At 74.6% G+C, this 57,671-nt stretch carries 50 protein-coding genes, 1 pseudogene and 1 riboswitch (1 of these 52 cut by a window edge); of the genes and pseudogenes, 35 read left to right on the forward strand and 16 right to left on the reverse strand.

Annotation, left to right across the window (positions count from 1 at the left end):
- Positions 1–165: 165 nt before the first annotated feature.
- The 3 genes from FHX31_RS12595 to FHX31_RS12605 form a co-directional block, all read right to left on the reverse strand.
- A complete protein-coding gene (locus FHX31_RS12595) occupies positions 166–1,146 on the reverse strand; it encodes a helix-hairpin-helix domain-containing protein (RefSeq protein WP_184976237.1) in 981 nt (326 codons plus the stop codon).
- Positions 1,147–1,398: 252 nt separating this feature from the next.
- The gene (locus FHX31_RS12600) at positions 1,399–1,746 is read right to left on the reverse strand and encodes a TcmI family type II polyketide cyclase (protein ID WP_013286655.1); all 348 of its coding nucleotides are present in this window, start codon (positions 1,744–1,746) and stop codon (positions 1,399–1,401) included.
- 62 nt (positions 1,747–1,808) lie between these two features.
- Entirely contained in the window at positions 1,809–2,633 is an 825-nt protein-coding gene (locus FHX31_RS12605; protein ID WP_013286654.1) for an AfsR/SARP family transcriptional regulator, read from the reverse strand.
- Positions 2,634–3,061: 428 nt separating this feature from the next.
- Here FHX31_RS12605 and FHX31_RS12610 point away from each other — a divergent pair, with 428 nt between their 5' ends.
- The 8 genes and pseudogenes from FHX31_RS12610 to FHX31_RS12645 all read left to right on the forward strand — a co-directional run bounded on the left by FHX31_RS12610 (position 3,062) and on the right by FHX31_RS12645 (position 10,782).
- Positions 3,062–3,415 (forward strand): TcmI family type II polyketide cyclase, encoded by a 354-nt coding sequence (locus tag FHX31_RS12610; RefSeq protein ID WP_013286653.1) that lies wholly within the window; start codon positions 3,062–3,064, stop codon positions 3,413–3,415.
- On the forward strand, positions 3,412–5,133 hold the full coding sequence (locus FHX31_RS12615) for an acetyl-CoA carboxylase carboxyl transferase subunit (RefSeq protein ID WP_013476559.1): 1,722 nt from the start codon (positions 3,412–3,414) through the stop codon (positions 5,131–5,133). The genes FHX31_RS12610 and FHX31_RS12615 overlap by 4 nt, the downstream gene beginning before the upstream one ends.
- Positions 5,127–5,618 (forward strand): annotated as a pseudogene (accB, locus tag FHX31_RS12620) (acetyl-CoA carboxylase biotin carboxyl carrier protein); the annotation flags it as partial. The gene FHX31_RS12615 and the pseudogene accB, both read left to right, overlap by 7 nt.
- Positions 5,618–7,162: an acetyl-CoA carboxylase biotin carboxylase subunit gene (locus FHX31_RS12625; protein ID WP_184976239.1), complete on the forward strand. Its 1,545-nt coding sequence runs from the start codon at positions 5,618–5,620 to the stop codon at positions 7,160–7,162. The pseudogene accB and the gene FHX31_RS12625, both read left to right, overlap by 1 nt.
- Positions 7,159–7,866, forward strand: coding sequence for an SRPBCC family protein (locus FHX31_RS12630; protein ID WP_030268674.1), 708 nt, complete (start codon positions 7,159–7,161; stop codon positions 7,864–7,866). Before FHX31_RS12625 ends, FHX31_RS12630 begins: the two co-directional genes overlap by 4 nt.
- The gene (locus FHX31_RS12635; RefSeq protein WP_013286648.1) at positions 7,863–8,273 is read left to right on the forward strand and encodes a cupin domain-containing protein; all 411 of its coding nucleotides are present in this window, start codon (positions 7,863–7,865) and stop codon (positions 8,271–8,273) included. The genes FHX31_RS12630 and FHX31_RS12635 overlap by 4 nt, the downstream gene beginning before the upstream one ends.
- Entirely contained in the window at positions 8,270–9,538 is a 1,269-nt protein-coding gene (locus FHX31_RS12640) for a beta-ketoacyl-[acyl-carrier-protein] synthase family protein (protein ID WP_013286647.1), read from the forward strand. Before FHX31_RS12635 ends, FHX31_RS12640 begins: the two co-directional genes overlap by 4 nt.
- Entirely contained in the window at positions 9,535–10,782 is a 1,248-nt protein-coding gene (locus FHX31_RS12645) for a beta-ketoacyl synthase N-terminal-like domain-containing protein (protein ID WP_184976241.1), read from the forward strand. Before FHX31_RS12640 ends, FHX31_RS12645 begins: the two co-directional genes overlap by 4 nt.
- Before the next feature lie 3 nt (positions 10,783–10,785).
- Here FHX31_RS12645 and FHX31_RS12650 read toward each other — a convergent pair whose 3' ends face one another.
- Positions 10,786–11,223 (reverse strand): GNAT family N-acetyltransferase, encoded by a 438-nt coding sequence (locus tag FHX31_RS12650; RefSeq protein WP_013476565.1) that lies wholly within the window; start codon positions 11,221–11,223, stop codon positions 10,786–10,788.
- A gap of 257 nt (positions 11,224–11,480) precedes the next feature.
- On the opposite strand from FHX31_RS12650, the gene FHX31_RS12655 reads away from it, so the two are divergent.
- The 13 genes from FHX31_RS12655 (at position 11,481) to FHX31_RS12715 (ending at position 24,352) form a co-directional block, all read left to right on the forward strand.
- On the forward strand, positions 11,481–12,878 hold the full coding sequence (locus FHX31_RS12655) for an AMP-binding protein (protein WP_184976243.1): 1,398 nt from the start codon (positions 11,481–11,483) through the stop codon (positions 12,876–12,878).
- A gap of 180 nt (positions 12,879–13,058) precedes the next feature.
- Positions 13,059–13,322: an acyl carrier protein gene (locus FHX31_RS12660; protein WP_013286639.1), complete on the forward strand. Its 264-nt coding sequence runs from the start codon at positions 13,059–13,061 to the stop codon at positions 13,320–13,322.
- A complete protein-coding gene (locus FHX31_RS12665; RefSeq protein WP_013286638.1) occupies positions 13,322–13,567 on the forward strand; it encodes a hypothetical protein in 246 nt (81 codons plus the stop codon). Before FHX31_RS12660 ends, FHX31_RS12665 begins: the two co-directional genes overlap by 1 nt.
- On the forward strand, positions 13,560–14,690 hold the full coding sequence (locus FHX31_RS12670; protein WP_013286637.1) for a beta-ketoacyl-[acyl-carrier-protein] synthase family protein: 1,131 nt from the start codon (positions 13,560–13,562) through the stop codon (positions 14,688–14,690). The genes FHX31_RS12665 and FHX31_RS12670 overlap by 8 nt, the downstream gene beginning before the upstream one ends.
- Positions 14,691–14,803: 113 nt before the next feature.
- Positions 14,804–15,310: a beta-ketoacyl synthase chain length factor gene (locus FHX31_RS12675; RefSeq protein WP_184976245.1), complete on the forward strand. Its 507-nt coding sequence runs from the start codon at positions 14,804–14,806 to the stop codon at positions 15,308–15,310.
- Entirely contained in the window at positions 15,307–16,926 is a 1,620-nt protein-coding gene (locus tag FHX31_RS12680) for a class I adenylate-forming enzyme family protein (protein ID WP_184976247.1), read from the forward strand. Before FHX31_RS12675 ends, FHX31_RS12680 begins: the two co-directional genes overlap by 4 nt.
- Positions 16,923–18,185: a beta-ketoacyl-[acyl-carrier-protein] synthase family protein gene (locus FHX31_RS12685; RefSeq protein ID WP_184976249.1), complete on the forward strand. Its 1,263-nt coding sequence runs from the start codon at positions 16,923–16,925 to the stop codon at positions 18,183–18,185. Before FHX31_RS12680 ends, FHX31_RS12685 begins: the two co-directional genes overlap by 4 nt.
- Positions 18,186–18,245: 60 nt before the next feature.
- Complete coding sequence (hppD, locus tag FHX31_RS12690; RefSeq protein WP_184976251.1) at positions 18,246–19,346, forward strand: 4-hydroxyphenylpyruvate dioxygenase; 1,101 nt, start codon at positions 18,246–18,248, stop codon at positions 19,344–19,346.
- Complete coding sequence (locus tag FHX31_RS12695) at positions 19,343–20,266, forward strand: phytanoyl-CoA dioxygenase family protein (RefSeq protein ID WP_013286632.1); 924 nt, start codon at positions 19,343–19,345, stop codon at positions 20,264–20,266. Before hppD ends, FHX31_RS12695 begins: the two co-directional genes overlap by 4 nt.
- Positions 20,267–20,268: 2 nt before the next feature.
- Positions 20,269–21,066 carry a DUF3050 domain-containing protein gene (locus FHX31_RS12700; protein ID WP_013286631.1) on the forward strand — a complete coding sequence of 266 codons (798 nt, stop codon included), beginning with the start codon at positions 20,269–20,271 and terminating at the stop codon, positions 21,064–21,066.
- Positions 21,063–22,034 carry a thiamine pyrophosphate-dependent dehydrogenase E1 component subunit alpha gene (locus FHX31_RS12705; protein ID WP_030268687.1) on the forward strand — a complete coding sequence of 324 codons (972 nt, stop codon included), beginning with the start codon at positions 21,063–21,065 and terminating at the stop codon, positions 22,032–22,034. The genes FHX31_RS12700 and FHX31_RS12705 overlap by 4 nt, the downstream gene beginning before the upstream one ends.
- Positions 22,034–22,999: an alpha-ketoacid dehydrogenase subunit beta gene (locus tag FHX31_RS12710; protein WP_030268688.1), complete on the forward strand. Its 966-nt coding sequence runs from the start codon at positions 22,034–22,036 to the stop codon at positions 22,997–22,999. Before FHX31_RS12705 ends, FHX31_RS12710 begins: the two co-directional genes overlap by 1 nt.
- Positions 23,000–23,002: 3 nt before the next feature.
- The gene (locus tag FHX31_RS12715) at positions 23,003–24,352 is read left to right on the forward strand and encodes an ATP-grasp domain-containing protein (protein WP_184976253.1); all 1,350 of its coding nucleotides are present in this window, start codon (positions 23,003–23,005) and stop codon (positions 24,350–24,352) included.
- Positions 24,353–24,945: 593 nt separating this feature from the next.
- On the opposite strand, the gene FHX31_RS12720 is transcribed toward FHX31_RS12715, so the two are convergent.
- From FHX31_RS12720 to FHX31_RS12740, 5 genes are read right to left on the reverse strand one after another with little or no spacing between them, the layout of a single operon-like run.
- A complete protein-coding gene (locus FHX31_RS12720; RefSeq protein WP_184976255.1) occupies positions 24,946–25,626 on the reverse strand; it encodes an SGNH/GDSL hydrolase family protein in 681 nt (226 codons plus the stop codon).
- 41 nt (positions 25,627–25,667) lie between these two features.
- Complete coding sequence (locus FHX31_RS12725; protein ID WP_091327395.1) at positions 25,668–26,300, reverse strand: HAD family hydrolase; 633 nt, start codon at positions 26,298–26,300, stop codon at positions 25,668–25,670.
- A complete protein-coding gene (locus tag FHX31_RS12730; RefSeq protein WP_184976257.1) occupies positions 26,297–26,689 on the reverse strand; it encodes an MmcQ/YjbR family DNA-binding protein in 393 nt (130 codons plus the stop codon). Before FHX31_RS12730 ends, FHX31_RS12725 begins: the two co-directional genes overlap by 4 nt.
- 50 nt (positions 26,690–26,739) lie before the next feature.
- Positions 26,740–27,960: an MFS transporter gene (locus FHX31_RS12735; RefSeq protein WP_030272595.1), complete on the reverse strand. Its 1,221-nt coding sequence runs from the start codon at positions 27,958–27,960 to the stop codon at positions 26,740–26,742.
- Positions 27,957–29,519 (reverse strand): AMP-binding protein, encoded by a 1,563-nt coding sequence (locus tag FHX31_RS12740; RefSeq protein ID WP_184976259.1) that lies wholly within the window; start codon positions 29,517–29,519, stop codon positions 27,957–27,959. The genes FHX31_RS12735 and FHX31_RS12740 overlap by 4 nt, the downstream gene beginning before the upstream one ends.
- Before the next feature lie 285 nt (positions 29,520–29,804).
- Here FHX31_RS12740 and FHX31_RS12745 point away from each other — a divergent pair, with 285 nt between their 5' ends.
- The 6 genes from FHX31_RS12745 (at position 29,805) to FHX31_RS12770 (ending at position 36,096) form a co-directional block, all read left to right on the forward strand.
- Positions 29,805–31,115 carry an SGNH/GDSL hydrolase family protein gene (locus FHX31_RS12745; protein ID WP_013286622.1) on the forward strand — a complete coding sequence of 437 codons (1,311 nt, stop codon included), beginning with the start codon at positions 29,805–29,807 and terminating at the stop codon, positions 31,113–31,115.
- A gap of 66 nt (positions 31,116–31,181) precedes the next feature.
- Positions 31,182–32,405, forward strand: coding sequence for a cytochrome P450 (locus FHX31_RS12750; protein ID WP_091327398.1), 1,224 nt, complete (start codon positions 31,182–31,184; stop codon positions 32,403–32,405).
- Positions 32,402–33,376: an alpha/beta hydrolase gene (locus FHX31_RS12755; RefSeq protein WP_013286620.1), complete on the forward strand. Its 975-nt coding sequence runs from the start codon at positions 32,402–32,404 to the stop codon at positions 33,374–33,376. The genes FHX31_RS12750 and FHX31_RS12755 overlap by 4 nt, the downstream gene beginning before the upstream one ends.
- Positions 33,369–34,472: an alpha-hydroxy acid oxidase gene (locus tag FHX31_RS12760; RefSeq protein WP_184976261.1), complete on the forward strand. Its 1,104-nt coding sequence runs from the start codon at positions 33,369–33,371 to the stop codon at positions 34,470–34,472. The genes FHX31_RS12755 and FHX31_RS12760 overlap by 8 nt, the downstream gene beginning before the upstream one ends.
- A 1-nt stretch (position 34,473) precedes the next feature.
- On the forward strand, positions 34,474–35,817 hold the full coding sequence (locus tag FHX31_RS12765; RefSeq protein WP_184976263.1) for an aminotransferase-like domain-containing protein: 1,344 nt from the start codon (positions 34,474–34,476) through the stop codon (positions 35,815–35,817).
- Between the two features lie 27 nt (positions 35,818–35,844).
- Positions 35,845–36,096, forward strand: a complete 252-nt coding sequence (locus tag FHX31_RS12770; RefSeq protein ID WP_013286617.1) for a hypothetical protein — start codon at positions 35,845–35,847, stop codon at positions 36,094–36,096.
- Positions 36,097–36,162: 66 nt separating this feature from the next.
- Here the strand turns inward: FHX31_RS12770 and FHX31_RS12775 are convergent, their stop codons facing one another.
- From FHX31_RS12775 to FHX31_RS12795, 5 genes are all read right to left on the reverse strand, one after another.
- Positions 36,163–37,599 (reverse strand): glycine hydroxymethyltransferase, encoded by a 1,437-nt coding sequence (locus FHX31_RS12775; RefSeq protein WP_013286616.1) that lies wholly within the window; start codon positions 37,597–37,599, stop codon positions 36,163–36,165.
- Positions 37,600–37,617: 18 nt separating this feature from the next.
- Positions 37,618–37,707: riboswitch (ZMP/ZTP riboswitch) on the reverse strand.
- A gap of 262 nt (positions 37,708–37,969) precedes the next feature.
- Positions 37,970–38,470 (reverse strand): hemerythrin domain-containing protein, encoded by a 501-nt coding sequence (locus FHX31_RS12780; protein WP_047892399.1) that lies wholly within the window; start codon positions 38,468–38,470, stop codon positions 37,970–37,972.
- A 106-nt stretch (positions 38,471–38,576) separates the two neighbouring features.
- Positions 38,577–40,061, reverse strand: a complete 1,485-nt coding sequence (locus FHX31_RS12785; protein WP_114920533.1) for a S8 family peptidase — start codon at positions 40,059–40,061, stop codon at positions 38,577–38,579.
- A 148-nt stretch (positions 40,062–40,209) separates the two neighbouring features.
- A complete protein-coding gene (locus FHX31_RS12790) occupies positions 40,210–41,073 on the reverse strand; it encodes an NAD(P)H-hydrate dehydratase (protein ID WP_114920532.1) in 864 nt (287 codons plus the stop codon).
- Positions 41,057–41,788, reverse strand: coding sequence for a histidine phosphatase family protein (locus FHX31_RS12795; protein WP_013476585.1), 732 nt, complete (start codon positions 41,786–41,788; stop codon positions 41,057–41,059). The genes FHX31_RS12790 and FHX31_RS12795 overlap by 17 nt, the downstream gene beginning before the upstream one ends.
- A 135-nt stretch (positions 41,789–41,923) precedes the next feature.
- Here FHX31_RS12795 and FHX31_RS12800 point away from each other — a divergent pair, with 135 nt between their 5' ends.
- Positions 41,924–42,253 carry a hypothetical protein gene (locus tag FHX31_RS12800; RefSeq protein ID WP_013286610.1) on the forward strand — a complete coding sequence of 110 codons (330 nt, stop codon included), beginning with the start codon at positions 41,924–41,926 and terminating at the stop codon, positions 42,251–42,253.
- A gap of 24 nt (positions 42,254–42,277) precedes the next feature.
- Here the strand turns inward: FHX31_RS12800 and FHX31_RS12805 are convergent, their stop codons facing one another.
- Both FHX31_RS12805 and FHX31_RS12810 read right to left on the reverse strand, forming a co-directional pair.
- Entirely contained in the window at positions 42,278–42,946 is a 669-nt protein-coding gene (locus FHX31_RS12805) for a response regulator (RefSeq protein WP_013286609.1), read from the reverse strand.
- On the reverse strand, positions 42,943–44,205 hold the full coding sequence (locus FHX31_RS12810) for a sensor histidine kinase (protein WP_013476586.1): 1,263 nt from the start codon (positions 44,203–44,205) through the stop codon (positions 42,943–42,945). The genes FHX31_RS12805 and FHX31_RS12810 overlap by 4 nt, the downstream gene beginning before the upstream one ends.
- Before the next feature lie 187 nt (positions 44,206–44,392).
- Between FHX31_RS12810 and FHX31_RS12815 the strand changes: the two genes are divergently transcribed.
- From FHX31_RS12815 to FHX31_RS12845, 7 genes are all read left to right on the forward strand, one after another.
- Positions 44,393–45,067, forward strand: a complete 675-nt coding sequence (locus tag FHX31_RS12815) for an ABC transporter ATP-binding protein (RefSeq protein WP_013476587.1) — start codon at positions 44,393–44,395, stop codon at positions 45,065–45,067.
- Positions 45,064–47,361, forward strand: coding sequence for an ABC transporter permease (locus FHX31_RS12820; RefSeq protein WP_013476588.1), 2,298 nt, complete (start codon positions 45,064–45,066; stop codon positions 47,359–47,361). The genes FHX31_RS12815 and FHX31_RS12820 overlap by 4 nt, the downstream gene beginning before the upstream one ends.
- 75 nt (positions 47,362–47,436) lie before the next feature.
- The gene (locus FHX31_RS12825; RefSeq protein WP_091327407.1) at positions 47,437–51,120 is read left to right on the forward strand and encodes a DUF4132 domain-containing protein; all 3,684 of its coding nucleotides are present in this window, start codon (positions 47,437–47,439) and stop codon (positions 51,118–51,120) included.
- Positions 51,117–52,220 (forward strand): ATP-binding protein, encoded by a 1,104-nt coding sequence (locus tag FHX31_RS12830; protein ID WP_013476590.1) that lies wholly within the window; start codon positions 51,117–51,119, stop codon positions 52,218–52,220. Before FHX31_RS12825 ends, FHX31_RS12830 begins: the two co-directional genes overlap by 4 nt.
- Positions 52,217–54,571 carry a DUF5682 family protein gene (locus tag FHX31_RS12835; RefSeq protein WP_013476591.1) on the forward strand — a complete coding sequence of 785 codons (2,355 nt, stop codon included), beginning with the start codon at positions 52,217–52,219 and terminating at the stop codon, positions 54,569–54,571. The genes FHX31_RS12830 and FHX31_RS12835 overlap by 4 nt, the downstream gene beginning before the upstream one ends.
- Positions 54,568–55,680: a VWA domain-containing protein gene (locus FHX31_RS12840; protein ID WP_013286602.1), complete on the forward strand. Its 1,113-nt coding sequence runs from the start codon at positions 54,568–54,570 to the stop codon at positions 55,678–55,680. The genes FHX31_RS12835 and FHX31_RS12840 overlap by 4 nt, the downstream gene beginning before the upstream one ends.
- Before the next feature lie 9 nt (positions 55,681–55,689).
- On the forward strand, positions 55,690–57,671 hold the 5' portion of the coding sequence (locus tag FHX31_RS12845) for a hypothetical protein (RefSeq protein WP_184976265.1). The gene runs 148 nt beyond the window's last position; the window shows 1,982 of its 2,130 coding nt (coding positions 1–1,982); its start codon is at positions 55,690–55,692; its stop codon lies beyond the right edge, outside the window.

Raw genomic sequence — 57,671 nt, forward strand, 5'->3', positions numbered from 1 at the left:
GAGCGGCCGCCAGTTCGGGGTTGTGGCGGGGTCGGCGGGGTGCTGATGCGACCACCTCGGCGTACTGGCGGGGCGGGCCGCGAGGTCGGGGAGGTGACGGGGTGGGGAAAGGCACCGGGCCGGTGGCGACCATCGTCACCACCGGCCCGGAATGTGGAGGACTGTCTACTCGGCGCTCGCCGGCAGCACCCGGTCGGCGTCGGCGGGAGCACCCGCCAGCACCTTGGCCTGCTGCGGCCAGGTGGCCAGCCCGGGTGCGGCGCGCAGCCCGGCGGCCTTCACGGTCTGCCGAAGCGCGGCCTCGTCCAGCTCGGCGAGCTGCCGGTAGGTGCGGATGCCGGCGTCCTGGAGGGCGGTGGCCAGCTTCGGCCCGATGCCCTGGATCCGCCGGAAGTCGTCCGCCGCGTCCCCGGCCGCGTCCGCCGGCACGTCGTTCTCGACCGAGGCCCGCGGCGCGGGCACCACGGCCGGCACGGCGGCGACGGGCTCGGCGGTCTCCACCGGCTCGGCGGTCTCGGCCGTCGCGGCGGCGTCGACCGGCGAGGGCACCGCCTCGGCAGCGGCCGAATCGGCCGACGACGTCGTCGCCGGCACCTCCGGCTCGTCGGCGGGCGTCGACTGCGCCGGAACGGCGACGGGGGCGCGCTCCGGCTCCGCCGCGAAGGGCTCCGACTCGGCGACGAGCGCCGGAGAAGCGGCCGGCTCGTCCACATCGGTGGAGGCCGGGGCGGCGGGCTCGTCCGCAGCGACCGACGCGGAGGACGGCACCGGCTCGTCCGCCGGACGGTCCACGGCGACCGGCTCGGACACGACCGACGAGGACACGGCCGACGAGGACACCGGCTCGGCGACGACCGACGACGCCTCCGGCTCGTCTGCGGTACGGGCGGCGGTGGCGACGGCCGGCTCGGCGGTCGCCGTCTCGGTGGGCGCGGGCTGCTCGGCCACCGTGGCGGTCGCCGGGGGCTCGTCGACCACAGCGACCGGGCGCGGCTCGTCGACGGTGGCGGTCACCTCGGGTGCGGTCTCCACCGTGGGCGTCGCCGGGGCGCCGGACCGGCGACGGCCGACGACCACCCAGCCGACGCCGAATCCGATGAGCAGGGCCAGTATCACGAACAGCCACTGCCCGAAGCTCGACGGCATGGCCAACCTCCTTCTATGTACGTGCATGACGGTGGCGAAAGACTCGGGGCAGCTTCGCACACGCGCGCGGCGCACGACAGGCAGCCCGGGGCCGGGCCACGACGATGGGACCGGCGGTGTCGGCCGGTGGCCGCAGCATGACCGAGCGTGTGCCGGAGGCCGGTATCGAGCGGCCTCGCGGAGCAGGGAGACGCCCCGGAACCTGGGTGCCGTGCGTGGTTCCGGGGCGCCCCGTCCGTCGCCCGTGGCCGGTCAGTGGATCCGGTCGGGCGCAGGCACGTCGGCGGCGTCCCAGCTGTAGAAGCAGCCGGCCACGGCGTCGCGGGGGGAGTGCCAGGTCGGCAGGTACGGGGAGGTGTGCGCGGAGAGCCTCTTGTTCACCTGCTCGTAGAGCGGGTTGTCGCGCAGTTCCGCGGTCAGCCCGGGGGCGACGTCGACGGTCTCCATCAGATGGACGCACAGGTCGTGCAGGTAGTACAGCGACCGGTGCCGGACGCCGGTGAGGTGGGGGAGTTCGGTGGCGTCGGCCTCGGCGAAGATCTGCGCCACCCGTCCCTGTGCGCCCGGCACGATCCGGCTGACCACCAACAGTCGACTCATCGTGACCCCTCTCGCCGCCGCGGTGCTGGGTTCACGGTGCCGGTCGCGCTGTCACCTCGCCGTCACCGCGTACCCCGGGGCTTTGATGGTGGTGGCGACGGCGAGGTGGGGGCGCGCGGCGCCGGTTTGGCGGTCCGGTCCGTGCGGCGCGGCGGCGGGTCCGGGCGGGTGGCCCGGCGGATCGGCGCCAGGGTGTCGTCGAGCAGCGCGGTCATCGCCGGGGACGGTTCCAGGCGCAGTTCGCGCAGGAGCAGATCGCGGTAGACGTAGAAGGAGTGGACCGCCTCGAACGCATTGCCCTCGGCCAGGTGGATGCGGACCACCAGGCGGTGCGGGGTCTCCCGCAGCGGTTCTGCGGCCATCGCCTCCAGCGCCGCCTCCAGCGCCTCGCCGTGCCGCCCGGCGGTGAGGTGGTTGCCGGCGAGTTCCTCCAGCATGTGCAGGCGCAGCTGGCGCAGCCGTTCGCGTTCCAGCAGCACCCAGTCGTCGTACCAGCCGGGGAGCAGGTCGTGGCGTCCGGCGCCGGCGGCGCCGCGCGGGACGGCGCCCTCGCGGACCAGCGCCGCGGTCTCCACCAGGTCGTCCACGTCGAGGCGGACGGTCGGTCCGAGCCGGACGGTGTCGCCGTCGGTGCGCAGCGGGCAGCACGGATCCTGCCGCAGCCGCCACAGCGCGGTCCGCAGCGACGACAGCGCCCGCTCTTCAGGCGTCTCGGGCCACAGCAGCCCGGCGAGGTGGCTGCGGGTCGCGGCCGGGCGCAGGCCGATCAGGGCGATGACGCGCTGCAACCCCCGGGGTACGACCACGGGGGTGTCGTCGTGCAGCAGCTGGAAGCCGCCCAGCAGGTGCAGTGACACCCGTGGGGCGGGTTCGCCCGCCGTCGGCATTCTCGATCCACCCGACACGGCGCACCCCCCAGCACCGGAACCCTCGTCCCGACCGTTTCGCGTTGCCCGGACCGCCGCCGCGACGCCGGTGTCGGAACGCCTCCGCCACGGCGGGAAGCTCCACCGTGGCCGGGCTGACCGAGACGCAGAATATCAACGCCTGTTACTCTCAGTCAACGGTCGGTCGGTCACCTGACTGTCCGTAGTGGGCTCGGTAATACGCCTGTGATCTGCGAAGAAGTGTCGTCAACCGGAAACCGGAAAGCGATCTTCCCATAGCTCACGCACAGCTTGCGTCAACGCAGCGTCACCATGTTTGTGGCGCGATGGGGCCCGGTTGACGCCCGGTAGACGCCGCCGGCGCGACCGTGTGGCAATCCGTGCGGCGCGACCGGTTCGCCGCGCACCGGGACGTGCAGGAGGCGCGAATGGACCGTTCGCTCATCGTCGCCAAGGTGGTGCCGACGGCCGAGGACCGGGTGGCCGAGATCTTCGCCGAGTCCGACGCGACCGAGCTGCCCGGCCTGGTCGGGGTCCGGCACCGTTCGCTGTACCGGCTGCACGACCTCTACGTCCACCTGCTGGAGACGGAGACGCCCGCGCAGGGCGCGGTCGAGGACAACCGTGGGCATCCGGAGTTCATCCGGATCAGCGAGCGGCTGCGGCCGTACATCTCGCCGTACCTGCCGACCTGGCGTTCGCCGCGCGACGCGATGGCGCACTGCTTCTACCGCTACGACGCGCCGGCCCACCGGTACGACACCGCCGGGCGGCCACAGTGACCACGACCGCCCCGCGCGACGAGCAGCTCTGGTCGAGGTGCGACGGATGCGCGTCGCTGCTCTACCGCAAGCGGCTGCGCCGCAACCTGGACGTCTGCCCGGAGTGCGGGTCACACGCCCGGCTGGACGCGCCGGACCGGGTGGCGCAGCTGGCCGACCCGGACTCGTTCGTTCCGCTGCCGGACCGGGCGGTACGCGTCGACCCGATCGAGTTCGTCGACGAGCTGCCGTACCCGCACCGGCTCGGCGCGGCCCGCGCGGCGACCGGCCTGGACGAGGCGGTGCTGTGCGGCACCGCCCGGCTCGGCGGGCACCCGGTCGCGCTGGCGGTGATGGACTTCCGCTTCCTCGGCGGCAGCCTCGGCTGCGCGGTCGGTGAGCTGATCACCCGGACCGCCGAGCGGGCGCTCGCCGACGGCATCCCGCTGGTGCTGGTGACCGCGTCCGGCGGCGCGCGGATGCAGGAGGGCGCGCTGTCGCTGATGCAGATGGCCACCGTCAGCCAGGCCCTCGCGGGGATGCGGGAGGCGGGCCTGCTCACTGTCAGCGTGGTCACCGACCCCACGTACGGCGGGGTGGCCGCCTCCTTCGCCACCAACACCGACCTGGTGCTGGCCGAGAGCGGCGCCCGGCTGGGCTTCGCCGGGCCCCGGGTGATCCGCCAGGTCACCGGCGCCACGCTGCCGGAGGGCTTCCAGACCGCCGAGTACCTCCTGCGGCACGGTCAGGTGGACATGGTGGTGCCCCGGCACGCGTTGCGGGGCCGGCTCGCAGCGCTGCTCGCCGCCGCCGAGGCGGGCCGCCGGGCGCCGGAGAACCCGCCCGCGCCGCGCCCGCCGGTCACCGCGCCGACCGCGACCCCGCGGCCCGACCGCGACCCCTGGGAGACGGTACGCACGGCGCGGCACCCGGGTCGTCCGACCACACTGGACTACCTGGAGACGGCGTTCGACGGGTTCGTGGAGCTGCACGGCGACCGGCTCGGCGCCGACTGCCCGGCTGTCGTCGGCGGCATCGCCCGCCTGGACGGCCGCCCGGTGATGGTGATCGGTCACCAGAAGGGGCACACCACCGCCGAGCTGGTGACCCGCAACTTCGGCATGGCCAGCCCGGCCGGGCACCGCAAGGCGCTGCGGCTGATGCGCCTCGCGGCGCGGCTGCGGCTGCCGGTGGTGACGCTCGTGGACACTCCCGGCGCGGACCCGGGGGTGAGCGCCGAGCAGCAGGGTCAGGCGGCGGCGATCGCGGAGAACATCCTCGCGCTCACCGTGCTGCCCACGCCGGTGGTGGCGGTGGTCACCGGGGAGGGCGGCAGCGGCGGCGCGCTCGCGCTCGCGGTCGCCGACCGGGTGCTCATGCTGGAACACGCCGTCTACTCGGTGATCAGTCCGGAGGGCTGCGCCGCGATCCTCTGGCCGGACAGCTCGGCCGCCCCGCAGGCGGCCCGCGCGCTGCGGCTCACCGGCGCCGACCTGTGCCGCCTCGGCGTGGTCGACGAGCTGGTGCCGGAGCCGCGCCCGGCCGCGCACGCCGACCCGGGCGGCGCGGCCGAGCTGCTGCGCCGGGCGGTCGCGGCGAACCTCGCCCCGCTGCTCACCGTCCCCCCGGCCACCCTGGTCCGCCGCCGCCGGCAACGGTTCCGCCGCTTCGGCGCGGCCCGATCGGCAGCCGGCCCGTCCCCGGCCTCGCCGTCGGGTGACCGGGCGGAGGTGGCGTGATGGCCGACGCCGAGTCCGAGCAGGTGCTCGACGGGCTGCGCCGGCAGGCCCGCAAGCTCGTCGCCGACCTGGCCGGGCCGGTACGCCGGGTGCGGCTGCGCAGCGGCGAGTCGGTGCTGGAGGTCGAGTGGCACGACCCGGCACCCCCGGCGCAGCGCGCCGCCGAACCGGCCGGGGCATTCCCCGCGCGGGCCGCCGAACCCGCCGCGCGAGCCGCGCCCGCGACCGACCGGCCGGCCGTGCGCTCACCCGTGGTCGGCACGTTCTACCGCGCCCCCGAACCCGGGGCGATGCCGTTCGTCGCGGTCGGCGACATGGTCCGCCCGGGCCAGGTGGTCGGCATCGTCGAGGCCATGAAGCTGATGAACGAGGTGACCGCCGGCCAGGCCGGACGGGTGGTCGAGGTGCTGGTCGACGACGGCAAGCCCGTCGAGTACGACCAGCCGCTGATCGCCCTGGAACCGGTCACCGGACAGGACTCCTGATGTTCGACAAGGTGCTGATCGCCAACCGGGGCGAGATCGCGCTGCGGGTGCTGCGCGCCTGCCGGGAACTCGGCGTGCGCACGGTGGTGGTGCACTCCAGCGCCGACGCCGACTCGCTGCCGGTGCGGCTCGCCGACGAGGCGGTACGGATCGGCCCGGCGGCCAGCCGCCGCAGCTACCTCAACGCGGCGGCGATCGTGGAGGCCGCCCGGCAGACCGGCGCGCAGGCGGTCCACCCCGGCTACGGCTTCCTGTCCGAGGACGCCGACTTCGCCGAGATCTGCGCCGAGAACGGCCTGGTCTTCGTCGGCCCGCCGCCCCAGGTGATGGCCGCGCTCGCGGACAAGTCGACGGCCCGCGCGCTGATGAGCCGGGCCGGGCTGCCGCTGCCGCCGGGCAGCGTCCGGACGCTGCCCACAGTCGGCGAGGCGCAGGAGGTGGCCGCCGAGGTGGGCTACCCGGTGATCGTGAAGGCCGCCGCGGGCGGTGGCGGGCGCGGCATGACAGTGGTGCGTTCGGCCGCCGAGCTGCCCCGCGCGTACGCCCGGACCCGCGCCGCCGCCCAGGTCGCGTTCGGCGACGACCGGGTGTACGTCGAGCGGTACCTCGCCGACGCCCGCCACGTCGAGGTGCAGGTGCTCTGCGACGGCCACGGCAACGGCGTGCACCTGGGCACCCGGGACTGCTCGGTGCAGCGCCGGCACCAGAAGCTGATCGAGGAGGCGCCCGCGCCCGCGCTGCGGCAGGCCACCCTGGACACCGTCGCCGAGGTGGCGCTGCGCGGCGCGCTGTCGGTCGGCTTCACCGGCGCCGGCACAGTGGAGTTCCTGGTCGACGAGGCCGAACGCTGCCACTTCCTGGAGATCAACTGCCGGATCCAGGTGGAACACCCGGTCACCGAGATGATCACCGGCATCGACCTGGTGCAGGAACAGCTGCACGTGGCGTTCGGCACCCCGCTGCGGCTGCGCCAGTCCGACGTACGGCTGGACGGTGTGGCGATCGAGTGCCGGGTCAACGTGGAGGACCCGGACCGCGACTTCGCGCCCGCACCCGGCCGGCTGGAGCGGTTCCGGCCGCCGGGCGGCCCGTTCACCCGGGTCGACACCCACGGGCACGTCGGTTACCTGGTCAGCCCGCACTACGACTCGCTGCTGGCGAAGGTGGCGGTGTGGGCGCCGGACCGGGACGCCGCGCTGGACCGGCTCGACCGGGCGCTGGCCGAGTTCGACGTGGCCGGTCCCGGTGTGCGTACCACGATCCCGTTCGCCCGGTGGGTGCTGCGCGACCCCGCGTTCCGGGCCGCCCGGCACACCACCGCCCTGGTGGAACGCCTGCTCGCCCCGCCCGCCGACGACGCGCCGACCGCCGACACGCCGCCCACCGACGCGCCGCCGACCGACGCCCCGCCCGCCGACGCCGCGGCCGAGGCGTCCCCGGCGCGGGCCGTCGTGCCCGACCCGCGCGGCGCGGCCGAGCCGGGCGGCCGTACCCCCGTCAGCGCCGTGCCCGCCGCCGGCCCGACCACCTGGAGGAACCGATGACCGTCGCCCCCGACCGCCCGCTCGCCCGCGAGATCACCGACATCCTGGTCACGCACTGCGGCCTGGACCCGGACGCCGCCGCCGGCGCGCCCGCCGCGAGCCTGGAGGAACTGGGCATGGACTCGCTGGCGCTGCTCGAACTGTCGGCGGTGGTGGCCGACAGGTGGCGGGTGAAGATCCCCGAACAGGCCGGGCAGCTCAGCATCGCCGGCGTCGCCGACCTGGTGGCCCGCAAGGCGGACCCGCCCGGGCACACCGAGAACGCCGTGGAGATCGCCGCGCCGCTGCCGCTGGTCTGGGAGATCACCAACGACGTGGCCGGGTGGCCGGACCTGTTCACCGAGTACGCCACCGCGGAGATCCTGCACCGCGACGGCGACACCGTGCGCTTCCGGCTCACCATGCACCCGGACGAGAACGGCGTGTCGTGGAGCTGGGTCAGCGAACGCACCGCCGACCCGGCCACCCGCGAGGTGCACGCCCGGCGCGTCGAGACCGGTCCGTTCGAGTACATGCGCATCCACTGGCGCTACGACGAGACGCCCGCCGGCACCCGGATGACCTGGACCCAGGACTTCGCGATGAAGCCGGACGCGCCGGTCGACAACGCCGCCATGACCAACCGGATCAACACCAACAGCACGATCCAGCTCGCCGTGATCAAGGAGAAGATCGAGCGGGCGCACGCGGGAGGCGCGCGATGACCGACACCACCACCGCCCGGGTCTCCGTCCACGACGTACCGGCCGACCGCCGCCGCGGCGGGGAACTGCGGGTGCTGCTCGGCCCGAAGACCGTCGGCAGCACCTCCGGATTCATGGGCGTCGCCACGCTCGCGCCGGGGGAGCGGATCGCCGAGCACTACCACCCGTACAGCGAGGAGTTCCTCTACGTCGCCCGCGGCGCGATCACCGTCGACCTGGACGACACGCCGGTGCCGGTGGCCGCCGGGGAGGCGCTCTACGTACCGAAGGACGTGCGGCACCGGCTGCGCAACACCGGCGACGAGCCGGCCGAGGTGGTGTTCCACCTCGGACCGCTCGCTCCCCGCCCGGAACTCGGCCACGTCGACACCGAGAGCGCGGCACCGCCGCCGCGGGAGCCGTCGTGACCGGCCGGCGCACAGTGGTCACCGGCATCGGCGTCGTCGCACCCGGCGGCGCCACCCGGGACCGCTTCTGGAAGACGATCACCGAGGGGCGCACCGCGACACGGCGGATCAGCTTCTTCGACCCGTCGCCGTTCCGGTCGCAGATCGCCGCCGAGTGCGACTTCGACCCGGACGCCGCCGGGATCACGCTCGCCGAACGGCAGCGTGCCGACCGGTACGTGCAGTTCGCGCTCGCCTGCTCCGCCGAGGCGCTCGCGGACAGCGGCCTCACCCTCACCGACGCGCAGCGCGAACGCGCCGGGGTGGTGCTCGGCACCGCCGTCGGCGGGACCATGGCCCTGGAGCAGGAGTACGTGCGGGTCAGCGACTCCGGCCGGCACTGGCTGGTCGACCACGCGCTCGGCGGGCCGTACCTCTACCAGGCGCTGGTGCCCAGCAGCCTGGCCGCCGACGTGGCCTGCCGGCACGGCCTGCACGGGCCGGCGCAGGTGATCTCCACCGGCTGCACCTCCGGCATCGACGCCATCGGGTACGCCCACCAGCTCGTCGCCGACGGCGAGGCCGACGTGGTGCTCGCCGGCGCCGCGGACTCGCCGATCTCCCCGGTCACCGTCGCCTCGTTCGACGCGATCGGCGCGACCAGCCCGGACAACGACGACCCGGAGCACGCCTCCCGGCCGTTCGACGCCGACCGGCACGGGTTCGTCCTCGCCGAGGGCGCGGCGGTGCTGGTGCTGGAGGAGGCCGAGCACGCCCGCCGCCGGGGCGCGCACGTCTACTGCGAGGTGGCCGGGTACGCCAGCCGCAGCAACGGCTTCCACATGACCGGGCTGCGCCCGGACGGCGCGGAGATGGCGGTGGCGATCAGCGACGCGCTGCGGCAGGCCCGGCTCGCCCCGACGGCCGTGTCGTACGTCAGCGCGCACGGCTCCGGCACCCGGCAGAACGACAGGCACGAGACTGCGGCGTTCAAACGGGCGCTGGGGGAGACGGCGTACCGGGTGCCGATCAGCTCGATCAAGTCGATGGTCGGCCACTCGCTCGGCGCCATCGGCTCGATCGAGATGGCCGCCTGCGCGCTCGCCATCGAGTACGGCGTGGTGCCGCCGACGGCGAACTGGACCACCCGCGACCCGGAGTGCGACCTGGACTACGTGCCGAACGAGGCCCGGGAGGTGCCGGTGGACGTGGCGTTGTCGGTGGGCAGCGGATTCGGCGGATTCCAGTCCGCGATGGTGTTCCGCCGGCTCGCGGTGGCACCGTGACCGCGCGGGCCGTGGTGACGGGCATCGGCGTGGTCGCGCCCAGCGGCGTCGGCGCCGAGGCGCACTGGAACACAGTGCTCGCGGGCACCCGGCGCACCGGGCCGATCACCCTGTTCGACCCGGAGCGGTACCCGACCCGGGTGGCCGGGGAGGTGGCCGGCTTCGACCCGGCCGGGTTCAGCGACACCCGGCAGCGGGTGCAGACCGACAGGTGGACCCACCTGGGCTTCGCCGCCACCGGGCTGGCGCTCGCCGACGCCGGGCTGCCCGAGGTGTCGCCCGACCCGTATCAGTGGGCGGTCACGCTCGCCAGCTCCTCCGGCGGCAACCTGTTCGGGCAGCGGGAGCTGCAACGGCTCTGGGGCGGGCCGAGCCGCACCGTCGGGGCGTACCAGTCGATCGCCTGGTTCTACGCCGCGAGCGTGGGACAGCTGTCGATCCGCCACCAGTTCAAGGGGCCGTCCGGGGTGACCGTGTCCGAGTCGGCCGGCGGGCTGGACAGCCTGGCGCACGCGGTGCGCACCATCCGCCGGGGCACCCCCGTGGTGATCGCCGGGGCGACCGAGTGCCCGCTGAGCCCGTACGCGCTGGCCTGCCAGCTCCGCTCCGGCCTGCTCAGCGACGTGTCCGACCCGGAGCGGGCGTACCGGCCGTTCGACGTCGCGGCGAGCGGGTACGTGCCGGCCGAGGGCGGCGCCGTCTTCGTGGTGGAGGAACTGGGCCACGCGCTGGCCCGGGGCGCCCGCGTCTACGGGGAGATCACCGGCTGGGCCGCCACCCACGACGCCGCGCCCACCGACCCGGCCACCGGCCCCGACCCGGCCCACTACGCCCGCGCGATGCGGCTGGCGCTGGAACGCGCCGGGGTGCGCCCGCACGACGTGGACGTGATCTGGCCGGACGCGCTCGGGGTACCCGCGCACGACCGGGCCGAGGCGGCGGCGCTGCGTACCGTGTTCGGCGACCGGACCCCGCCGGTGACCACGCAGAAGCCGCTGACCGGCCGGGCGCACCAGGGCGGGTCCGCGCTGGACGCGGCCACCGCGCTGCTGGCGTTCCGGCGCGGGATGCTGCCCGCCTCGGCCGGCCCGGACGAGCCGGCGCCCGGCTGCGAGCTGACGTTCCTGCGGCAGCCCCGCCCGCCGCGCAGCCGGATCGCGCTGGTCGGCGCGCGCGGCTTCGACGGGTTCAACAGCGCGCTGGTGCTGCGCGGCGCCGCGCCCCCACCGGCGGGGGAGCACTGACCGTCACGACGGCCGGGCCAGGTACGCGGTCTTCGCGTCGCCGGAGAACCCGCAGGCCAGGTAGAAGGCGTGGGTCGCGGGTGAGCGCGACCCGGTCATGAGCATCGCCTTGTAGCAGCCCGCGTCCCAGGCGGCCCGGAGCGTGCCGGCCATGATCTGCCTGCCCAGGCCGGTGCCGCGCCGCGACTCGTCGACCACCACGTTCTCGATGACCGCGTACGGCGACGCCGACCGGCTCAGGTTGGGGATCACGTTGAGGTAGGTGGTGGCGACGACCGCGCCGTCCACGTCGAGCACGAACAGGTGCAGCCCCTCGGTGGCCAGGATCCGCGCGAAGGCCCGTTCGTCGGAGCCGTCGCTCAGGTGCGGGTCGTCCGGGTTCAGCTGCCGGTAGAGGCGGATGAGCTGCGGGAAGTCGTCGGGCCGGGCGGCACGGAACATGCCGTGAGCGTAGCCGCCCCCGCCGTCCGCGCGGGGTGCCGCGCGCACAGCATCCGGCGGCCGGCGGACTACCTTGCCGGCGTGGCCCCGATCCTGCCTGTCCGATCGAGCCTGAGCAATCCACCCAGCCGCTGTTTTGGATCTAGCCATTTGCATCTGGCGATGCAGAAGAGGGGCGTCGTAGGGTTCCGCCATACCCCGAACGACGTACCCGCTGGGCGGATCCGCCCAGTTCCTCAGTGGAACGGTGGCTGGTCGTGACTGCACATCCCGTGGCGGAAGATCCTGCCTCGACGACGGTGGACTGGGTGGACGACATCCTGTTCACCGGCCGCGACACCGACGTCTGCCTGCGCCTGCCCGAACCGGTCGACAAGGGCACGCTGCGCCGGCTCGTCGGCGAGGCGCAGGACCGGCTCGCCGGGGCCGGGCTGCGCGCCGGAGGCGCCGCCGCGCTGCGCCTGCCGCCCTCGCTGGCGTACGTGGCGCACCTGCTCGCCACCTGGCGTACCGGTGCCCAGGCGGTGCTGCTCGACCACCGGCTCACCGACCACGAGGTCGACCAGGCGCTGCGCCGGCTCGGCCCGCAGGTGGTGGTCGCCCCGGTCCGAACCGGCGGCGGCGCGCTGCGGATCTTCGTCGACGTCACCGCGGGGGTCAGCGCGTACTCCGACCGCCCGGCGGGCAGCCCGCACGCGGTGATCCAGCTCAGCTCCGGCTCCACCGGACCGTCCAAGGTGATCGGCCGCACCGCCGCCGACCTGGTCGCCGAGGTGCACCGCTACACCCGCATCGACGGCGTCGCGCTGCCCGGCGAGCGGATCATCCTGCTCCCCAGCATGGTGCACGTGCTCGGCCTGGTCGGCGGCCTGCTCTACGGGCTGCACGCCGGCGTCGAGCTGTGCCCGCCGGAACGGCTCAGCGGCGACGCGATCCTCGCCGCCGTCGCCGCCCAGGACACCCCGGCCACTGTGCTCGGCGTCCCGTTCCACATCGGGCTGCTCGCCTCCACCACACCCGCCGGGCCGCTGCCCCAGCTCAAGCGCATGACCACAGGCGGTGAGCTGGTGCCCGCGGCCGTGGCGAACGCGTTCACCGGCCGCTACGGCGTCCCGCTGGGCAACATGTACGGGATGACCGAGGTCGGCGTCATCGGCACCGACCTGTACGGGCGGCACCGGCCCGCCATCGCGCCCGCCCCGGGCATCGAGGTACGCGAGCGCGACGGCGAGCTGTGGGTGAGCTGCCCGGCCAACCCGTACGTCGGACTGGCCGACCCGACCCGGTGGGCCGACGGCTGGCTGCACACCCGCGACGCCGGCGTGGTCGACCCGGACACGGGCCTGGTCACCATCAAGGGCCGGCTGGACTCGCAGGTGTCGGTGGGCGGCCTCAAGGTCGACCTGACCGAGGTGGAGGCCACAGTCGCCGGGCTGCCCGGCGTCGTCGCCGCGGTGGTGGTCTGGGACGACGGCATCACCGCGTACGTCCAGACCGACGGCTCACTGACCGAGGACACGCTCGACAAGCTGATCGCCGAGCGGCTGGCCGGCTTCAAGCGTCCCCGCACGCTGCGTCTGCTCGACCAGATGCCCCGCACCACCACCGGAAAGCTGGTCCGGTCCGTCCCGGCGCTGCGGGGCGCGGCGTCGTGACCGGCCCGCTGTACGAGCCGCACACCCGCCGGACGCCCGCCGGACGTCCGGTCCACCCCGAATCCCGCCCCGGACCGGCCGGGCAACGCGCCACCCGCGCGCCCGACCCCGCCGGTTCACACGCACACGGTGTCCCGACCGGGCACCGTCAGCCGGTACACGGAGAAGAGGTCTGAACCCATGCGAGACGAGGTCCGCACCTTCGTCGTCGAACAGCTCGCCGACATGAACTACGACGTGGAGGAGCTCGACGACGACACCACGCTCGGCCCCTCCGGCGTCGACCTGGAGTCGCTGGCCCTGGCCGACCTGGCGGTCCGCGTCGAGGACCGCTACGCCGTGAAGTTCGCCGACGACGAGTCGGAGAAGCTGGCGCTGATGACGGTCGGCGAGTTCACCACGATGGTCGCCGACCGGGTGGCCGCGAACAGCGACAAGTCCTGATGTCCGGTCAGCCCGACCTGGGGCGAGCTGACCTGGTGAGCATGCTCGCCGAACTGACCGCGAAACCCGCCGACCAGGTGCCGGACCGGCTCGGCTCGATGGAGCTGGCCTGGCTGGTGCACATGGTCGAGCAGCGCTACGACCGCCGGCTGGACCTGAGCGACGACGAACTCGCCGGCATCCGCACCGTCGACGACGCGCTCGCGGTGTTCCGTGGCTCTCTCACCGCTCCCGCAGATGGCTGAGCGGGAGACCGTACGGATCACCGGCACGTACGCGCTCAGCGCCCTCGGCAGGGGCGCCGACGCGCTGCTGGCCGGAGTGCTCACCGGCACCCCGGCGTTCGCGCCGGTGCGCCGTTTCGACACCACCGGCCGCCGGGTGACGGTGGCGGCCACCCTGCCGGACGTCGGCACGCTCGCCGGCGAGCTGACCGACGCGATCGACACCGCCGCCCGGGCCGCCGGACTGGACCGGGCCGGGCGGGCGGAGTCGGCGCTGTTCCTCGCCACCCACGGCGGGCCGTACTCGCTGCCCGTACCGCAGGGGTGGGACGAGCCGACGGTGCCGGCGCTCGCCGGTCACCTGGCCGCACGGTGCGGCCTCGGCGGGCGTACCCGGATCTACACCACCGCGTGCGTGTCGGCGAGCAGCGCGGTCGCCGACGCGGCGGCGCTGATCCGCCGGGGCCACCTGGAGCGGGTCGTGGTCGCGGCCGGTTACCTGGTCGAACCGGACCAGTACGCGCTCTTCGACGCCGGCCGGGCGCTCGCCGCCGACGGCGCGGTACGCCCGTTCAGCGCCGGGCGCAAGGGCCTGCTGCTGGGCGACGGGGTGGCCGCCGTGGTGCTGGAGTCGGCGGGCGCCGCCGCCCGGCGGGGCGCCGAGACGCTGGCGAGCGTGGCCGGGTGGGGCCGGGCGGGGGACGCGTACCACGCGTGCCAGCCGCACCCGGACGGGCTCGGGCTGGCCCGGGCGGTCGAGGCGGCGCTGCGCCGGGGCGGGCTGCCCCCGGACGCGATCGGTTACGTCAACGCCAACGCCACCGGCACCCCGTTCAGCGACGCCTCCGAGGCGGCGGCGCTGACCCGGGTGTTCGGCGAGGACGCCGGGCGGCTGCCGGTCAGCTCCACCAAGTCGGTGCACGGGCACGCGCTGGAGGCGTCCGGGTTGCTGGAACTGCTGGTCACCGTGCTGGCCCTGCGGCACGGCAAGCTGCCGGTCACCGCCGGCTGGCTCGGCCCCGACCCGCAGTGCCCGCTGGACGTCATCCGCGACGCCCCGCGCCCCGCGCGCACCGAACACGCCCTGACCCTCAACGCCGCCTTCGGCGGCGCCGACACGGCCCTCCTGGTGAGCACCTCATGACCGCCCCCGCCCCCCACCCCGACCTCCCGCGATCTTGCACTCACGGCCCCGGCGAACCGGGCACAACGCCCGCGCCCGGGGCACCAACCGCAAGATCGCGCGACGGTGGCGTCGTGGTGCTCGCGGAGGCGCGGTGGCCCGAGGACGGGGACGGGGACGGGGGCGCGGGGCCGGCCGGGGTGCCGGGGTTCGTGCACTCGCCGTTCGCGCCGCTGGTGGCCGCGGTGGCGCAGCGCTGCCTCGCGCGGCGGTACCCCGACGGGCCGCTGCCGCCGGGCAACCGGACGGCCGTGGTGCTGGTCAGCGCGGGCGGGGACACCGCCGGGGCGGCGCACGTACGCGCCACTGTGGCCGCGGGCGGGCGGATCGGGCCGCTGTTCTTCTTCCAGTCGGTGCCGAACAGCGTGGCCGGGCACGTCGCGGCGCGCTGGGGACTGGACGGGCCGGTGGTGTGCCTGAGCCCGACCGGCGACGCGCGGGCCGAGGGTGAGGCCGAGGCGGACCTGCTGCTGTACGACGGCGACGCCGCACAGGCGTTGCTGATCCTGATCGAACTGGCACCGGACGGTACGCCGGGCGAGGCGACCGCGGTGCTGCTGGGGGAGGGAACACGTCAATGAGGACGAAGGGACTACGCGGCGCGCTCGCGGCCGACGCCGAGCTGGGCGCGGGCAACGTGCTCGCCCGGGTGCTGGCCCACGGCGCCGACCCGGACGGGCCGGGGCTCACGTTCGACACCGAGATCGACGGCCACCCGGCCGAGACCCCGCTGACCCTGGGCCGGCTCGACCGGATGGTCGCCGCCCGGGCGGCGTGGCTGCACGAACGCGGGGTGAAACCCCGCGACCCGGTCGCGGTCTGGGCCGGCACCGCCGCCGACATGGTGCTGTCGTTCCTGGCGCTGACCCGCCTCGGCGCCATCCCGGCGCTGATGAACGGCAGGCTGCGTCCCGAGATCGCCGCCGAGTACATCCGCCGGCTGCGCGCCGCCGGGGTGCTCGCCGACGCCGCGCACGCCGAGGCGCTGGCCGGGCACGACCTGGGCGCGCCGATGCTCGGCGAGCCCGCGCAGGCCGGCACCGGCGACCCCGACACGGCACCCGCACACTACCGGCACCACCCGGACGACCCGATCGTGATCACCCACACCTCCGGCACCACGGGCGTGCCGAAGGCGGTGCTGCACTCGCACGCCAGCCTGTTCGCCGCCACCCGTCACCTGCTGTCCATGCCGCAGGCGCAGGGCACCACACGCATCCTCAACGCGCTGCCGGCCCCGCACACCGCCACAGTGCTCATGGTCAACCAGGCGCTCGGCAACCGGGCGGAGATGTTCCTGCTCTCCGACCAGGGCGGCGAGCGGGTGCTGGACGCGATCCAGCGGTGGCGCCCGGACGGCGTGTTCGGCTTCTCGGTCACCTGGGCCGAGCTGGCCCGCTTCGACCTGTCCGGCTACGACCTGGACTCGGTGCGGCTGTGGTTCAACACCGGCGACTGCTCGCACGAGCCGCACGTACGGCGGCTGGTCGCTGTCGGCTCCCGCGACGTGGTGACGCGCGGCGGCGTGACCCGGGTACCCGGGTCGGTGTTCATCGACGGGCTCGGCTCCAGCGAGATGGGCCACTCGATGTTCCACATCACCCACACCACCGACACCGACCGGTACGGCCGCTGCGTGGGCCGCCCGTACCGGTTCGCCAAGGTCGCCGTGCTCGACGCCGACGGCAACGAGCTGCCGCCCGGGAAGGTCGGCTGGCTCGGCATCGACTCGCCGTCGCTGTTCCGCGGCTACTGGAACGACTCGGTCACCACGTACCGGTTCCGGCTGCGCGGCTGGTACCTCACCGGCGACCTGGTGTACGCCGACGAGGACGGCCGCTACTACCACCTGGACCGGGCGGTCGACTCGGTCGAGGCAGGCGACGGGAAGCGGTTCTTCACCGCGCTGTCCGAGGAACGCATCCTCGCCGCCTGCCCCGACGTCACCGATTGCACTGTGGTGATCGTCAAGGCGGACGACGGCACAGTCACCACCGACGTGCTGCTGGAGCTGGCCGCCGGCGCCGACCCGGAGGCGGACCGCACCGAGCGCATCCGTACCGCACTCGGCCCGGACGTGGCAGCCACGCTGCGCCGGATCGTCCCGGTACGCGCCGACGACATCCCGGTCACCGTCACCGGCAAGGTGCGCAAGGTGGCGCTGCGCGAGCGCTACCTGACCGAGGCGCCGTCGTGACCGCCGTCATCACCGGCATGGGCCTGTTCACCCCGGCCGGGCGCGGCGTGGCGGACACGTTCGACGCGCTGATCACCGGCCGGTCCGGTCTGCGCCGCCCGCCCGAGGGACACCCGGCGGCGGGCAGCCTGGAGGTGGCCGGGGTGCTGCCGGACATCGACCCGCGCAGCGTCGCCTCCGGACCGGAGACGAAGGTGCTCGACCGGGTGGTGCTGCTCGCCCTGATCACCGCCGCCGAGGCGCTCGCCGACGCCGGCATCGAGGTGGGCCGCGACGTCGACCCGGAGCGCATCGCGGTGATCGTCGGCGGCGTCGGCGGCATGTCCACGCTGGAGGGCCAGGTGCTGGCGCGGGCCGCCCGGGGCCGGGCGGCGGTCAGCCCGTACCTGCTCACCGGCATCCTGCCGAACATGCCATCGGCGCGGATCGCCATCGCGCACGGCATCCGCGGCTACAGCTCGTCGGTCGGCACGGCCTGTGCCTCCGGTGCCCAGGCCGTCGCCGACGGGGTACGCCTCATCCGCTCCGGCGAGGCCGACGTGGTGGTGTGCGGGGCGAGCGAGGCGCCGCTGTTCGGCACGTTCGCCGACACGTTCGGCAACGCCCGGGCGCTGGCCCGGGGCTGGGACGAACCCACCGAGGCGAGCCGCCCGTTCGACAAGCGGCGCAACGGTTTCGTGCTCGCCGAGGGCGCGGCGCTGCTGGTGCTGGAGCGCGCCGGGCACGCCGAGGGCCGGGGTGTGCGCGGCTACGCCGAGGTCGCCGGTTTCGGGGCGAACACCGACGCGTACCACCCGACCGCGCCGCGGCCGGACGGCGCCGGAGCGGCGGCGTGCATGCGCCGCGCGCTGGCGGCCGGCGGGGTCGGGCCTGCCGACGTCGGGTACGTCAACGCGCACGGCACCGGCACCAAGCTCGGTGACGTCGCCGAGACGACCGCGCTGGCCGAGGTGTTCGGCACCGGCGGTGTGCCGGTCAGCTCCACCAAGGCGCTCACCGGGCACCTGCTCGGCGCGTCAGGGGTGCTGGAGGCCGCGGCCACCGCGCTGGCGCTCGACAGTGGCCTGCTGCCACCCACCTACCACCTGGACGACCCGGACCCGGAGTGCGAGGCGGACCACGTCCGCGCCGTGCCCCGGCCCACCCGGGCCGGCCACGCGCTGACGAACTCGTTCGGGTTCGGCGGCCAGAACGTCAGTCTGCTCCTGCGCCGGCTCTCCGGGCCGGCCCGCCGGGCCGCCACCCCGGCCGCGGGCTGACCGGACTCCAGTCCCGGGCGTCCGTCCGGGTCGCGATCACGGGGGGAACAGGGGAAGCCCATGACCATCAACGGGATAGATCATCTCGAACTGTACGTGGGGGACGCCCGGCAGGCGGCCTTCTACTTCGACAACGCGGTCGGTTTCCGGCTGTGCGGGCAGGGCGGTCCGGAGACCGGGCTGGACGGGCAGCGCTCCCTGCTGCTGGCCCAGGCCGGCATCCGGCTGCTGCTGACCACCGGACTGTCCGCCGAGCACCCGGCTGCCACGTACGTGCACCGGCACGGCGACGGCATCGCCGTGGTGGCGCTCGCCGTGGACGACGCCGCCGGGGCGTACGCCGAGCTGGTGGACCGCGGGGCGACGGCGCTGAGCCCGCCGCGCACCTTCACCGGCGCGGACGCCGAGGTGGTGGTGGCCGAGGTCGGCGGCTTCGGCGACGTGGTGCACCGCCTCGTCGAGCGGCGCGGCGGCCCGGGCGTGTTCCTGCCCGGCGCGATCGAGCCGGTGACCGCGCCCGACGGCACGGACACGCTGCTCGCCGAGGTGGACCACCTGGCGATCTGCGTGCCGCCGGGGCAGCTCGACGAGACCGTCGCGCACTACGAGAAGGTGTTCGGCTTCGCCGACATCTTCACCGAGCACATCGAGGTCGCCGGCCAGGCGATGAACTCCAAGGTGGTGCAGAGCCCGTCCGGGACTGTCACCTTCGTGCTGCTGGAGCCGGACACCGGCGCCCGGCCGGGGCAGATCGAGGACTTCCTGCGCTGGCATGCCGGGGCCGGGGTGCAGCACCTGGGCCTGCGCACCGACGACATCGTCACCGCCGTGGGCGCGCTCGCCGGGCGCGGGGTGCGGTTCGCCAGCACGCCCGGCGCCTACTACGACGGGCTGGAGCAGCGGGTCGGCCGGCTGGACGCGCCGGTGGACCGGCTGCGCGAGCTGAGCATCCTGGTCGACTCCGACCACGACGGGCAACTGCTGCAGATCTTCACCGAGTCGATGCACGTGCGCCGCACGCTCTTCCTCGAACTCATCGAGCGGCGCGGGGCGCGCACCTTCGGCAGCGGCAACATCAAGGCGCTCTACGAAGCGAAGGAACGCGAGCTGGCCGCGGCGGGGGCGACCCCCGGCGTCGCGGCCGGAGGGGCTGGGGCATGACCACCATCGATCCCGGGCTGACCGCCGAGGAGGAGGCGCTGCTTCCCTCCGACGAGGACGTCCGGCACTACGCCGAGCACGGCTGGTACCTGTCGAAGAAGCTGCTCACCGACGACGAGGTGGACGAACTCGTCGCCGCCACCGACAGCTACTACGCCGGGGACCGTGACCGCCGCCTGCCGGTACGCCCGCCGAAGCTGGCCTACTGGGAGCCCTCGAAGGGTGACGTGCAGCGGCACAACGACTACGTCCACCACGAGCACGACGGCATCGCCCGCATCCTGCGCAAGCCGCTGATCGGTGCGGTCGCCGCCCGGCTGGCCCGCGCCGCCGAGATCCGGATCTTCCAGTCCACGCTGATCTGGAAGCCGCCGATCGCCGGTGAGCCGTCGAACATCGTGCCCTGGCACTTCGACAAGCACTACTGGGCGTCCTCGTCGTCGGAGAACATGCTCACCGCGTTCATCCCGTTCCACGACTGTGGTGAGGAGATGGGCACCATCACCATGGTCGACGGCTCCCACCGCTGGCGGGAGATCGGCGCCGACGACACGGTGGTGCGGCACTTCGCCGACCGGGACCGCGACCAGCTCGAGGTGATGCTCGCCGAGAACGCGGCGTACAACGGCGCCGAAATCCGCAAGATCCCCATGGTGATCCCCAAGGGACACATGAGTTTCCACCACTGCCGCACCTACCACGGCAGCGGTGCGAACGTCAGCGGCCGGCCCCGCCGGGCCGTCTCGCTGCACCTGCAGGACGGCGACAACGCCTGGCGGGAGTATCCGCTCTCCGACGGCACCCTCGCCGCGTACAACCACGACGTGCTGGTCCGCCGCACCCACGAGGGCCGGCCGGACTACGCGGACCCCGATTACTGCCCGGTCATCTGGCGCGACCGCGCCCAGCAGGGAGGCTGACAATGTCACGGTACGACTGGGGTAAGACGCACCCGGGCATCGAGCGGCTGGAGCGGGCGGTGACCGAGCGCCGCGACGTGGTGGTCAAGCACCCCCTCTACGCCAACCTCGACACCCACGACGCGCTCGTCACGTTCATGGAGCACCACGTCTTCGCCGTCTGGGACTTCATGTCCCTGCTGAAGTCGTTGCAGCGGCAGCTCACCTGCGTCACGGTGCCGTGGATCCCGACCGGCCCGACCGGCAGCCGCCGCCTCATCAACGACATCGTCATGGTCGAGGAGAGCGACGAGCTGGGCGACGGCTACATCAGCCACTTCGAGCTGTACGTGCAGGGCATGACCGAGGCCGGCGCCGACACCACAGCCGTGAACAAGCTCGTCGACCTGCTGCGCGACGGCACCCCGGTCACCGAGGCACTCGGCGCCGCCGGCGTCCCCGCGGCGTCCGCCGCGTTCGCCGGCACCACCTGGCGCATCATCGAGACCACCCCTGTGCACTGCCAGGCCGCGGCGTTCGCGTTCGGCCGCGAGGACCTCATCCCCGAGATGTTCACCCAGGTCGTCGCCGTCAACGAGCGCAGCAACAGGCTCAACAAGTTCGTCGACTACCTGGAGCGGCACATCGAGGTCGACGGCGAGCAGCACACCCCGATGGCCATGCAGATGCTGGCCGACCTGTGCGGCGACGACGACACCAAGTGGCAGGAGTGCGCCGACACGGTGAACGCCGCGCTCGCCGCCCGCGCCCGCCTCTGGGACGACATCCTCGCCGCCGTCAAGGAGGGCCGTCCGGCGTGACCGGCTCCGACCCGCTCCGGCTCTACCGGACGGTCCGGCTGATCCGCCGATTCGAGGAACGCGCGATCGAGCTGGTCCGCGCCGGGGAGATCGTCGGCGGCATCCACCCGTACCTCGGTCAGGAGGGGATCGCCGCCGGCGTCTGCGCGGCGCTGGACCGCGAGGACCTGGTCACCGGCACCCACCGCGGGCACGGGCACGTGCTCGCAAAGGGTGCCGACCCGGCCCGGATGCTGGCCGAACTGTGCGGCCGGGTCACCGGGCTCAACCGGGGCCGGGGCGGGTCGATGCACGCCGCCGACTTCGGCGTCGGCGTACTCGGCGCCAACGCCATCGTCGGGGCCGCCGGGGCGATCCTCACCGGAGCGGTGTGGGAGCGCCGGCGGCGTGGCGCCGACATCGTCGGCGCCACCTTCTTCGGCGACGGCGCGGTCAACGAGGGCATGCTCCTGGAGGCGTTCAACCTGGCCGCGCTCTGGCGGATACCGGTGCTGTTCGTCTGCGAGAACAACGGCTACGCCACCACCATGCCGGTCGACGGCGCGGTCGCCGGCACCATCGCCGGGCGGGCCGCCGCGTTCGGCATGCCGGCGGCCACCGTCGACGGGCAGGACCCCGAGGCGGTACGCGAGGTCACCGCCGCCGCCGTCGCGCGGATGCGCGCCGGCGGCGGACCCGAGCTGGTCGAGGCCCGCACCTACCGCTTCGACGCCCACCACACCTTCGAACATCAGGTACGCCTCGACTACCGGCCGCCGGAGGAGGTGGCCGAGGGCCGGTCCCGCGATCCGGTGGACATCGCCGGAGCACGGCTCGACCCGGCGGTGCGGGCCGAGGTGGACGCCGCCGTCGAGGCGGAACTGGATGCCGCCGTCGACTTCGCGCTCGCCGGGCCGCACCCCGACCCGGCGACCGCCCTGGACCACCTGTACGCCAGCGGGCTCACCGCCCGGACCGGAGGTGGCTGATGCCCCGGCTCTCCTACCGCAGGGCGCTCACCCGGGCGCTCGCCGACGAGATGACCCGCGACGATTCGGTCGTGGTGCTCGGCGAGGACATCCGGGTGGCCGCCGCGAACGTCACCACCGGCCTGCTGAAGAAGTTCGGCCCGGAACGGGTCCGCGACACCCCCCTGTCCGAGCAGGCGTTCACCAGCTTCGCCACCGGCGCGGCGCTGGCCGGGGCCCGCCCGGTGGTGGAGTTCCAGATCCCGTCGCTGTTGTTCCTGGTCTTCGAGCAGATCGTCAACCACGCGCACAAGTTCCCGCTCATGACCGGCGGCCAGTGCGCGGTGCCGGTCACCTACGTGGTGCCCGGCTCCGGCTCCCGCACCGGCTGGGCCGGGCAGCACTCCGACCACCCGTACGCGTTGTTCGCCCACGTCGGGGTGACCACAGTCGTACCGGCCACCCCGGCCGACGCGTACGGGCTGCTGGTCTCCGCGATCCGCTGCGACGACCCGGTGGTGGTCTTCGCCCCGGCGGGCGCCCTGGACCTGCGCGCCGACGTCACCGACCTGGTGCCCGTGCCGCTGGGCCGGGGGATCGTCCGCCGCGCCGGCACCGACGTGACAGTGGTGGCGGTCGGGCACCTGGTGCACGACGCGCTCGCCGTCGCCGAGGAACTCGCCGGCCAGGCGTCGGTGGAGGTCTTCGACCCCCGCACGCTCTACCCGTTCGACTGGGACGGGCTGGTCGAGTCGGTGAGCCGCACCGGGCGGCTGGTGGTCGTCGACGACGGCAACCGCTCCTGCGGCATCGCCGGGGAGATCATCGCCACGGTGGTCGAGCGGGTCCGGCTGGCCGCGCCACCCCGCCGGGTCACCCGCCCCGACGGCGCGGTGCTGCCCTTCGCGCCCGCCCTGGACCGGGCCGTGCAGCCCGGCCGCGACCAGCTCACCGCCGCCATCCAACTGACCCTCAAGGACGGATGAACGATGGACCCGAACTACACGTGGCCGCCGCTCGGCCAGGCGTGGACCGACCTGCCCGAGTCCACCCGTACCGCGATGGTGACCACCGGCGCCGTGGCCTGGGAGAAGATCTTCCACGGCCGGGCCACGTACAACAAGCAGTGGCGGCTGGCCCGCCCGCCCGTGTTCACCGCCGACGCGTTCCGCGAGCTGAACCAGGTCTGCGACCGCATCGCCCAGCTCATCCTGGAGGCCTGCCGGCGCCGCGCCCGCACCGCCGGTGAGCTGCGCCTGCTGCTCGACGTGCCGGACGGCGAGACCCGGCTGCTCGACCCGGACGAGGAACTGCACGAGGGGCTGCTCGCCGCGTACCGGCCGGACGTGCTGTTCTCCGGCGGCGTGCCGTGCATCGTCGAGTACAACATCGACAGCAGCCTCGGCGGCGGCTTCGACGCCGACACCGTGATCCAGCGGTACGCCGAGCTGTACCGTACCCATGACCTGCTCGACGGCACCCGGCCCGCGCCGTCCCTGCTGGACCAGCGGTTCGTGGCCATCCGGGACACGCTCGGCCTGCCCGACGGTGCCCGGGTGGCGCTGCTGATGGACTTCGACGCCGACTACCCGGGGCTGGACGACCCGGAGACGTTCATCCGGATCCTGTCCCCGCTGATCGACCAGGCCCGCCCGTTCGGCATCGACCTGGTCATCGCCCCGGTCGCCACCGCCACCCTGGACGGGCAGAACCGGCTGGTCGTCGACGGCGCCCCGGTGGACGCCCTGTTCCGGCTGTTCGTGCCCAACCGGGTCACCCCCAGCGCCGGGCTGGACGCGGTGGCCGGTGCGCTCGCCGCCGGCACGCTGCCGATGTTCGTCAGCAGCGCCGCCTGGCTGCTCAGCAACAAGCTGAACTACGCCTGGCTCTGGGACGACCTGGACCTGCTGCCGGAGGACGACCGGACGCTGATCCGCCGGTACGTGCCGCACACCGTGGCGCTCACCGCCGACCAGCTCGACCGGGCGCTCGCCGAACAGGCCGACCTGGTCGCCAAGCCGGCCGGCGGATCAGCCGGGCACGGCGTGCTGATCGGCCGGGAGATGACAGCTGTGGCGTGGGCGGACGGGGTACGCGCTGCGATCGCGGAGGGCGGCAACATCCTTCAGCGCTACCACGAGGCGGACCGGGTGGCGATGGACTTCGTGCAGATCGAGACCGGTGAGACGGTCACCGCCGACGTCCCGTACAGCCTCGCCCCGTACCTGTTCGACCGCACAGGTTCAGGCGCGCTGGCGCGGGTGGGCTACCCGGGGTGCGACGAGGTCCTCAACCTGGCGAGAGGCGTCCTCCTGACCGGCATCCTGCTGACGGACTGACCCGCTCCATCCCCGTCCACCCCCGTCCACCCCCGTTCCCCCTCACTCCCAGCGTTGATCAAGGAGTTCGGGTCCTCACGGGGGCGCGTCAGCGACCCAAACTCCTTGGTCAACAAGGTGGATCCGGGGTCGGCGCTTGACCCTCGCCCCCTGACCCCGCTGATCATGAAGTTGACGGGAACAAATCGGACGCTCAGCGCCGCCAACTTCATGATCGGCGGATTGGGTTGGGCCGGGCCGGGGTCGGCCGCCCGTCCGGCCTCTTCGTCTCGTCTTCCGCCTCTCCGGTCCGCCCCGGCGCGTTGATCAAGGAGTTTGTGTCCTCACGAGTAGGTGCCAGCGACCCAAACTCCTTGGTCAACAAGGTGGATCCGGCCCGCAGGTCGGCCCTCGGCCCTCTGATCCCGCTGATCATGAAGTTAGCGGCGACAAAACGGACGCAGAGTGCGGTCAACTTCATGATCGTCGGGGCGGGGCGGGGCGGGGCGGGGCGGGGCGGGGCGGGGCGGGGCGGGGCGGGGCGGGGCGGGGCAGGGCAGGGCAGGGCAGGGCAGGGCGGGGCAGGGTAGGGCGCGGAGCCGGGGGAGGGTGGGTCAGGGGTGGGGGAGGTGGGTGGAGAGGACCTTCAGGGTTTCGGCGGTGGCTACCGCGTCGCTGCGGGCGCTGCCGTGGCGGCCGTCGCTGCTGTACAGCGACGGGTCGGCCACCAGCGGGTGGTCGGTCAGGTGGACGTGCAGTGTGCCCAGGCACTCGGCCATGGCCCGGGTGTGCCGGGACAGCCGGCGCATCCGCTCGCCCAGGCCCGCGCGCAGCGCGTCCGGCACCGCCGGGCTGTGCGACACGTCGAACATGCCCACGGTGATGACGTCCGCGCCCGCCTCCCGTAGCGCGGTGATCATGGCGGTCAGCTCGGCGTCGACAGCGTCCGGGTCGTAGGCGGACCGGAACGCGTCGTTGCCGCCGCACACCACCAGGGCCAGGTCCGGCTCGAAGGCCAGCGCGCCGGCCAGTTGGGTGGCCCGGACCTCGTGCGCGCGCAGTCCGCGCCGGCCCAGGTTCAGGTAGGCCAGCTCCGGCCGGATCGCGCGCAGCTCGGCGGCGATCCGGTCGGCCCACTGGAGGTCGGGGTAGCCGTCGGCGGGTTCGCACAGTCCTTCCGCGACGCTGTCACCCAGCACCACGAACCGCCGCCACGGGTGCCCGCGCAGCAGGTCGGCGGCCTCTCCCGGACGCAGGCACCACGGGTCGGTCGCCTCGGTCAACGTCGATGGCATGCCCGGCAGGCTAGCCGAGCGTCCCACGCCGGGAAAGAGGCTCAGCCCAGCAGGGCCAGCAGCTCCCCGGGCCGGCTCAGGCTGAGGTCGGCGGGCTCGTCGGGGTCGTACTGGTGACCCCACGCGGCGGCGACCGCGACCGCGCCGCTGCGCCGGGCGGCGCGTACGTCCAGTGGTGAGTCACCCACGTACGCGGCGCGGCCGGGTGGCACGCCGAGCCGACGGCAGGCCGCCTCCACGCCGTCGGGCGCCGGTTTGGGGCGGTCGACCTGGTCCCCGCCGAGGACGACCTCGAAGTGACCGAGCAGGCCCGCCCGGTCGAGCAGGATCTCGGCGGCCCGGTGGCTCGCGCCGGTGAACACGCCGACCGGCACCCGGGCGGCGATCTCGGCGAGCGCGTCGGCGACGCCGGGGTAGACGCGTACCCGGCCGGCGAGCGCATCCAGCTCGGTGTGGTAGCGGTCCAGGTCCTCGCCGGAGGCGGGCCGCCGCAGCAGGTGCGCCAGCAGGTCCGCCGGGGAGCCGATCGAGTAGCCGGCGATGACCTCGGCGTCGGTGTACGACGGCCCGCCTCCGGCCCGCACCGCCGCCCGGTACGCCGCGGGCACCACCGCGTGCGACTCGACGAGCGTGCCGTCCATGTCGAACACGATCGCGTCCACCGGGCCGGTCACGCTTTCTCCGCCCGGTGCGCCGTGGCGAGCCGCTTCGGGGCGCGCGCGTACCACGCCTCGGTGACCAGCTCGGTCAGCTCGTCCACGTCGATCCGGTCGAGCCGGACCAGCACCGCCGGGTATCCGTCGAAGTGCGGCGTGGTGAAGTAGACGTCCGGGTCGTCGGCGATCAGCGCCTCCTTGGCGCCCAGGTCGGGCACCCGCGCGCCGAGAATCGGGCCGTCCGGCGCGGCGTCGCCGAGCGCATCGAGTTCGCCGCGCCGCAGCGGCCGCTCCCAGACGAACGACTTGTCGCGGACCCGCCAGGCGGGCGCCTCGTCGTACGTGGGTCGCTCGGTGGTCTCGGGCAGGCCCAGCGCGATGCGCCGCACGTCTTCCCAGGTCGCCATGGCCCCGACCCTACCGCCGACCCCCGACACCGCGGCCCGGACCGGCGGGCTCAGACCGGCGTGGGCGCGGCAGGTTCCGCGGCCGGGCGCCGGGACGCGCGGCCCAGCAGCAGTGGCCCCACGGTCAGCACCAGGCAGACCACCGACATCACCAGCAGCGCCGGGGTCAGGTCGAGCAGCGCCACCGACCAGCCGCCGAGCAGCGCGCCGACGGGCAGGCCGAGGAACGCCACCGATCCGGAGATGCCCAGCACCCGGGTCTGCAGCTCGCCCGGCACCCGCTGGTAGAGCGCGGCGCCGAGCAGCGGGTTCACCGCCGCGATGCCGATGCCGGACAGGAACGTCACCACGAGCACCACGACCAGATCGTCGCTGAGCGCCAGCGCGAGCAGCCGGGGTGCGCCGCTGAGCGTCAGCCCGAGCGCGAACGTCGTCCCGGCCGGCAGCCGGGTGCCGAACATCGTGAACAGCAGGTTGCCCAGCAGCGCGCCGGCCGAGAAGACGCCCAGCAGCAGACCGAATCCGGCCGGGTCGCCGAGCACCTGGTTGACCCAGAGCGGGATCCAGACCGCGACGCTGGCGTTGGCGAACATGTTCGACACCGAGACCACGATCAGCATGGTCATCAGCGTCCGGTCGGTGCGCAGGTACGCGAAGCCGCCGCGCAGCGCCCGCAGGTACGGCTCCCGGGGCGCCGGTTGCGCCGGTGCGGGCGGCCGGACCAGCACGCCGATCAGCAGCGCGCAGACCGCGAACGTGGCCGCGTCGATCCAGATGGCCCGGGTCAGCCCGACCCAGTCGATGAGCAGCCCGCCGAGCACCGCGCCGAACAAGGTCATGCCCCGGGCCAGGCCGTCGTAGGCGCTGGTGAGCCGGATCAGCGGCACCCCGGCCCGCTCGGCCGCCGGTTTGAACAGCACGTGCTTGACCCGGTCGCCGATGCCGCGCAGCCCGCCGGCGATCGCCACCAGCACCAGCAGCGTGCCGAACCCGAGCCAGGGCGCCAGCGCCACCACGGCCATCGCGACGGCGCTCGCGGCGTCCACGAACACCGAGGTACGGCGTACCCCGAACCGGTCCGCCCACGGGGTCGCGAGCGCGCTGGAGAGCATGTACGGAAGCGTCTCCGCCGCCGCGACGAGCCCCATCTTGGTGGGACTGCCGGTGGTCTCCAGCACGAGCCAGGGGATGGCGACCACCGAGATCCGGGTGCCGAGGTTGGACAGCAGGTCGGCGCCGACCAGGGTGTACAACTCCCGGCGCGGGTTCACGCCGGACTGCCGATCGGGTCGGCACCGGCCGGGTGGGCCGCCGCGTACCGGGCCCGCAAGGCGCGCTTGTCCACCTTCGCGGACCGGTTCAGCGGCAGCGCGTCGACGAACTCGACGGCGCCGGGCGCCCACGTCTCGCTCAGTTCCCGGACCACGAGCGCGATCAGCTCCTCTCCGGTCACCGACGCGCCCGGCGCGGGCACCACGTACGCGTGCGGCAGCTCCCCGGCCACCGGGTCCGGTACGCCGATCACGGCGGCGGCGCGTACCTCGGGGTGGCCGGCGAGCACGTCCTCGATCGGGCGGGAGTAGATCGGCCAGCTGCGCTGCCGGGTGAGGATCCGGTCCTGTAACCGGTCGACCAGGTAGAGGTAGCCGTCGGCGTCGAGGTGCCCGATGTCGCGGGTGCGGACCCAGCCGTCGACGAGCGTCTCGGCGGTCAGCTCCGGCTGACCGTGGTAGCCGGCGAAGCTCAGCTTGGTGCGCACCCACACCTCGCCGTCCTCGCCGGCCGGCAGCACCCGCCCGCCCGCGTCGCGGATCTCCACCGACACGTCGCCGTACGGGCGGCCGCAGGAACGCAGCCGCTCCGGGTGCTCCGGGTCCTCGGTGAGCCCCGGCAGCGCGCAGATGACCACCGCCTCGCTGAGCCCGTACACGATGCGCAGGCACGGGCCGAAGCGGGCGATGGCCTGGCGCAGCCGGGCCGGCGCGGCGGGCCCGGCGCCCACGTTGAACATGAACATCGCGGAGAAGTCGGCGCCCGGCAGGTCGGGGTGGTCGAGCACCTCGTAGAGCATCGGCGGGGTGACGAACGTGGAGGTCAGCCGTTCGGCGTCCACTGTGGCGACGAACGCGGCCGGGTCCCATTGTTCGCGCAGGAACAGCACCCCGCCGGTGAACAGGTTGATCAACGTGGTGATCTGGCCGCTGGCCAGCCACATCGGGGAGTGCGACAGGTGCCGCAGCAGCGGGATCCCGGCGCCCCGGAAGTCGGCGGCCAGTGCGAGCACCTGCCGGTAGAAGCTCTCCCGGTGGTGCACCAGCTTCGGCGTGCCGGTGGTGCCGCTGGTCTGCAGGATCGACTCCGGCGCCGGTACCTCGGCGGGCAGCTCCGCGGCCGGCCCGGCGGCCCCGGCGGTCAGGTCCGGTCCGGCGCCGCCGGGTCCGAGGCAGAGCACCGGTACGCCGGACAGGCCCGCCGCGACCTCCACCGCCTGCGCGTCACGCGGGTCGTGGACGAACGCCTCCGGCGCGGACAGCGCGACGAACTCGTCGACCTCCCGCCGCGAGGTCACCGGGGCCACCCACATGCTCCGGCAGCCCAGCAGGTGCAGGGCCAGTTGCAGCAGCGGACCCTCGACCGTGTTGCCGAGCATCACCAGCACCGCCGCGCCGGGGCGTACCCCGTGGTGGCGCAGCGCGGCGGCCAGGCCGCGCACCTGCGCGGCGACCTGGGGGTAGGTGAGGCGGCGTCCGCCGCCGACGAGCGCCTCCCGGTCGCCGAACCCGGCGAACAGCTCCAGCGCCTCGTGCACATAGTTCGGCCGGTCGGTCATCGGGCAGCCCCCATCATGGTCCGCGAGCGGCGTCCGGCCAGGTCAGGGCCGGGACATGACGGCAGGTGCCAGGGTCGGCGACCGCACCGCCGCCAGCCCCGAGCCTAGGCAGCCGCGGTCCACGCCGGACAGAGCCGATCGTCGCTGCGTCACGCCCCCCGGGCATTTGATCATGTCGATCAGGTTGATTGACGCTCGTCACGGCCGGAAGCTAGTTTCCGGTCCATCGCCCGGGCCGGTGCCGCCGACCGCGTCACGCCCGGGGCTGCCGACCATGGAGGATCGATGCCGACCCCGAAGAGATGGCACGTCATAGCTTCCGCCGTAACGCTGCTGATCGCCGCCACCCCGGCGGTCACCGCGAGCGCCGGCCCGACCGGGAACGACCGCGCCGGGCACGGGCGCGCCGAGTGGGCCGGAACCTGGGCCGCGGCGGTGACCCGCGGGAACACCGTGGGCCTGACCGAGACCGGCCTGAACAACCAGAGCATTCGGATGACAGTGCAGACCTCGGTGGGCGGGCCGCGCCTGCGGGTGCGGCTGACCAACCTCTACGGCCAGCAGGCCGTCCAGGTCGGCAGCGCCACCATCGCCCGGCCGAACACCGCCACCCCCGATGACCTGTCCGACATCGTCCCGGCCAGCATCCGGCAGCTGACGTTCTCCGGCGCCGGCACGGCGACCATCAACAAGGGCGCCGAACTGCTCAGCGACCCGGTCAACTTCCCGGTGACCGAGCAGGAGGACCTGGTGGTCACCCTGTACTTCCCGGTGCTCACCGGGCCGGTCACGTTCCACGGTCAGTCCAAGGTCACCAACTTCATCGGCGCCACCGACCTCACCTCGGCGGCCGACGGCACCGGCTTCACCATCCGGCCCAACTGCTGCTGGATGTTCCTGTCCGGCATTGACGTGGAGCGCAAGGCCACGCCCGGCTCCGTGGTGGTGCTGGGTGACTCCATCAGCGACGGCAACGGCAGCACCGTCAACGCCGACCGCCGCTGGCCGGACTTCCTGGCCAAGCGGCTGATCGACGCCCGCCCGGAGCCGCGTACCCCGGGTGTGCTCAACCTCAGCCTGGCCGGCAACCGGCTCAACCACGAGGGCACCGAGCCCGGCGCGGGCGGTTTCCCCGGCTACTACGAGCTGGGCCCGAACGCGCTGGCCCGGCTCAACGAGGACGTGTTCCCGCAGACCGGGGTGCGGACCGTCATCACCCACCTGGGCATCAACGACATCTGGATGAACGGCGACAGCCCGGAGGCGATCATCGCCACGCTGCGCCAGCTCAACCAGCAGGTCAAGGCGCGCGGCCTGACCAGCATCGCCGGCACGCTCATGCCGTACGAGGGCAATGGCGGGCCGGGCGTGTGGACCCCGGAGAAGGACGCCACCCGGCAGGCCGTCAACACCTGGCTGCGCGGGCCCGGCCGCGCCGAGTTCGACGGCGTCGTCGACTTCGACGCGGTGATGCGGGATCCGGCCCAGCCGAGCCGGCTGCTGCCGGCGTACGACTCGGGTGACCACATCCACCCGAACGACACGGGCGCCGCGGTGATGGCGAACGCCGTACCACTGAAGCTGCTCGGACTGTGACACCGGGCGGGGGCGGCGGTCGACACGACGCCGCCCCCGCCGCCGTTTCCTGGGGAGGAAGAGACAGTGGACGTCAGCGAGATCCTGACCGGCCTCTACAGCGAGCAGGGCCGGCAGAACCCGTATCCCTTCTACGCGGCCCTGCACGAGCACGGGCCGATCAACGCCGTTCCGGCCCGGGCCGAGCACAGCACCGTGAGCGCGGTGGCCGGCGGGTACGACGTGGTGGACCAGATCCTGCGTGATCCCGGCTGGTACAAGGGCTTCCCGCCCGGCTGGGAGGAGCAGGAGATCCTGCGTACGTTCCTCACGTCGATGATGTTCGTCAACCCGCCGGACCACACCCGGATGCGCGCGGTGTTCGCCAGGACGTTCACCCCGCGCCGCCTCGGCGCGCTGGAGCCGGTGATCGAGCGGATCGTCGCCGAACGCCTGGATCACATGGCCGAGGTGGGCGCGGACGGCCACGAGGTGGACTTCGTGGCCGACTTCGCGTACCCGGTCCCGGCGCTGGTGATGGCCGAGTTCATCGGCCTGCCCGCGGTGGACCTGTCCTGGTACCGGCAGCGGGTCGACTGGATCGACGAGTACATGGACGTGTCCGGCAAGACGCCGGAGCGGCTGGCCCGGGCCAACCAGGCCGCCGAGGAGTTGCGCGTCTTCTACCGGGACCTGATCGCCCACCGGCGCCGTACGCCCGGCCACGACCTGATCAGCGGGCTGGCGGAGGTGCTCGACGCGGGCGGCGTCGACCTCACCGAGGATGAGTTGATCAGCAATCTGATCGTGCTGTTCAACGCCAGCTTCGTCACCACCGTCTACATGTTCAGCAACGGCCTTCCACTGCTGCTGGAGCACCCGGACGTCACCGCCGCGCTGCCCGGCGACGACGCGCTCGCCCGGGGCTGCGTGGAGGAGGTGCTGCGGATGGAGAGCCCGGTGCACTTCCTGGCCCGCTCCGCGCCCGCAGGCGTCGACCTCGGCGGGGTGCCGATCGACCGCGACGACAACGTGCTGCTGCTGATCGCCGCCGCCAACCGTGACCCGGCCCGGTTCCCCGACCCGGACCGCTTCGACCCGCGCCGCGACGGCCCGCCGTCGCTGGCCTTCGGCGTCGGGCTGCACTTCTGTCTCGGCTCGGCGGTGTCCCGGCTGGAGGGCCGGCTGGCGCTGCCGCGCCTGTTCGCGCGCTTCCCCCGGCTCGCCGTCACCCAGCCCTACACGTACAGCGGGAGCCTGTTCCTGCGCGGTATCGACAAACTCTTCGTCACCACCGGGGAGGCCGGATGACACTCGATCCGCAGGTGGTCGCGTGGCGGGCCGCGAGGGCCGCCGCCGGCACCGTGCCGCTCTACACCCAGACCCTCGCCGAGGCCCGCGCCGCCGACCTCGCCGCGATCCGCGCCGGCTCCGGCGCGGTCGAGCCGGTCGCGGAGGTACGCGACACGACGGTGCCCGGCCCGGCCGGGCCGCTGCCGGTGCGGATCCACCGGCCGGACGGCGACGGACCGCTGCCCACGCTCGTCTACTTCTTCGGCGGCGGCTGGACGCTCGGCAGCGTCGACACGGCCGACGGGATCTGCCGTCGGCTGGTCAACCTCACCGGCGCCCAGACCGTGACCGTCGGCTACCGGCTCGCCCCGGAGCACCCGTTCCCGGCGGCGGTGGAGGACTGCCATGCCGCGTTGCGGCACCTCGCCGCGCACGCCGCCGAGTTCCGCGTCGACGCCGACCGGCTGGCTGTCGGCGGGGACAGCGCGGGCGGGAACCTGGCCGCCGCGGTGACGCTGCTGGCCCGCGCCGACGGCGGTCCCCGGCTCGCCGCCCAGTTGCTCGTCTACCCGAACACCGACCAGCGGCCCGGGCACCGGCCGGCCGACGACGAGGACCCGATGCTGTTCAACAGGCACTCGGTCGGCTGGTACCGCGGCCACTACCTCGCCGACCCCGGCGACGCGGCCCACCCGCTCGCGTCGCCGCTGCTCGCCGAGGACCTGTCCGGCCTGCCCCCGGCGTTCGTGATCACCGCCGGGCACGATCCGCTGCGTGACGAGGGCCTGCGGTACGCGTCTCGGCTGCGCGAGTCCGGTGTGCCCACCGAGACGGACGACCACCCGGGCATGGTGCACGGGTTCTTCGCCATGCCCGGCGTGTTCGACGCCGGCCGGCTGGCCCAGGAACGCGCCGCCGCCTTCCTGCGCCGCGCGTTCGGGCTCGACCCGGCGCACGCCCGGGCGGCGACGGGTGCCGACCATGGCTGACCCGGCGGACGGGTTCGTGCCACCGGCCAGCCTGGCCGAGTTCGCCGCGCTCGCCCGGGCGGTCCTGCCGGCCGACGTGTGGGACTTCGTCGACGGCGGCAGCGGCACCGAGACCGCCCTTGCGGCGAACCGGGCCGCGCTGGACCGGGTGGCGGTGCTGCCCCGGATGCTGGCCGGGGTGGACGACCCGTCCACCGAGGCGACGCTGCCCGGCGGCCGGGCCGCGTTGCCGGTGGCTGTCGCACCGATGGCGTACCAGCGGCTGCTGCACCCCGACGGCGAGCCGGCGCTCGCGGCGGCGGCCCGCGCGGCGGGCGTGCCGTACGTGGCCAGCACGCTGGCGAGCACCCCGATCGAGGAGATCGCGGCGACCGGTGCGACGGTGTGGTTCCAGCTCTACTGGCTGCGCGACCGGGCGCTGGTGGCCGACCTGCTCGACCGGGCGGAGGCGGCCGGCTGCGCGGCGGTGATGGTGACTGTGGACGTGCCGGTGCTGGGGCGGCGCCTGCGCGACGCCCGCAACGGCTTCGCGCTGCCGCCGCACGTCACCGCCGCGAACCTGCCCGGCGGCCGGGACGACCTGGCGCATCAGGGCACGCCCGGCGTCTCGGCGGTGGCCGTGCACACCGGCGCGGTCTTCGCCCCGGCGTTGAGCTGGGCGGACCTGGAGTGGCTGCGCGCGCGTACCCGGGTGCCCTTGCTCGTCAAGGGCATCCTGGACCCGCGCGACGCGGTCCGCGCGGCGGACGCCGGCGTCGACGCCGTGGTGGTCTCCAACCACGGCGGACGGCAGCTCGACGCCGCCCCGGCCAGCGCGGCCGTGCTGCCGGAGGTGGTCGCGGCGATCGACCAGCGGTGCGCGGTGCTGCTGGACAGCGGCGTCCGCGGCGGCGTCGACGTGCTGCGCGCGCTGGCGCTCGGCGCGGACGGCGTGCTGCTCGGACGGCCGCTGCTCTGGGCGCTCGCGGCGGGCGGCCGGGCCGGCGCCGAGGCGGCGCTGGCGCTGCTCGCGGCGGAGTTGCGCGACGCGCTCATCCTCAGCGGCTGCCCCGACCCGGCCTCGGCCCGGCGGCTGCGTACCCGGATCGGAGGCTGACGTGGAACCGGTCGACCTGGCCGTCTCGGCGCTGCACGGCAGCGTCGGCGACCCGGCGCTGAACTCGATGAACTTCCTCAACGAGGTGGCGCAGCACTACCCGGACGCGGTGTCGCTGGCGGCCGGGCGGCCGTACGAGGAGTTCTTCGACTCCGCGCTGCTGCACACGCACCTGGACCGCTTCCGCCGCCACCTGGCCGAGGAGGTCGGGCTGGACCGGGCCGGCGTGGACCGGACGCTGCTGCAGTACGGGCGCACCAAGGGCATCGTGCACCACCTGATCGCCCGGCACCTCGCCGTGGACGAGGGGCTCACGGTCGACCCGGAGTCGATCGTGGTGACGGTCGGCTGCCAGGAGGCGATGTTCCTGGTGCTGCGCGCGCTGCGGACCGGCCCGGCCGACGTGCTGTTCGCGGTGGCGCCCACGTACGTCGGGCTCACCGGCGCGGCCCGCCTGGTCGACCTGCCGGTGCGCCCGGTGGCCGGCGGGCCGGACGGCGTCGACCTGGCCGACCTGCGCGCCGGGGTGCGCCGGGCCCGCGCGGAGGGGCTGCGGCCCCGCGGCTGCTACGTGATGCCCGACTTCGCCAACCCGTCCGGCGTCAGCATGGACACCGCGCAGCGGCGGCGGCTGCTGGAGCTGGCCGCCGAGGAGGACCTGCTACTGATCGAGGACAACCCGTACGGTCTGTTCCCGGCCGACGGCACCGACCGGCGGCCCACGCTCAAGGCGCTGGACACCGCCCGCCGGGTGGTCTACCTCGGCTCGTTCGCCAAGACCGTGCTGCCCGGCGCCCGGGTCGGCTACGTGGTCGCCGACCAGCGGGTGGGGGAGGCCGACGGCACTGTCGTCCCGTTCGCCGACCACCTCGCGAAGATCAAGAGCATGGTCACTGTGAACACGTCACCGATCAGCCAGGCGGTGATCGGCGGCGCGCTGCTGGCGCACGACTGCTCGCTGGTGGCCGCGAACGTCAGGGAGCGGGCCGCGTACGCCCGCAACCTGCGCCACCTGGTCGACGGCCTGGCCCGGCGCTTCCCGGCCGGCGGCCCGGTCTCGTGGACCGTGCCGGCGGGCGGGTTCTTCGTGGTGGTGAGCGTGCCGTTCGCCGTCGACGACGCGCTGCTGCATCGCTCGGCGCGTGAGTACGGCGTGCTCTGGACCCCGATGGCGCACTTCTACGACGCAGGCACGCCGGTCGATGCGCTGCGGCTGTCGGTGAGCGCCGTCACACCGGAGTCGATCGATCTGGGTCTGGACCGGCTCGCCGCGCTGGTCACGGACACCATGGCCGCCGGAGTGACGCCGGAGTGTCAGGGTTCCGGCACAGTGCGTGTTTCCTGACGCCGTTCCTCTGTTGATAATGGACGAATGGTTGCCTGGGAGTACGCGTTGCTCGTTCGTCGGTATCAGGGTCAGGGTCGCAATTTCCACGTCTCGTTCGTGTGGTACGGCCCGGACGGGTCACGCACCGACGTGACGGCATACGGCGACACCGCGATCGCGCACCTCAACCGGGTCGGCCGGGAAGGCTGGGAACTGGTGTCCGCCGCCGAGGACGTGAACAACGTGCAGGGCAGCACCGAGGTCCACCGCTACCACCTGAAGCGCCCGCTGCGCTGACCCCTGAACCGCCGGCGCCCCGGGAGACTCCTTCTCCCGGGGCGCCGCTTCGTGTCGGTCGGGCGCTCAGCCCAGGTCGACCGCCGGGTAGAGCGGGAACGGCGTGAGCAGGTCGGCGGCCTGCTTGCCGACGGACTCGGCGACGGCCGGGTCCAGCACGTACTTCGCCTTCGACGGTGCGCCGTCCGGGCCGGTGCCGGGCGTGGTCTGGCTGAGCACGGTGTGGATCAGCTCGGCGGTGGCGTCCATCTCGGCGGCGCCGAGGCCCCGGGTGGTCAGCGCCGGGGTGCCGATGCGGATGCCGGAGGTGTACCAGGCGCCGTTCGGGTCCTGCGGCACCGAGTTGCGGTTGGTGACGATGCCCGAGTCCAGCAGCGCCTGCTCGGCCTGCCGGCCGGTGAGGCCGTACCCGGACACGTCGATGAGCACCAGGTGGTTGTCGGTGCCGCCGGTGACCAGCGTCGCGCCCCGGCGCAGCAGACCGTCGGCCAGCGCCTGCGCGTTGTCCACGATCCGCTGGGCGTAGTCGGCGAAGTCGGGGCGGCGTGCCTCGGCCAACGCGACCGCCTTGGCGGCCATCACGTGCGGCAGCGGCCCGCCGAGTACCATCGGGCAGCCCCGGTCGACCTGGTCGGCCAGCTCCGGCCCGCAGAGCACCATGCCGCCGCGCGGGCCGCGCAGCGACTTGTGCGTGGTGGTGGTGACGATGTGCGCGTGCGGCACCGGGTCGAAGTCGCCGGTGAACACCTTGCCGGCGACCAGCCCGGCGAAGTGGGCCATGTCGACCATGAACGTGGCGCCGACCGAGTCGGCGATCTCCCGCATGATCCGGAAGTTGACCTTCCGCGGGTACGCGGAGTAACCGGCGACCAGGATCAGCGGCTTGAACTCGCGGGCCGCCTCGGCCACCCGGTCGTAGTCGATCAGGCCGGTGGCCGGGTCGGTGCCGTAGCTGCGCTGGTCGAACATCTTGCCGGAGATGTTCGGCCGGAAACCGTGGGTGAGGTGCCCACCGGCGTCCAGCGACATGCCCAGCATCCGCTGGTTGCCCAGCTCACGGCGCAGCGCGAACCAGTCGGCCTCGGTGAGGTCGTTGACCTGCCGCGCCTGCGCCTTGCGCAGCGCGGGGGACTCGACCCGGTCGGCGAGGATCGCCCAGAACGCGACCAGGTTGGCGTCGATGCCCGAGTGCGGCTGCACGTACGCGTGGGACGCGCCGAACAGCTCCCGGGCGTGCTCGGCGGCGAGCGCCTCGACGGTGTCGACGTTCTGGCAGCCGGCGTAGAACCGGCGCCCGACAGTGCCCTCGGCGTACTTGTCGCTGAACCAGTTGCCCATCGCCAGCAGCGTCGCCGGGGAGGCGTAGTTCTCGCTGGCGATGAGCTTGAGCGACTCGCGCTGGTCGGCCAGTTCCGCGGCGATGGCGTCGGCCACGCGCGGCTCGACGCCGCGGACGACCTCCAGCGCGCTGCGGAAGGCGGTGGACTCGGCGTTGCGCGACATGCGACCTCCAGGTGACGTGCGGAAGGCCCAGGCGCTCGGCATGCGTCCTCATGACGAGGCCGCTCCCCGATGGTGCTCCATCTCCACGCGCCAGTCACGGCCTGTGCCGATCCTACCGGCCCGGCCGGGACCTGCGGGGTTGGGCCGCCCGTCCCGGGCAGGCCCGGTCGACACGGAGTTCTTCGACCGGGCCTGCATGACCGGCACCCGGGTCGGCCAGGGGCCCACTGACGACCCCCGCACGGTGGCCGAGGACGCGTTCGAGGCGCTGACGAAGGGGGAGCACAAGGTCGCCGCCGGCTCGCTGGTCAACAAGATCCAGGTGGCCGCCGGCAAGATCATCCCGGACCGGCTGAAGGCGGTGCCGGTGTCAGGCGACCACGGCGTCGAGCGACTTCTTCAGCGCCTTCGGGGCGGTCGGCGTCTTGGGCGCCTTCGGCCGCAGGTCGAGCATCCGCTGGCCGATCTCCTGGAGCGGGCTACGGCCGAGCGCCTCGCGGACCTTCGGGAACCACTCCTGCTCCTCCTCCTCGATGTGGTGCAGCACGTTCTCGATCAGCACCGTCGTCTTGGCGTTGAAGCGCTCGTCGCCGGCGTCCATCGTGAACAGCTCGAAGCAGAGCACGTCCGCGACGTGGTGCTCCTCGTACGACTCCAGGACGTCGTCCTCGACGTCGGGCACCAGCTTGCGGACCTCCGGGTACATCACCTCGTTCTCCAGGTAGGTGTGCACCGTGAGGGCTTCGAGGATCTGCCCGACGATCTTCCCGCGCTTGCTCGCCGGTCCCTCCTCGGCCTCCTGGAAGGCCTTGAACAGGCGGCGGATCTCCTTGTGGTCCTCCTTGAGCAGGACGATCGCATCGGTGGACACCGGTTACCTCCTAAGTCGGCTGACGGTGCCCCCCTACCCGGTGCCCCACCAGGACAAACAGACCGGGCCCGGCGTGATCGCCGGGCCCGGTCCACGCGGATACCTGTTACTTCACCGCGTTGTACGCGTCCACGACGCCGGCGCCGTAGAACCCGTTGCGGTTCCCGCCGGAGCAGGTCGCGTCGTACGCGTTCGGGCCCGCCGGGATCAGCGGCACCGGGTTGTAGACGCCCGACGGGCAGGACTTCGCCACCGCCGTGCGCTCCAGGAACGAGGCCAGCTGGCCCGGGGTCATGCCTGGGTGCGCGGACAGCGCCAGCGCCGCGACGCCGGTGGCGTGCGGGCCGGACATCGAGGTGCCCTGCTTGTAGCCCCACCCGTTGGTGCGGGTGGCGGTGTTGAAGGTGGTGGACAGGATGCCGTCGGCGGACGTCGAGCGGGCGCCCTGCGTCCGGAACCGGGTGTCGCCACCCGGCGCGGTCACGTCGATCACGCCCTGGCCGTACGAGGAGTAGTAGCTCTTCTCCCCGGTCGGGCCGACGGCGGCGACGGTCACCACGCCCGGCGCCTCGGCCGGCAGGTCGAGGCAGGCGTTGGTGAGGTTCTCGCGCTCCTCCGGCGTGCCGTTGTTCGGGCTGCCGGTGTCGGTGATCTTGTGGGCCAGGTCGTAGTTCGAGTTACCTGCCGACGCGACGTGCAGCACACCCTGGGACTGCGAGTAGCGCAGGGCCCGCTGCACGGCCTTCCACACCGGGCGCTGACGCGCGTCGTTGCGGCAGTTCAGCTCCCACGGGTCGATGTAGTAGCTGTTGTTGGTGAGCTGGAAGCCGTGCTCGGCGGCCCACATGAACCCGCAGACCGCGGCCTCCGGGAAGATGTAGCCGTCGTCGTTGACCACCTTGACGGCGGCGACCTTCACGCCCGGGGCGACACCGGTGACACCGACGCCGTTGACCGCGGCGGCGATGGTGCCCGCCACGTGGGTGCCGTGGTCGCTCGTGGTGGGGTTCCACGCGGCCTCGGCGGTGTTCGGGACGCCGCCCACACAGGAGGCGCTCTTGTCCTTGGCGATCTGGGTCGCCAGGTCCGGGTGGCTGCTGGAGATGCCGCTGTCCAGCACACCCACCACGACCGACGGGCTGCCGCCGGTCACGGCGTGCGCCTGCGGGACGCGGATCTGGGGCATGTCCCACTGCAGGTTGTAGAGCGGCTCGGCGGTCGGGTCGCCGGTGGCCGCGGCGACGGCGGCGGCCGGCACCTCGACCGTCTCGCCCTCGTCCAGGGCGGTGCCCAGGCCGGCGGTGGAGGCGACCGACTCGACGCCGGCGCCCGCCACCCGGGTGGCGAAGTCCGGGGCGGACGAGCGCACGACCAGCACACCGATCTTGTCGTACGCGGCCACCACGGTGCCGTCGGCGGCCGCCACGCGGGCGGCGGCCTTGGCGGTGCTGTTGCCCTGCGGGGCGAGCACGATGTACGAGGTTTCCGGTCCGACGGCCGCGGCCGGTGCCGTGCCGCCGACGAGGGCGAGCCCGGCGCCGAGCGTCACTGCCGACGCCGCGGCGAGTGTCTTGCGACGGAGGTTGTTCACACAGACTCCCAGGGGTTCGTGCGGGTGGACCGCACCCCTGAGCAGGCTGCGGTCCGGGCGGAGGCACGGCGAAGTACCGGCCTCGCCCGGACCAGCGCCACCGCCTCCCGGGGTGTTACACGTGGCGGGATCCCGGTGACGTGGATCGTCAGACGGTGGCGATCGTGTAGGGGATCTCGTCCAGCAGTTCCCGGGCGAGGAAGCCGATCCGCCCGTACCGGGGGACCAGCCGCTGCCCGCTCACCGCGTGCGCGAACGCCGCCCAGCAGGCCGCCTGCGCCGGGTCGGCGCCCCGGGAGAGCAGGCCTGCGAGCAGCCCGGCCCGCACGTCGCCGCTGCCCGAGGTGCCCAGTCCGGCGTCTCCGCTCTCCTCGCGCCAGGCCCGGCCGTCCGGCGTCGCGATGTGCCCGTACAGCGAGACGACCGCGTCGTACCGGCCGGCCAGTTCCACCGCCTCGGCGTCCAGGTCGTCGCCCGGATCGCGTCCCAGCAGGTGCCGCGCCTCGGTCAGGTTGGGAGTGAGCACCGCCTTGCGGCCGGCCCCGGCCAGCAGCTCCGGCGCGTGGCTGAGCGCGCCGAGCGCGTACGCGTCGAGCACCAGCGCGGTCTCCCGGCCGGCCGCGTCCAGGACCAGGCGCAGCAGTTCCCCGGTGGCCTCGATGTCCGTGAGACCGGGCCCGACCGCCACCACGTCGGCCTCGGCGACCAGGCCGCGGAGCAGGTCGCCCGGGTCGCCGCGTACCGCGCCGTCGCCGGTCTCCGGCAGGCCGATCACGAGCGCCTCCGGCACCTGGATGCTCAGCGACGCCGCAGTCGACTCGGCTGCGGCGAGCTGGAGCACGCCGGCGCCGGCCCGCAGCGCTGCCACCCCGGCCAGCAGCACCGCGCCGGGTGTGAACCGGGAGCCGCCGACCACCAGCACGGTGCCGCGCGCCTCCTTGCCGCCGGTGGGCACCGGCAGCGCCCAGTCCCGCAGCAGCGCGGGGGTGATCACGTCAGACCGGCTCGGCATTGACCTCGTCCTCCCTGGTGGGCTTCGCCCCCTGCAGGTGCAGGTGGGCGACGTCGTTGAACACCTCCGGCACGAGCCGGCCGGCGTCGTCGGCGTGCCAGGCGGTGACCGAGCAGTTGGCGATCACGTGCTCGCGGGTCAGCGCCATCAGCTCCGCCTCGGTGAGCCCTTCCACCAGGTAGCGCAGCAGGAAGACCAGCGCGTCGTGGCCGAACAGCAGCACCCGGCCCCCCTCGTGGTCGCGGCGCAGGTCGCCGAGCAGCGCCCGCAGCCGCAGCGCCACGTCGGTCCAGGACTCGCCGCCGGGCGGCCGGTAGTAGAACTTGCCGAGCCGGGTACGCCGCTGCGCCTCCTCCGGGTAGCGCCGGGTCACGCCGTGGCCGGTGAGCCCGTCGAGGATGCCCAGCTCCCGGTCGCGCAGCCGCTCGTCGACGCTCGCCGGGATCCCGGTGCCGTCGAGCGCCAGCTCGGACGTGCGCACCGCACGCAGGTACGGCGACACCACAGCCACGTCCGGCCGCCTCGACTCCGGCAGCCCGGCCAGCCAGCGGGCGGTCGCCCGCGCCTGCTCCTCGCCGGTCTGTGACAGCGGCACGTCCGCGTCCCGGTGGCTGAGGTCGATCAGCTCGGCGCCGGACGTCTCGGCCGCCGTGGCGGCCACGTTCGCCGTGCTCTCGCCGTGCCGCACGATCCAGAGCGATCCCAACTCCGCCATGCGGCTCCCGGTACCCGGGCTCGACCGGGGATAACCGTGCCGGACCGGCCCGGCGCGGGACTGCGCCGCAGTGCATCGACCCGGCACAATGTGCCACGACGCGGGACGGACGGTCCGGGTCCGAGGGAGGCGCACATGGCGACTGTGGTGCGGGGTCTGCGGGAGGCGCTGGTGCTCTTCCTGATCGCCACGGTGGTGATCGCGGCGGCGGTCGGCATCTGGGTAGCGGTCGGCGGCGGGGACTTCACGCACCGGCTGGGGGTGGCGTTCATGATCGTCGGCGCCGTGATCGGGATGACCGGCGACCTCACGCTGAGCCGCATCGGCATGCTGCCGGCCCGCTCCACGTTCGGCCTGGCGCCCGAGCGGGAGGACGGCGGCGGCGGGCGGGTGCTCACCGGCGTCGGCATCTTCCTGTTCGTCTCGGTGCCGCTGATCGTCGTCGGCGCGCTGCTGATCACCTGAGACTGACGGCCGCCGCCGGATCGGTCAGTCCTCCGGCGAACCGGGACTCACGAGGCCCGTCTCGTAGGCGACCACCACCGCCTGGACCCGGTCGCGCAGACGGAGTTTGGCGAGGATCCGGGCGACGTGGGTCTTCACAGTCGCCTCGGACAGGTGCAGCGCCTCCGCGAGTTCGGCGTTGCTCAGGCCGCCGGCCAGCAGGCGCAGGACCTCCGTCTCGCGCCGGGTCAGCGTGGCCAGGTCGCGGTGCACAGTCGCCGTCTGCGGGTCGCGGCGGGCGAAGCGCCGCACCAGCCGGCGGGTGATGGCGGGTGCGAGCAGCGCGTCACCGTCCTGGACCATGCGTACGGCCGCCACCAGATGTTCCGGCGTCACGTCCTTGAGCAGGAAGCCGCTCGCCCCGGCGGCGAGCGCGGCGTAGACGTACTGGTCCAGGTCGAACGTGGTGAGGATGATGATCCGGGGCGCCGCGACGGCCCCGGTGAGGATGCGGCGGGTGGCCTCGAGGCCGTCGAGCTCGGGCATGCGCACGTCCATGAGCACCACGTCGGGCCTGGTGCGGCGGACCGCGTCCACCGCCTCCGCGCCCGTCGCCGCCTCGGCCACCACGTCCACCCCACCGGCCGTGAGGATCATGCGGAACCCGGTACGGACCAGTGCCTGGTCGTCGGCGACCACCACTCGTACCGTCATGTCGCCTCCCACGGGATCACGGCCTCGACGTGGTAACCGGCGCCCGGCCGGGCGCCGGCGCGCAGCGTCCCACCGTAGACGGCGAGGCGCTCCCGCAGCCCGATCAGGCCGCGCCCGCCCGACACCCCGGTGGCGGCCGGTACGCCGGGCTCGGTGTTGCCGACCTCGATCCGCAGGGTCTCCGGCGAGTACTCGACGACGACGGTGCCGGCGGCGCCGGGCGCGTGCCGGACCATGTTCGTCAACGCCTCCTGCACCACCCGGTACGCCGTCAGCCCGACACCGGAGGTGACCGGCCGGCGCTCGCCGGAGATGGTCAGCCGTACCGGCACGCCGGCGTCCCGCATGCGTTCGATCAGCTCGGGCAGGCCCTCGATCCCGGGCTGCGGGTCCTCCGGGTCGTCCGGTTCGGACTCGGCCAGCAGGCCCATGACGTGCCGCAGCTCGGTGAGCGCGGACCGGCCGGTCGACTCGACGGCGAGCAGCGCCTCCCGTGCCTGATCCGGTGCGGCGGCGAGCACCGTCCGGGCGGCACCGGCCTGGATGACCATCACGCTGACGTGATGCGTCACGACGTCGTGCAGTTCCCGGGCGATGCGGGCCCGTTCACCGGCGACCGCGTCGCGCAGCGCCTGCTCGTGGGCGCGGGCCTCGGCGGTGAGCCGCCGCCGGTCCTCACCCGCCCGTCGCCGCCACACGTGGTGGCCGCCCGCGGCGGCCACCAGCGGGGCCAGCACGACGAACGGCAGGTAGCCCGCGGACACCGTGACCGGCATCAGCTCCCGGAGGCCCAGGGCGAGCAGCGCCACCGCCGGGACGGACACCAGCGCCGGCAGCCGGTACGGGCTGTGCGCCGCCGCGCTGTAGACGGCGACGAGGCAGGTCAGCACCACGCACGGGTACAGGGCCGGCTGCCGTTCCCCGTCGGTCACCAGCACCAGTGACGCGGCGGCCATCGTCGCCCAGAGCACCGCGAGCGGATACCGGCGGCGCAGCACCAGCGGTGCGCACATGACGAAGACCAGCAGCAGTGCCCCGAGCGTGGACCCGGGCTGCGCGGGCTGCATCTCCGGCGGGACCGCCAACGGGGGCAGCGGCAGTGGCGGCGGCAACGGCGGGGGCGGCACGCCGACGTCGTCAGTGGCGGCCTGGAAGCACACCAGCCCGAGTGCACCCGCCAGCGCCGCGTCGAGCAGCAGCGCCCGCCAGCCCGGCCTCGGCAGCGGTCCCGTCGCCACGATGCCTCTCACGAGCCACATTCTCGCCGCCGTACGCCGGCCGGGGCATCGGTCACGGTGTGCAGTGCGACTACATCGCAGGGATGACCCCGGGCGAAGATCCGCCTCCGGCGGTACGGGTGGTGCGTTGCCGGACCGATGCCCAGGCCTCGGATCCGCCCCTAACGTCACGGCGTCCAGTCGACAGGCCTGACCCGAGGGGCGACACATGACCGATCCGGTGATCGACGTACGCGGGGTGACCCGCCGCTACGGCGAGGGGCCGCCCGCGCTGCACGACGTGTCGCTGACCGTCCGGCCCGGCGAGTGCGTGGCGGTGCTCGGCCCGTCCGGCAGCGGGAAGTCCACACTGCTCAACCTGCTCGCCGCGCTGGACCGGCCGGACGCCGGCACGGTGACCGTCGCGGGCACCCGGCTGGAGAAGCTGGGCGAGGCCGCGTCGGCCCGGTTCCGGCGCGCACACGTGGGCCTGGTCTTCCAGTTCTTCAACCTGCTCGACGACCTCACAGTGCTGGACAACGTCCTGCTGCCCGCCCAGCTGGCCGGCGCACCGGCCCGCGCGGCGCGCGAACACGCGACCTCCCTGCTGGACTCGCTCGGCATCGCCCGGCACGCGCACGCGTACCCGGGACGCCTCTCCGGCGGTGAGCGGCAGCGCGTCGCCGTCGCCCGCGCCCTGATCAACCGGCCCGCGCTCCTGCTGGCCGACGAGCCGACCGGCGCGCTGGACACCGCCTCCGGGGAGGACGTCCGGCGCCTGCTCGACGAGCTGCACCGCAGCGGCCAGACCATCGTGCTCGTCACCCACGACCTGCGGCTGGCCGAGGCGTCCGCCGGCCGCACGATCCGCCTGCGCGACGGCCGGATCGAGGTGCGACGGTGAGCGGGCTGCGCCGGGTCGTCCGGTCCGGCGTACGGCGCCGCCGGGTGCAGACAGTCGTCGTCGGCCTGGTCACCGCCGCCGCCGTGACCGCCACGGTGCTCGGAGCCGGGCTGCTCGTCGCGTCGCAGGCGCCCTTCGACGACGCGTTCGCCGCCCAGCGGGGAGCACACCTGACCGTGCGGGCGGACTCCAGTGCGGTGACGGAACCACAGCTCGCCGCGTCGGCCTCGGCGCCGGGCGTGGTGGCCGCCGCCGGTCCGTACCGGGTGCTGGTGGTCGCCTTCACGGAGCGCGGCGGGATGCGGACACCGCCGCTGACAGTCGTCGCGCGCAGCGATCCGGGCGGCCCCGTCGACCGCATCGAGCTGGCCGGCGGGCGGTGGCCGACCGGTCCGGACGAGATCGTGCTGAGCGGCGGAGCGGTCCGCCTGCCGCCCGGATCCCGCCTGACCACACCGGGCGGCGGCGAGTTCACGGTGGTCGGTACGGCCCGGTCGATCAGCGACACCGTCGGCGCCTGGGTGCTGCCGTCCGCCGTCGGCCGGCTCGACGGGCCGGACACGGCCGACGGGTACCAGATGCTCTACCGGTTCGCGGACGCCCGCACCGCGACGGAGGTCGGCGCCGGACGGGACGCCGTGGTCGCGGCGCTGCCCCCCGGCGCGGTCACCGGCGCCCGATCCTGGCTCGACGTGCGGCAGCAGGCCGTCGAGGACGCGGCCGTCTTCGTGCCGTTCCTCGTCGCGTTCGCGCTGCTCGGCATCGTGATGGCGCTGCTGGTGGTCGGCACTGTGGTCGCCGGGACGGTCGGCGCCGCCACCCGCCGGATCGGCATCCTCAAGGCGCTCGGCTGCACCCCCGCGGGCATCGTCCGCGCCTTCGTCGCGCAGACGCTGCTCCCGGCCGCCGTGGGTGCCGTCGCCGGAACGGTCACCGGGAACCTGATCGCGCTGCCGGTGCTGGCCGAGACCGAGCAGGTCTACGGCTCGGCGAACACCACCATCGCCTGGTGGGTGACGATGCTGGCCACCGGCGGGGTGCTGGCGGTGGTGACGCTGACCGCGTGGACGGCCGCGCTGAGGGCGGGCCGGCTCCGTACCGTGGACGCCATCGCGGTCGGACGGGCGTCCGGTCCGGCGCGGGGCCGGTGGGCGTTGCGCCTGGCCGCGCGGCTGCCGGTGGCCAGGCCGGTGGGCCTCGGCCTGGCCCGCCCGTTCGCGCGGCCGGCGCGCACTGTCGCGATCCTGCTGGCGGTCGCGACGGGCGCGGCGGCGGTGACGTTCGCGACCGGGCTCGCCGCGTCGCTGCTGCGCATCCAGACCGCGCTCACCCAGGACGTCGCTGACGTCACTGTGAACGGCGACCCGGACGCCGGACCGGCCGCCGCTCCCACCGCCGATCCGGCCGCGGTGCTGGCGGCGATCGACGCCCAGCCGGGCACCCGCGCCAGGTACGGCCTCACGCAGGCACCGGGCGCCGTCGCGGGCGTCGCCGACCCGGTCTCCGTCACGACGATCACCGGCGACGCGGCGTGGGACGGCTTCGAGATGGTGTCCGGACGCTGGTTCACCGCACCCGGCGATGCCGTCGTCGGCGGACCCCTGCTGACCGCGACCGGAGCCCGGATCGGCGACACCGTCACGGTCCGGATCGAGGGCACGCCGGTACGCCTGCGCGTCGTCGGCGAGGTGTTCGAGTCCGCCATGGCGGTGTTCACCGGTACCGCCACGCCCACCGGCCGGAACCCGTCCGAGTACCGGATCGCGCTCGCCCCGGACACCGACGCCGGCGCCTATGCACAGGCGCTGACCGGCGCACTCGCCGGCCGGGGCCTCACCGCGCGGCCGAGCGGCGCGGAGACCGACCCGCTCCTGCTGGTCGTGGAGGGGCTGACCGCCACGCTGACCCTGCTGCTCCTCGCGGTGGCCGCGCTGGGCGTGCTCAACATGCTCGTCCTCGACCTGCGCGACCGGGTCCACGATCTCGGTGTGTACAAGGCGCTCGGCATGACGCCGGGCCAGACGATCGCGATGGTGGTCGCCTCGGTCGCCGCCGTCGGTCTGGTCGGCGGGCTGCTCGGCGTACCGGCGGGTGTGGCGATGCAACGGCTCGTCGTCCCGGCGATGGCCGCCAACGGCGGACTGCACCTGCCGGAGAGTCTGCTCGACGTGTACGGGCCGGTCCTTCTGGCGGCGCTGGCGCTGGGCGGGCCGCTGACGGCACTGCTCGGAGCGCTGCTGCCGGCCGGGTGGGCGGCCCGGACCCGGACCGCGACGGCACTGCGGAGCGAGTAGCGCGCCCGGCGGCGTCGCGGGTGTCGGTGGGGCCGGTTATGGTCCCCGCACACTGCGGGCGATCAAGGAGACGGTGTGCGCAGATTCGAGTTCGTGGGCGGCGGTTCGGCCAAGTTCTGGGAGGTCGGGCAGAGCGACGCGACGGTGACGGTCCGCTATGGATCGATCGGCGCGCAGGGCCGCACCCAGGTCAAGGAACTGGGTGCGCCGGCCGAGGCCGCCGCGCACGCCGACCGGCTGATCGCGGAGAAACTGCGCAAGGGGTACGCCGAGACGACCGCCGCGTCCTCCGCCGGGCACACCGGAACGCCCGCCGTCGAGCCGGCTGCGCCGAGCCGCGACCCGGAAACGGCCGGTGCCGATCCGGCCGCCGCCGGTTCGGCCGGTAGCGTCCCGGCCGGGGCGCCGTCGGCCACATCGCAAGCCGGCGAGCTGCCGGACGAGGACGCGTTCCAGGTTCCGGCCGCCTGGCGGCGGATGCTGGTCCCGCGCCGGGGCGGCACACCCGGCCCGGGCCTGCCGAGCGCCGCGAAGGGCCGCGCCGCCGGCCGCAAGGTGCTGGACTCGGTGGCCGCACCGGTCGCCGCCACCGCACGGGCCACCGACGATCCGGAGCTGGGTCCGGCGCTGCGCGGCTACCTCGACGGCCGGCCCGGTCCGCTGGGCGGGGCCGCGCTGGTGGCGGCAGTGGCCGTGGCGCTCGGCTATCACGCACGCGACCAGCAGGGGGTGGCCCTCGCCGACCTGCTGGCCGCCGATCTCGGCCCGGCCGGAGCGGCGGTCGCCGCGACCGAGCAGATCACCGTGGCGGCCACCGGGTCGGCGTCTCCGCTTTCGCTGGGCCGCGCCGAGGTGAACAAGGCGCACAACTACGGCCACTGGCGCCTGCGTCAGGGGGTGCTACGCCGGGTCCGCGCGCATCTCGCGGCGGCCCGCGAGGCCGACTACGCAGCGGCCCGCGCCGCGCTGGTCCCGTACCGGTCCGGGCCGCTGGCGGCGCGGGCGGTCACCTCGTTCCTGCTGCCGACCGAGCGGGAGTGGGTGGCCCAGGACGTCGCCGACGTGGCGCGCGAGGGGGGTCCGCTGCTCGCGGAACTGCTGCTCGGCGCAGTCGACGACGTGGACGCGATCCACAACCTCGCCGGGCACCTGCAGGTCTACCGGCTGATGTACGACCAGGCGCCGATCGTCACCGCCACCGCGGCGGTCGGGCCGCCGATCGCGCCGGTGCTGGCCGGGTGGTTCGACGACGAACACGTCGGCGCGGACGCGCGGCAGCGGCTGGTGTCGCTGCTGGCCGCCCTGCCCGGTGACGAGCCGATGGCGGCGCTGCTCGACCGGCTGGACCGTAAGTACGTCCCGCCCGCCATGACGGAGATGCTGCGCCGCTTCCCGGTGCGCGGCGTGCGCCTGGTGTCCGCGGCCGCCGAGGGGCGCAGCCCGGCCGCGCGGGAGGCCGCCACCCTGTTGCGCGCGCACGTGCTGGCCAACCCGGCCGCCGTCGAGGAGGCGCTGCCGATGCTTGATCCGGCGCGGCGGGAACGGGTCGAGCGGATCCGCGACGACGCGTCCGCGCTGCCGGTCGCCGCGCCGGACCGGCTGCCGCCGGTGCTGGTGACGCCGCCCTGGACGGTCCGGCGCCCACGAGCCGACCCGCCGGTGGTGGGCGGGCTGAACCGGCCCACCGGGTCCGCGACGGCCTGGCTGCCGGGGGAGCGGGGGCGGTGGGCCGCGATCGTGCCCGGCTGGTCCGGCTGGTGGCGGGGCGACGACCTGAGCGTGTTGGCCGCCGAGGTCGCCGCCGGGCGGGCCGGATCGTACGAGGCGATCCACTTCTTCGTCCGGGCCACCGAGGAGCTGGCCCGGCCGCTGCTGCCGTCCTGGCGGCCCGACGAGTCCTGGGGAGCCGACGAGTGGATGTCCCGCCTCGCCGGCCGGTACGAGCTGGACGCGCTGCCCGCCGCCCTGCACCTGGCCCGCACCGCGCCGAAGAGCGTCGGCGAGGTGCTGCTGCCGTACACCGACGGTGAGGTCGCCGACCTGATGGCCGACTGGCTCGACCGGCTCAAGACGGGCCGCCCGGTCGCCCGCGCCTGGCTGCGGCGGCACCCGGAGTACGCCGTGCGGGCGCTGCTGCCGGCGGCCCTGGGCGCGCCCGGCCCGCGTCGCCGGGCCGCCGAGCGGGCGTTGCGGCTGGTCGCCGCGGAGCACCGTGGTGTGCTCCTCGGTGTGGCCCGGGAGCACGGCGAGGAGGCGCTCGCCGCCGCGACGGCGATGCTCGACGCGGACCCGCTGGCCCAGCTCCCGGCCCGGATGCCGAGCCTGCCGGCGTGGCTGGACCCGGCGGTGCTGCCGCAGGTGCTGCTGCGGGACCGCTCCGCCGCGCTGCCTGCCGACGCGGTCCGTCACCTCTGCACGATGCTCGCCATCTCCCCGCCCGGCGAGCCGTACCCGGGGGTGGAGGTCGTCCGCGCGGCGTGCGACACCGACTCCCTGGCGGAGTTCGCCTGGGCGCTGTTCGAGAGCTGGCAGAGCGCCGGTGCGCCCTCGAAGGACGGCTGGGCGTTCACCGCGCTGGGGCTGCTCGGCGACGACTCGACCGCGCGGCGGCTCGCGCCGCTGGTGCGGGCCTGGCCGGGCGAGAGCCAGCACACCCGGGCGGTGACCGGCCTGGAGGTGCTGGCGCAGATCGGCACCGACGTGGCGCTGATGCACCTCTACGGCATCTCGCAGAAGGTGAAGTTCCGGGGCCTGCGGGACCAGGCGGCGCGCAAGGTGACCGAGGTCGCCGACGGGCTGGGCCTGACGCCCGAGCAGCTCGGCGACCGCCTGGTGCCCGACCTCGGGCTGGACGCCGACGGCAGCCTCGTCCTCGACTACGGGCCGCGCCGGTTCACAGTCGGCTTCGACGAGCAGCTCAAGCCGTACGTGGTGGACGGCTCCGGCGCCCGCCGCAAGGACCTGCCCAAGCCCGGCGCCCGGGACGACGCCACGGCGGCGCCCGCCGCGCACAAGCGCTTCGCCGGCCTGAAGAAGGACGTGCGCACGCTCGCCGCCGACCAGATCCGCCGCTTCGAGGCGGCCATGGTGACCGGGCGGCGCTGGCCGGCCGCCGACTTCCGCCGCTACTTCCTGTCCCACCCGCTGCTCTGGCACGTCGTCCGCCGGCTGGTCTGGGCCACTGTGGACGACGCCGGTCATGTGGTCACCGCGTTCCGGGTCGCCGAGGACCGCACGCTCGCCGACGTCGACGACGAGACGTACACGCTGCCGGACGACGCCACTGTCACCATCGCGCACCCGCTGAGCCTCGGCGCGGCGGTGCCGGCCTGGGCGGAGGTGTTCGCCGACTACGAGATCCTCCAGCCGTTCCCGCAGCTCGGCCGCGAGGTGTACCGGCTGGACGCGGCCGAGCGCGCGGAGACGCTGCTGCGGCGGCACGCGGGTGTCACGGTCCCGGCCGGGCGGCTGCTCAGCCTGGAACGGCGGGGCTGGCGGCGCGGCATGCCGCAGGACGCCGGCATCCAGAGCTGGCTGGAGCGCGAGGCCCCCGGCGGCCGGGCCGTGGTGATCGACCTCGACCCCGGCATCGCGGTCGGGGTGGTGGACATGTTCCCGGACCAGAAGATCGAGGCGATCTGGGTGAACGACGTGCCGCGCGGCGACTGGTTCCGGCGCGGCGGCAAGGTCCGCCTCGGCGACCTCGACGACGTCACCCTCTCCGAGGTGCTGCGCGACCTGGCGGAGGTGACCCGGTGACCGCGCTCGATCCGGCCGCCGAGCGGGCCCAGCGTCCCCCGGCCGAGGTGCGGTACGCCGGCGAGCTGGCCGCGCTGGCCGCCGACGACAGCGACCCGCGCCCGCCGGGCTGGCGGCTGAGCCTGCGCGCCGCCCGCCGGTTCATCCTCGGCGACCCGGCGGCCGGGGTCCGGCGCAAGTTCGTCGGTGACCCGTCGCTCATCGACCGGGCGCTTGTGGCGCTGGCGACCAGCCGCGGCCTGATGCTCGTCGGCGAACCCGGCACCGCCAAGTCGCTGCTGTCGGAGCTGCTCGCCGCCGCTGTCAGCGGCGACTCCACGCTGACCATCCAGGGCGGCGCGGCCACCACCGAGGACCAGATCCGCTACTCGTGGAACTACGCGCTGCTGGTCGCCGACGGCCCGTCGCCGCGCGCGCTGGTGCCGGCGCCGCTGCTGCGCGGCATGGCCGAGGGGCGGGTGGTCCGCTTCGAGGAGATCACCCGCTGCCCGCTGGAGGTGCAGGACTGTCTGCTCTCCCCGCTGTCGGACCGGGTGCTCGCCGTTCCGGAGCTGCCGGGCACCGACGCCATGGTGTTCGCCCGCGAGGGCTTCAACGTGATCGCCACCGCGAACACCCGGGACCGGGGCGTCAACGAGATGAGCGCCGCCCTGAAGCGGCGGTTCAACTTCGAGACCGTCTTCCCGATCCCCGACCTCGGCACCGAGCTGGAACTGGTCGAGGCGGAGGCGGGCGAGTTGCTGCGCCGCTCCGGCGTGACCGCGCCGCCCCGGCGGGACCTGCTGGAGGTGCTGGTCACCACGTTCCGGGAGCTGCGGACCGGCATCACCGAACGCGGCGACGCGATGGAGCGGCTGTCGGCGGTGATGAGCACCGCGGAGGCGGTGTCGGTGGCGCACGCGGTCGGGCTGCGCGGCTGGTTCCTGCGCGGCGAGTCCGGCGACGCCGCCGACCTGGTCGCCTGCCTGGCCGGCACCGCCGCGAAGGACGACGCGGAGGACCTGGCCCGGCTGCGGCGCTACCTGGAGCAGCAGGTGTCCCGCCGCTCCGGCGCGCAGTGGCGGGCGGTGCACGACGCCCGGCACCTGCTGCCCGGGTGAGCGCCGTCGAGGCGCCCGGCGGCGTCACGTTCCTCGGCGTCCGGCACCACAGCCCGGCCTGCGCCCGGCTGGTCGCGGCCACGGTGGCGCGGCTGCGCCCGGCGTACGTGCTGGTGGAGGGGCCGGCTGACCTGAACGGGCGGATGGACGAGCTGCTGGGAGACCACGAGCTGCCGATCGCCGTGTTCACCGCGCACCGCGACGGCACCCGGCGGCACGCCTCCTGGAGCCCGTTCTGCGCGTACTCGCCGGAGTGGGTGGCGCTGACCGCCGGGCGGGAGGTGGGCGCGCAGCTGCGCTTCATCGACCTGCCTGCGTGGCATCCCGCGCTGTCCGACCGCGCCAACCGGTACGCCGACGCCGACCAGCGGTACGCCGAGGCGGTGCGCCGGCTGTGCGCCACGCTCGCCGTGGACAACGTGGACGCGCTCTGGGACCACCTGTTCGAGATCGGCCCGGACGACGGGCTGGCCGAGCGGCTGGACACGTACTTCGACGTGCTGCGGGGCGAGTCGGCGGCCGGGGCTGACGACACCGCCCGGGAGGCGTACATGGCCCGCTGGGTACGCGCCGCCCGCCGCCGGGCCGCCGGCCGCCCGGTGCTGGTGGTGACCGGCGGCTTCCACCGTCCCGCCCTGGTCCGGCTGACCGTCGGCCCGGACGGCGCCGATCGGCACGGCACCGGCCCTTACGGCACGGGCCCGGACGGCACGGGCCCGGAGGAGGACGACTGGCCGGAGGTGCCCGCCCCGGCTCCGGACGCGGTGGCGGGCAGCTACCTCGTGCCGTACTCGTTCCGGCGCCTGGACGCGTTCGTCGGCTACCAGTCCGGGATGCCGTCACCGGCGTACTACCAGCGGGTCTGGGAGGACGGCCCGCGCCGGGCCGCGGAGGCGCTCACCGAGGCGGTGGCGGCCCGGCTGCGTACCCGGCGGCAGCCCGTCTCCACCGCCGACCTGATCGCCGCCCGGAGCATGGCCGGCGGCCTGGCCCGGCTGCGCGGGCACGCCCACCCGGGCCGGGTCGACGTGCTCGACGGGCTGGTGTCCGCACTGGTCACCGACGCGCTCGACCAGCCGCTGCCGTGGGCGACCCGGGGCACGCTGGCACCAGGTGCCCACCCGGTGGTGGTGGAGATGGTGGCCGCGCTCAGCGGCGACCTGGTGGGCCGCCTGCACCCGGACACGCCGCTGCCGCCGCTCGTGCACGACGTCGACGCCGAGCTGGAACGCCACCGGATCGATCCGCACGAGGCGGCCGAGCTGGACCTGACAGTCGCCGGCGACCTGGCCCGCAGCCGCCTGCTGCACCGGCTGCGGCTGCTCGACGTACCCGGTCACGTCCGCGAACGCGGCCCCCGGGTGGGCGCGGACGCGCTGCTCACCGAACGCTGGTCGCCCGCGCCGTCGGCGGACCGGCTCGCCCGGGTGATCGAGGCGGGCGGGTACGGGCCGACCGTGCTGGACGCCGTCACCGCCCGGATCGAGGAGCGGGTGACGCTGCTCGGCGCGGACGTCGACGCGCTCGCCATGACGCTGTTCGACACCGCGCTGGCCGGGCTGCCCGAGCACTCCACCCGGACGCTCACCGCGATCGCCCGTGCCACCGGCGCGGTCACCGACCTGCGGGCGCTGGGCCGGGCGCTCGCAGTGGCGCTGGCGCTGTGGCGGCACGATCGTCTCCTCGGCAGCGCCGGGACCGCCCCGCTGGGCGCGCTGATCACCGCCGCCGTACGCCGGGCGCTCTGGCTCGTCGAGGGCGTGCGCGCCACGGCCGCGGCGGCCGACCCGGGCCGGCTCACCGCGCTCGTCGCGGTCCGGGACGCGGTTCGCCACGCCGGCCCGGCGCTGGGGCTCGACCGGGACGGTGCGCTGGCAGTGGCCGGGCGGGTGGCGGCCGACCCGGCGGCCCCGCCGGACCTGCGCGGCGCGGCGCTGGGTCTGGCCTGGTCGCTGGGGGACGTGCCGGACGCGGCCCGCGCGGTCCGGGCCGTGGCCGCACCGGACACGCTCGGCGACTGGCTGTCCGGGCTGTTCGCGCTGGCCCGGGAGGAGGTGGTCAGCGGCGACGCGGCGCTGCTCACAGTGGTGGACGAACTGCTCGCCGCGATGGGCGCGCACGACTTCCTGGTGGCGCTGCCCGCGCTGCGGCAGGCGTTCGGCTGGTTCCCGCCCCGCGAGCGGGCGGAGGTGGCCCGGCACGTGCAGGCGCTGCACGGCGGCGACGCGCCGCCCGGTGACCTGCTGCGGCTGGACGCCGACCCGCTGCTGGTGGCCGCCGCCCGCGCGGTGGAGGAGCGGGTCGACGCGGTGCTGGCCCGGGAAGGGCTGTGGGAGGGGGACCGGACGTGACCGACCCGATGCGGGAACGCTGGCGGCTGGTACTCGGCGACGCCGCGCAGGACAGCCTGGGCGGCCTGTCTGCCGAGGCCGCCGGCCGGGACGCCGCGCTGGACTGGCTCTACGGCAGGGACGCGGAACTCGGCCGCCGCGACGTGCGGCGCGGCGGGTCCGGCCCGTCCGCGCTGACCACTGTGGACTGGCTGGACGGGATCACCCGGCTGTTCCCGAAGGAGACGGTGCAGCGGCTGGAACGCGACGCGGTCGAGCGGTACGGCATCCACGAGGTCGTCACCGACCCTGCGGTGCTGGCCCGGGTCGAGCCGAACCCGGCGCTGCTGCGCGCGGTGCTGCGCACCAAGCACCTGATGGACCCGCAGGTGCTGCGGCTGGCCCGCAAGCTGGTCGAGGCGGTGGTGCGGCAACTGGTCGAGCGGCTGGCAGGGGAGGTGCGGCAGTCGTTCTCCGGGCCCCGGGCGCGCCGCCCCAGCCGGTTCCGGCAGGCCCGCAACTTCGACGTACGCCGCACCATCCGGGCGAACCTGGCGCACTGGCGGCCGGACGAGCGCCGGCTGCACGTCCGGCAGCCGCACTTCTTCTCCCGTACCCGCCGCCACCTGGACCGCTGGCAGGTGATTCTGCTGGTGGACCAGTCCGGCTCGATGCTCGGCTCGGTGATCCACGCGGCGGTGACCGCCGCCTGCCTGTGGGGGCTGCCCGGCGTGCGGACCCACCTGGTCGCGTTCGACACCGACGTGGTCGACCTGACCTCCGACGTGGACGACCCGGTGGAGCTGCTGATGAAGGTGCAGCTCGGCGGCGGTACCGACATCGCCCGCGCGGTCGCGTACGGCGCGCAGCTCGTGGAGAACCCGCGCCGGTCGATCGTCGCGCTGGTGTCCGACTTCTACGAGGGCGGCGACGCCGGACGTCTGGTCCGGTCGGTGAAGCAACTCGTGGAGCAGGGCACGCACGTGCTCGCGCTCGCCGCGCTGGACGAGGAGGCCGACCCGGCGTACGACCGGGCCACCGCCCAGCGGCTGGCCGACGTGGGCGCGGCGGTCGGCGCGATGACGCCGGGCGAGCTGGCCGCGTTCGTGGCCGAGCACGTGGGCCGGTAGGGGGACCGGATGATCCGTGACGACCTGATCGCGCTCACCCCGGACGTGCTGGCCGCGCTGAGCAACAGGGGCCTGGTGAAGCGCGCCACGAAGGAGGTCGACGCCGGTGAGCGGCCCGCGCTCGCCGAGGACGCCGACGGCGCGGTGCGTGCCGCGTACCCGGACGGGGTGACTGTGACGCTGCCCGTGGGCGGCGGCCTGGCGGCGGGGATCTGCTCCTGCCCGGCGCCCGGCGTGTGCCGGCACCTGCTCGCCGTCGTGCTGACCTACCAGCGCACGCACGCCGACGCACCGGACGGGGAGGCCGCACCGGACGGGGAGGCCGCACCGGACACGGATGCCGCGCCGGGCCGGCACCCCGATCCAGGCGGGCAGGCTCCGGGCCCTGGCGCGCCGCGGGACCAGGAGGCTGCGCCGGGCAATGCGGCCGGGCCGGGCCGGGTCGCGGCGCCGGGCCGGGAGGGCGCCGCAGCCGGGAGCGAGCCGTGGCGGTGGTCGCCGGGCGACGTCACCGACGAGGAACTGGCCGCCGCGATCGGCGCGCCGGCGCTCACCGCCGCGCGACGGCGGTTGCGGCGCGGCTACGCCGCTGTGGTCCACCGGCCGGACGCCGCCGACCCGGTCCCGCGCGTGGAGCTGCCCACCGGCACGGTCCGCTTCCTGGTGCCCCGCCAGATCGGGTACGCGCGCGGCGACGCGGCCGACGACGGCGGCGAGGCGATCGCGCTCGCGGTGTGGGCGTGCCGGGCGGCCGACCGGGAACACCCGGACCGTCCGGAGGCGCAGGTACGCGTCGGGCGAACCGCCACCGTCACGGAGCATCCGACGCTGGACGCGGCGGTGGCGCTGGCCGCCGACGTGCTGCTGACCGGGGCCGCGCACCTGGGCTCCGGCGTGGACGCCCGCCTGGCGGCGACCCGGCGTGACCTCGACGCGGCCGGTCTGCGCTGGCCGCTGCTCGCCGTCGAGGACCTGGCCGGGCAACTGGAGGCGTACGCGGCGCGCGGCGCCCGGTACCGGCCGGAGACGTTCGCCGACTTGCTCGCCGAGCTGCCCGCGCGGCGGCGCGCGGTGGTGAACGCGGGCGCCACCCCGGTGGAGCGTGTGCTCGGCACCCACGAGCCGGCGGAGACGCCGCTGCGGCGGGTACGGCTGACCGGCCTCGGCGCCCGGGTCCGGTGCAGTGGAGGCGAGGTGGGCGTGGACGTGGTGCTCGCCCACCCGGCGGCCGTCTCGGTGCTGGTGCTGCGCCGCGCCTACCCGGTCACCGACGACGGCCCGCCAACCGGCCACGAGCTGGCCGGGCGGCGCGTCACCGGCGCCACGCTCGGCGCGCTCGCCACCGGCAACGTGGTCTCCGAGTCGGCGGTGCGCAGCGCCGCGCACCGGCTCCGGATCGCCGCCGGCCGGCTGGCCCGCACCACGGTCACCCCCGGCGCGGGGGAGTGGTCCGGCCTGCCGCCCGGCCTGCTCGCCCGCGACCCGGACGCGCTCGCCGCCGAGCTGGCCGGGCGGCCACCCCGGCTGCTGCGCCCCCGCACCGCCGCCGAGTCGGTGCGGGTGCTCGCGCTCGGCGAGGTGCGCGCCATCGGGTACGCGGCCGGCGAGCAGCGCCTGGACGCCACGGTGACCGGGGCCGACGGCGGCACGGCGACCGTCACCGCGACCCACCACGCCGCCGCCCCTGGTGCACTCGACGCGCTCGCGGCGGCGCTGGACGGCACACACGGGCCGCCGCGCTACGTCAGCGGAACGGTCCGCCGGGGCGCCGACGGGCTCGTCGTCGAGCCGCTGGCGGTGGTCGCCGACGCGGTGGTCGTACCCGATCTGGCACCCGGGGTGGGCGACGGCCGGCTGACCGGCGCGGTCGACGCCCGGCCCGACCCGGTCGCCGCGGCGCTCGGTACGGCGTCGGCGCTGCTCGCCCAGGCCGCGCACACCGGCCTGCGGCACCTGCCGGTGGGCTTCCCCGACCGGCTGCGCGCGACGGC

Source organism: Micromonospora sp. CNZ286 (assembly GCF_014207755.1).

Coding starts and splice junctions, on each gene's coding strand:
- FHX31_RS12790 (WP_114920532.1), bottom strand. CDS start 41,073: ATGCCGAGCCGGTCTGACGTGATCACCCCCGCGCTGCTGCGGGACTGG.
- FHX31_RS12660 (WP_013286639.1), top strand. CDS start 13,059: ATGCGAGACGAGGTCCGCACCTTCGTCGTCGAACAGCTCGCCGACATG.
- FHX31_RS12745 (WP_013286622.1), top strand. CDS start 29,805: ATGCCGACCCCGAAGAGATGGCACGTCATAGCTTCCGCCGTAACGCTG.
- FHX31_RS12720 (WP_184976255.1), bottom strand. CDS start 25,626: ATGCCATCGACGTTGACCGAGGCGACCGACCCGTGGTGCCTGCGTCCG.
- FHX31_RS12695 (WP_013286632.1), top strand. CDS start 19,343: ATGACCACCATCGATCCCGGGCTGACCGCCGAGGAGGAGGCGCTGCTT.
- FHX31_RS12710 (WP_030268688.1), top strand. CDS start 22,034: ATGCCCCGGCTCTCCTACCGCAGGGCGCTCACCCGGGCGCTCGCCGAC.
- FHX31_RS12650 (WP_013476565.1), bottom strand. CDS start 11,223: ATGTTCCGTGCCGCCCGGCCCGACGACTTCCCGCAGCTCATCCGCCTC.
- FHX31_RS12680 (WP_184976247.1), top strand. CDS start 15,307: ATGAGGACGAAGGGACTACGCGGCGCGCTCGCGGCCGACGCCGAGCTG.
- FHX31_RS12730 (WP_184976257.1), bottom strand. CDS start 26,689: ATGGCGACCTGGGAAGACGTGCGGCGCATCGCGCTGGGCCTGCCCGAG.
- FHX31_RS12775 (WP_013286616.1), bottom strand. CDS start 37,599: ATGTCGCGCAACGCCGAGTCCACCGCCTTCCGCAGCGCGCTGGAGGTC.
- FHX31_RS12795 (WP_013476585.1), bottom strand. CDS start 41,788: ATGGCGGAGTTGGGATCGCTCTGGATCGTGCGGCACGGCGAGAGCACG.
- FHX31_RS12760 (WP_184976261.1), top strand. CDS start 33,369: ATGGCTGACCCGGCGGACGGGTTCGTGCCACCGGCCAGCCTGGCCGAG.
- FHX31_RS12800 (WP_013286610.1), top strand. CDS start 41,924: ATGGCGACTGTGGTGCGGGGTCTGCGGGAGGCGCTGGTGCTCTTCCTG.
- FHX31_RS12755 (WP_013286620.1), top strand. CDS start 32,402: ATGACACTCGATCCGCAGGTGGTCGCGTGGCGGGCCGCGAGGGCCGCC.
- FHX31_RS12715 (WP_184976253.1), top strand. CDS start 23,003: ATGGACCCGAACTACACGTGGCCGCCGCTCGGCCAGGCGTGGACCGAC.
- FHX31_RS12805 (WP_013286609.1), bottom strand. CDS start 42,946: ATGACGGTACGAGTGGTGGTCGCCGACGACCAGGCACTGGTCCGTACC.
- FHX31_RS12665 (WP_013286638.1), top strand. CDS start 13,322: ATGTCCGGTCAGCCCGACCTGGGGCGAGCTGACCTGGTGAGCATGCTC.
- FHX31_RS12810 (WP_013476586.1), bottom strand. CDS start 44,205: ATGTGGCTCGTGAGAGGCATCGTGGCGACGGGACCGCTGCCGAGGCCG.
- FHX31_RS12595 (WP_184976237.1), bottom strand. CDS start 1,146: ATGCCGTCGAGCTTCGGGCAGTGGCTGTTCGTGATACTGGCCCTGCTC.
- FHX31_RS12740 (WP_184976259.1), bottom strand. CDS start 29,519: ATGACCGACCGGCCGAACTATGTGCACGAGGCGCTGGAGCTGTTCGCC.
- FHX31_RS12630 (WP_030268674.1), top strand. CDS start 7,159: ATGACCGTCGCCCCCGACCGCCCGCTCGCCCGCGAGATCACCGACATC.
- FHX31_RS12610 (WP_013286653.1), top strand. CDS start 3,062: ATGGACCGTTCGCTCATCGTCGCCAAGGTGGTGCCGACGGCCGAGGAC.
- FHX31_RS12605 (WP_013286654.1), bottom strand. CDS start 2,633: ATGCCGACGGCGGGCGAACCCGCCCCACGGGTGTCACTGCACCTGCTG.
- FHX31_RS12635 (WP_013286648.1), top strand. CDS start 7,863: ATGACCGACACCACCACCGCCCGGGTCTCCGTCCACGACGTACCGGCC.
- FHX31_RS12625 (WP_184976239.1), top strand. CDS start 5,618: ATGTTCGACAAGGTGCTGATCGCCAACCGGGGCGAGATCGCGCTGCGG.
- FHX31_RS12670 (WP_013286637.1), top strand. CDS start 13,560: ATGGCTGAGCGGGAGACCGTACGGATCACCGGCACGTACGCGCTCAGC.
- hppD (WP_184976251.1), top strand. CDS start 18,246: ATGACCATCAACGGGATAGATCATCTCGAACTGTACGTGGGGGACGCC.
- FHX31_RS12600 (WP_013286655.1), bottom strand. CDS start 1,746: ATGAGTCGACTGTTGGTGGTCAGCCGGATCGTGCCGGGCGCACAGGGA.
- FHX31_RS12700 (WP_013286631.1), top strand. CDS start 20,269: ATGTCACGGTACGACTGGGGTAAGACGCACCCGGGCATCGAGCGGCTG.
- FHX31_RS12815 (WP_013476587.1), top strand. CDS start 44,393: ATGACCGATCCGGTGATCGACGTACGCGGGGTGACCCGCCGCTACGGC.
- FHX31_RS12770 (WP_013286617.1), top strand. CDS start 35,845: ATGGTTGCCTGGGAGTACGCGTTGCTCGTTCGTCGGTATCAGGGTCAG.